The organism is Hymenobacter properus (genome assembly GCF_015694735.1).
GTDB lineage: Bacteria > Bacteroidota > Bacteroidia > Cytophagales > Hymenobacteraceae > Hymenobacter > Hymenobacter properus.
In genome coordinates this window covers 1-56,845 of the sequence record NZ_JADQDP010000006.1, presented here as the reverse complement: position 1 = coordinate 56,845, position 56,845 = coordinate 1, and the positions used below count along the sequence as shown (strand labels likewise).

The 56,845-nt window shown below is 63.6% G+C and carries 48 protein-coding genes (1 of these 48 cut by a window edge); 17 read left to right on the top strand and 31 right to left on the bottom strand.

Translation table 11 applies throughout. The annotated features are described in order from the left end of the window. Positions 1 to 1,889, bottom strand: the 5' portion of a protein-coding gene (locus tag I2I01_RS20845) for a sensor histidine kinase (RefSeq protein WP_196288459.1). The gene continues 61 nt to the left of window position 1, outside the view; only the first 1,889 of its 1,950 coding nucleotides appear in the window; it begins with the start codon at positions 1,887 to 1,889; its stop codon lies beyond the left edge, outside the window. A gap of 257 nt (positions 1,890 to 2,146) precedes the next feature. Between I2I01_RS20845 and I2I01_RS20840 the strand changes: the two genes are divergently transcribed. From I2I01_RS20840 to I2I01_RS20820, 5 genes are all read left to right on the top strand, one after another. Then, positions 2,147 to 6,379: a CARDB domain-containing protein gene (locus tag I2I01_RS20840; RefSeq protein WP_196288458.1), complete on the top strand. Its 4,233-nt coding sequence runs from the start codon at positions 2,147 to 2,149 to the stop codon at positions 6,377 to 6,379. Positions 6,380 to 6,498: 119 nt separating this feature from the next. Beyond that, entirely contained in the window at positions 6,499 to 7,743 is a 1,245-nt protein-coding gene (locus tag I2I01_RS20835; RefSeq protein ID WP_196288457.1) for a T9SS type A sorting domain-containing protein, read from the top strand. 116 nt (positions 7,744 to 7,859) lie between these two features. Beyond that, entirely contained in the window at positions 7,860 to 9,596 is a 1,737-nt protein-coding gene (locus I2I01_RS20830; protein WP_196288456.1) for a phospho-sugar mutase, read from the top strand. Between the two features lie 20 nt (positions 9,597 to 9,616). Beyond that, positions 9,617 to 10,198, top strand: coding sequence for a hypothetical protein (locus tag I2I01_RS20825; protein ID WP_196288455.1), 582 nt, complete (start codon positions 9,617 to 9,619; stop codon positions 10,196 to 10,198). A gap of 178 nt (positions 10,199 to 10,376) precedes the next feature. Beyond that, positions 10,377 to 11,534, top strand: coding sequence for a porin family protein (locus I2I01_RS20820; protein ID WP_196288454.1), 1,158 nt, complete (start codon positions 10,377 to 10,379; stop codon positions 11,532 to 11,534). Between the two features lie 51 nt (positions 11,535 to 11,585). On the opposite strand, the gene I2I01_RS20815 is transcribed toward I2I01_RS20820, so the two are convergent. From I2I01_RS20815 to I2I01_RS20765, 11 genes are all read right to left on the bottom strand, one after another. Further along, complete coding sequence (locus tag I2I01_RS20815; protein ID WP_196288453.1) at positions 11,586 to 13,673, bottom strand: hypothetical protein; 2,088 nt, start codon at positions 13,671 to 13,673, stop codon at positions 11,586 to 11,588. A gap of 356 nt (positions 13,674 to 14,029) precedes the next feature. Then, entirely contained in the window at positions 14,030 to 15,124 is a 1,095-nt protein-coding gene (locus tag I2I01_RS20810; RefSeq protein ID WP_196288452.1) for a hypothetical protein, read from the bottom strand. A 242-nt stretch (positions 15,125 to 15,366) separates the two neighbouring features. Beyond that, positions 15,367 to 17,049, bottom strand: coding sequence for an ABC1 kinase family protein (locus I2I01_RS20805; RefSeq protein WP_196288451.1), 1,683 nt, complete (start codon positions 17,047 to 17,049; stop codon positions 15,367 to 15,369). A gap of 142 nt (positions 17,050 to 17,191) precedes the next feature. After that, on the bottom strand, positions 17,192 to 17,668 hold the full coding sequence (locus tag I2I01_RS20800) for a phasin family protein (RefSeq protein ID WP_196288450.1): 477 nt from the start codon (positions 17,666 to 17,668) through the stop codon (positions 17,192 to 17,194). Positions 17,669 to 17,919: 251 nt separating this feature from the next. After that, positions 17,920 to 18,894 (bottom strand): alpha/beta hydrolase, encoded by a 975-nt coding sequence (locus tag I2I01_RS20795; protein ID WP_196288449.1) that lies wholly within the window; start codon positions 18,892 to 18,894, stop codon positions 17,920 to 17,922. Positions 18,895 to 19,045: 151 nt separating this feature from the next. After that, the gene (locus tag I2I01_RS20790) at positions 19,046 to 20,209 is read right to left on the bottom strand and encodes a lysophospholipid acyltransferase family protein (RefSeq protein ID WP_196288448.1); all 1,164 of its coding nucleotides are present in this window, start codon (positions 20,207 to 20,209) and stop codon (positions 19,046 to 19,048) included. A gap of 121 nt (positions 20,210 to 20,330) precedes the next feature. Further along, the gene (locus I2I01_RS20785; protein WP_196288447.1) at positions 20,331 to 20,999 is read right to left on the bottom strand and encodes a YggS family pyridoxal phosphate-dependent enzyme; all 669 of its coding nucleotides are present in this window, start codon (positions 20,997 to 20,999) and stop codon (positions 20,331 to 20,333) included. A 150-nt stretch (positions 21,000 to 21,149) separates the two neighbouring features. Further along, on the bottom strand, positions 21,150 to 22,310 hold the full coding sequence (locus I2I01_RS20780) for a hypothetical protein (protein ID WP_196288446.1): 1,161 nt from the start codon (positions 22,308 to 22,310) through the stop codon (positions 21,150 to 21,152). A gap of 82 nt (positions 22,311 to 22,392) precedes the next feature. Next, positions 22,393 to 23,415, bottom strand: a complete 1,023-nt coding sequence (locus tag I2I01_RS20775; RefSeq protein WP_196288445.1) for a VWA domain-containing protein — start codon at positions 23,413 to 23,415, stop codon at positions 22,393 to 22,395. 219 nt (positions 23,416 to 23,634) lie between these two features. Next, positions 23,635 to 24,558 carry a hypothetical protein gene (locus I2I01_RS20770; protein WP_196288444.1) on the bottom strand — a complete coding sequence of 308 codons (924 nt, stop codon included), beginning with the start codon at positions 24,556 to 24,558 and terminating at the stop codon, positions 23,635 to 23,637. Positions 24,559 to 24,661: 103 nt separating this feature from the next. Further along, a complete protein-coding gene (locus I2I01_RS20765; RefSeq protein ID WP_196288443.1) occupies positions 24,662 to 25,552 on the bottom strand; it encodes a DUF58 domain-containing protein in 891 nt (296 codons plus the stop codon). Positions 25,553 to 25,708: 156 nt separating this feature from the next. Here I2I01_RS20765 and I2I01_RS20760 point away from each other — a divergent pair, with 156 nt between their 5' ends. Continuing rightward, positions 25,709 to 26,134 (top strand): DUF4296 domain-containing protein, encoded by a 426-nt coding sequence (locus tag I2I01_RS20760; protein WP_196288442.1) that lies wholly within the window; start codon positions 25,709 to 25,711, stop codon positions 26,132 to 26,134. Here the strand turns inward: I2I01_RS20760 and I2I01_RS20755 are convergent. From I2I01_RS20755 to I2I01_RS20735, 5 genes are all read right to left on the bottom strand, one after another. Further along, positions 26,127 to 26,483 carry a tRNA-binding protein gene (locus tag I2I01_RS20755; RefSeq protein ID WP_196288441.1) on the bottom strand — a complete coding sequence of 119 codons (357 nt, stop codon included), beginning with the start codon at positions 26,481 to 26,483 and terminating at the stop codon, positions 26,127 to 26,129. The two genes, I2I01_RS20760 and I2I01_RS20755, sit on opposite strands and share 8 nt — an antisense overlap. 238 nt (positions 26,484 to 26,721) lie before the next feature. Beyond that, positions 26,722 to 27,294, bottom strand: a complete 573-nt coding sequence (locus I2I01_RS20750; RefSeq protein ID WP_196288440.1) for a DUF922 domain-containing protein — start codon at positions 27,292 to 27,294, stop codon at positions 26,722 to 26,724. Positions 27,295 to 27,476: 182 nt separating this feature from the next. Beyond that, complete coding sequence (locus I2I01_RS20745) at positions 27,477 to 27,806, bottom strand: hypothetical protein (protein ID WP_196288439.1); 330 nt, start codon at positions 27,804 to 27,806, stop codon at positions 27,477 to 27,479. A 214-nt stretch (positions 27,807 to 28,020) separates the two neighbouring features. Next, complete coding sequence (locus tag I2I01_RS20740) at positions 28,021 to 28,209, bottom strand: hypothetical protein (RefSeq protein ID WP_196288438.1); 189 nt, start codon at positions 28,207 to 28,209, stop codon at positions 28,021 to 28,023. Positions 28,210 to 28,467: 258 nt separating this feature from the next. Beyond that, positions 28,468 to 28,884, bottom strand: a complete 417-nt coding sequence (locus I2I01_RS20735; RefSeq protein WP_196288437.1) for a hypothetical protein — start codon at positions 28,882 to 28,884, stop codon at positions 28,468 to 28,470. Between the two features lie 482 nt (positions 28,885 to 29,366). Between I2I01_RS20735 and I2I01_RS20730 the strand changes: the two genes are divergently transcribed. Both I2I01_RS20730 and I2I01_RS20725 read left to right on the top strand, forming a co-directional pair. Further along, complete coding sequence (locus tag I2I01_RS20730; RefSeq protein ID WP_196288436.1) at positions 29,367 to 30,257, top strand: RES domain-containing protein; 891 nt, start codon at positions 29,367 to 29,369, stop codon at positions 30,255 to 30,257. A gap of 77 nt (positions 30,258 to 30,334) precedes the next feature. Then, entirely contained in the window at positions 30,335 to 31,246 is a 912-nt protein-coding gene (locus I2I01_RS20725) for an isoaspartyl peptidase/L-asparaginase family protein (RefSeq protein ID WP_196288435.1), read from the top strand. Between the two features lie 316 nt (positions 31,247 to 31,562). Here I2I01_RS20725 and I2I01_RS20720 read toward each other — a convergent pair whose 3' ends face one another. From I2I01_RS20720 to egtB, 7 genes are all read right to left on the bottom strand, one after another. Further along, positions 31,563 to 31,820 (bottom strand): hypothetical protein, encoded by a 258-nt coding sequence (locus tag I2I01_RS20720; RefSeq protein ID WP_196288434.1) that lies wholly within the window; start codon positions 31,818 to 31,820, stop codon positions 31,563 to 31,565. A gap of 98 nt (positions 31,821 to 31,918) precedes the next feature. Continuing rightward, complete coding sequence (locus tag I2I01_RS20715) at positions 31,919 to 32,560, bottom strand: response regulator (RefSeq protein ID WP_196288433.1); 642 nt, start codon at positions 32,558 to 32,560, stop codon at positions 31,919 to 31,921. Between the two features lie 2 nt (positions 32,561 to 32,562). After that, the gene (locus I2I01_RS20710; RefSeq protein ID WP_196288432.1) at positions 32,563 to 38,937 is read right to left on the bottom strand and encodes a PAS domain-containing protein; all 6,375 of its coding nucleotides are present in this window, start codon (positions 38,935 to 38,937) and stop codon (positions 32,563 to 32,565) included. 290 nt (positions 38,938 to 39,227) lie between these two features. After that, positions 39,228 to 40,604 (bottom strand): MATE family efflux transporter, encoded by a 1,377-nt coding sequence (locus I2I01_RS20705; protein WP_196288431.1) that lies wholly within the window; start codon positions 40,602 to 40,604, stop codon positions 39,228 to 39,230. A 233-nt stretch (positions 40,605 to 40,837) separates the two neighbouring features. Then, positions 40,838 to 41,950 (bottom strand): pyridoxal phosphate-dependent aminotransferase, encoded by a 1,113-nt coding sequence (locus I2I01_RS20700; protein WP_196288430.1) that lies wholly within the window; start codon positions 41,948 to 41,950, stop codon positions 40,838 to 40,840. A 52-nt stretch (positions 41,951 to 42,002) separates the two neighbouring features. Then, a complete protein-coding gene (egtD, locus tag I2I01_RS20695) occupies positions 42,003 to 42,983 on the bottom strand; it encodes an L-histidine N(alpha)-methyltransferase (RefSeq protein ID WP_196288429.1) in 981 nt (326 codons plus the stop codon). A gap of 136 nt (positions 42,984 to 43,119) precedes the next feature. Next, on the bottom strand, positions 43,120 to 44,463 hold the full coding sequence (gene egtB / locus I2I01_RS20690) for an ergothioneine biosynthesis protein EgtB (RefSeq protein WP_211538077.1): 1,344 nt from the start codon (positions 44,461 to 44,463) through the stop codon (positions 43,120 to 43,122). Between the two features lie 288 nt (positions 44,464 to 44,751). On the opposite strand from egtB, the gene I2I01_RS20685 reads away from it, so the two are divergent. The 4 genes from I2I01_RS20685 to I2I01_RS20670 all read left to right on the top strand — a co-directional run bounded on the left by I2I01_RS20685 (position 44,752) and on the right by I2I01_RS20670 (position 47,898). Continuing rightward, positions 44,752 to 45,015 (top strand): KGG domain-containing protein, encoded by a 264-nt coding sequence (locus I2I01_RS20685; protein WP_196288428.1) that lies wholly within the window; start codon positions 44,752 to 44,754, stop codon positions 45,013 to 45,015. 41 nt (positions 45,016 to 45,056) lie between these two features. Continuing rightward, entirely contained in the window at positions 45,057 to 46,127 is a 1,071-nt protein-coding gene (locus tag I2I01_RS20680) for an o-succinylbenzoate synthase (RefSeq protein WP_196288427.1), read from the top strand. Between the two features lie 66 nt (positions 46,128 to 46,193). Then, positions 46,194 to 47,459, top strand: coding sequence for an aspartyl protease family protein (locus I2I01_RS20675; RefSeq protein WP_196288426.1), 1,266 nt, complete (start codon positions 46,194 to 46,196; stop codon positions 47,457 to 47,459). Between the two features lie 61 nt (positions 47,460 to 47,520). Beyond that, the gene (locus I2I01_RS20670) at positions 47,521 to 47,898 is read left to right on the top strand and encodes a DUF423 domain-containing protein (protein WP_196288425.1); all 378 of its coding nucleotides are present in this window, start codon (positions 47,521 to 47,523) and stop codon (positions 47,896 to 47,898) included. Positions 47,899 to 47,981: 83 nt separating this feature from the next. On the opposite strand, the gene I2I01_RS20665 is transcribed toward I2I01_RS20670, so the two are convergent. From I2I01_RS20665 to I2I01_RS20650, 4 genes are all read right to left on the bottom strand, one after another. Beyond that, the gene (locus I2I01_RS20665; protein WP_196288424.1) at positions 47,982 to 48,521 is read right to left on the bottom strand and encodes a DUF1573 domain-containing protein; all 540 of its coding nucleotides are present in this window, start codon (positions 48,519 to 48,521) and stop codon (positions 47,982 to 47,984) included. 184 nt (positions 48,522 to 48,705) lie between these two features. Further along, positions 48,706 to 50,136 carry an ATP-dependent DNA helicase gene (locus I2I01_RS20660; RefSeq protein ID WP_196288423.1) on the bottom strand — a complete coding sequence of 477 codons (1,431 nt, stop codon included), beginning with the start codon at positions 50,134 to 50,136 and terminating at the stop codon, positions 48,706 to 48,708. A 112-nt stretch (positions 50,137 to 50,248) separates the two neighbouring features. Then, entirely contained in the window at positions 50,249 to 50,506 is a 258-nt protein-coding gene (locus I2I01_RS20655) for a hypothetical protein (protein ID WP_196288422.1), read from the bottom strand. A 21-nt stretch (positions 50,507 to 50,527) separates the two neighbouring features. Beyond that, a complete protein-coding gene (locus tag I2I01_RS20650; protein ID WP_211538076.1) occupies positions 50,528 to 50,968 on the bottom strand; it encodes a PaaI family thioesterase in 441 nt (146 codons plus the stop codon). A gap of 209 nt (positions 50,969 to 51,177) precedes the next feature. Between I2I01_RS20650 and I2I01_RS20645 the strand changes: the two genes are divergently transcribed. The 4 genes from I2I01_RS20645 (at position 51,178) to coaD (ending at position 54,010) form a co-directional block, all read left to right on the top strand. Then, positions 51,178 to 51,774: a DUF4126 domain-containing protein gene (locus tag I2I01_RS20645; RefSeq protein WP_211538075.1), complete on the top strand. Its 597-nt coding sequence runs from the start codon at positions 51,178 to 51,180 to the stop codon at positions 51,772 to 51,774. 122 nt (positions 51,775 to 51,896) lie between these two features. Next, a complete protein-coding gene (locus tag I2I01_RS20640) occupies positions 51,897 to 52,400 on the top strand; it encodes an NUDIX domain-containing protein (RefSeq protein WP_196288421.1) in 504 nt (167 codons plus the stop codon). A 187-nt stretch (positions 52,401 to 52,587) separates the two neighbouring features. Then, positions 52,588 to 53,457 (top strand): DUF3822 family protein, encoded by an 870-nt coding sequence (locus I2I01_RS20635; RefSeq protein ID WP_196288420.1) that lies wholly within the window; start codon positions 52,588 to 52,590, stop codon positions 53,455 to 53,457. A gap of 85 nt (positions 53,458 to 53,542) precedes the next feature. Continuing rightward, entirely contained in the window at positions 53,543 to 54,010 is a 468-nt protein-coding gene (coaD, locus tag I2I01_RS20630) for a pantetheine-phosphate adenylyltransferase (protein WP_196288419.1), read from the top strand. Here the strand turns inward: coaD and I2I01_RS20625 are convergent, their stop codons facing one another. Beyond that, positions 54,011 to 54,505, bottom strand: coding sequence for a hypothetical protein (locus tag I2I01_RS20625; protein ID WP_196288418.1), 495 nt, complete (start codon positions 54,503 to 54,505; stop codon positions 54,011 to 54,013). Between the two features lie 20 nt (positions 54,506 to 54,525). Further along, the gene (locus I2I01_RS20620; protein WP_196288417.1) at positions 54,526 to 55,230 is read right to left on the bottom strand and encodes an NUDIX hydrolase; all 705 of its coding nucleotides are present in this window, start codon (positions 55,228 to 55,230) and stop codon (positions 54,526 to 54,528) included. Between the two features lie 136 nt (positions 55,231 to 55,366). On the opposite strand from I2I01_RS20620, the gene I2I01_RS20615 reads away from it, so the two are divergent. Beyond that, positions 55,367 to 55,870 carry a metallophosphoesterase family protein gene (locus I2I01_RS20615; protein ID WP_196288416.1) on the top strand — a complete coding sequence of 168 codons (504 nt, stop codon included), beginning with the start codon at positions 55,367 to 55,369 and terminating at the stop codon, positions 55,868 to 55,870. 321 nt (positions 55,871 to 56,191) lie between these two features. Here I2I01_RS20615 and I2I01_RS20610 read toward each other — a convergent pair whose 3' ends face one another. Further along, positions 56,192 to 56,680: a hypothetical protein gene (locus I2I01_RS20610; RefSeq protein WP_196288546.1), complete on the bottom strand. Its 489-nt coding sequence runs from the start codon at positions 56,678 to 56,680 to the stop codon at positions 56,192 to 56,194. Positions 56,681 to 56,845: the final 165 nt, after the last annotated feature.

The window sequence follows — 56,845 nt, the reverse complement described above, 5'->3', positions numbered from 1 at the left end:
GCCACTGGCAAGCTGAGCACGGCCGTCGTGCCCTCGCTGAGCCGGCTGTGCAGCATCAGCCGGCCGCCCTGGACGCGGGCGAAGGTTTGGCTCAGCCGCAGCCCGAACCCGGCCACCCCCGAGCGCCCGACGCTGACAGGCGCAGGCCCCAGCAGGCGGTGCAACTGCGCTTCCGACATGCCCTCGCCGGTATCGCGCACCAGCAGGCTGCCAAATCCGGCTTCGGCCGTGGCCGTGGCCAGGGTGATGCTGCCGCCAGGGTCGGTGGCCCGCAGGGCGTTGCTGATGAGGTTGCGCAGCACGGCGCGCGTCATGTTGCGGTCGGCCAGCAGGTGGCCGGTGGCGTCGGGGGCCACGTGCAGGGCCACGCCGGCGGCCTCGGCAGCGGGCCGGTACAGCTCGGCGGCCTCGGCCAGCAGGGCGGCGGCGGGCAGCGGCTCGGGGTGGGCCGTGAGTTCGCCGCGCTGGGCCAGCGCCCAGCTGAGCAGGTTGTCGAGCAGGGCGCGCAGGCCCTCGGCGGCCTGGCGCATGCGCCCGCCCAAGCGCAGCAGGCGGGCCGTGTCCTGGCGCTCGACGTAGCTGGTGAGCAGGTCGGAGAGGCCGGCGAAGGCCACCACGGGCGAGCGCAGGTCGTGGGCAATGAGGGCGTAGAGGCGGTCTTGCTCGGCGCGGGTGGCGGTGAGGGCCTCGTTTTGGCGGGCCAGCTGGGCGCGGCTGCGGCGTAGGCGCCACGCCAGCAGGCCCGAGGCCAGCAGCCCGGCGGCCACAGCCAGCAGCAGGCCGCCCAGCCACCACAGGTAGCGACGCTGCAATTGGGTGCGGGCCGTGAGCTCGCGCACGCGGCTCTGCTGCCGCTCCGAATCGAACTGCACGCGCAGGCGCGACAGGTCCTGGCGGCGCTCGGCGGCCTGGGTGCTGTCGAGGAGGGCATGGCCGGCGCGGGCCTGCTCGTAGGCTTCGAGGCCCTGCCCGGTGGCGGCCAGGGCAGCGGCCAGGCGCTGGCGGGCCTGGGCTTCGAGGCCGGCGGCGCGGAGCTGGCGGGCGCCGCGCAGGGCCGGGCGCAACTGGGCCACGGCTTCGGCGGGGCGGTGCCGGGCCAGCAGCACCTCGGCCAGGCTCAGCTGCGTTTGCACAATGCCGAACTGCTCGCCAAATTGCTCGGCCAGCCGCAACGCGGCGCGGTGGTAGTATTCGGCCGAGTCGTAGCGGTGGTGCAAGGCGTGCACCTCGCCCAGGTCGCTGAGGCAGGCGGCCAGCCGGATGCTGGCCGGCACGCGCCGGAAGCTGGCCAGGGCCTGCCGGGCGTAATACAAGCTGAGGCGCGGCACCGAGTCGGGCCGGGCCTCGCCCGAGCGCAGCCAGTCGGCGTAGAGCATGGCCAGGTGGTTCTGGGCCACGCCGAGGTCGTTGATGGACGTGGCCTGCTGCTGCATCCGGGCTAGGGCCTGCCGGAAGTATTTCTCGCCTTCGGTAAAATCGTGTTGCCGCACGGCAATGCGCCCCAGGCCAAGCAGGGCCATGCTTACCTGCCGGGCGTCGCGGGCTCGCGGCCCGGCCCGGCGAATGGCCTGCTGGTAGTAGCGCGTGGCGCCCGGGTCGTCTTGCTGCAAATAAGCGAGGCGGGCCAGGGCATTGAGCAGCCACACCTCGCCCCAACCATAGTGCAGCTGCCGGGCCAGCGCCAGGCCCTGCCGACCGTAAGCTTGCGCGGCGGGAGCGTCGTCGGTGGTGGTGGTCCAGCAAAGGGAGTGCAGCAGCAGTACGCGGTTGGTATCGGGCAGAGCCGTGCCCAGGGCGCGGCGCAGGCTATCGGGGCGGGCCTGGGCCGCCGCAACGCGGGGCCCGGCCAGCGGCAGCAGCCAAAGCAGCAAGCAAACGAGGCGCGTCATGAGCAAAGCGGGACTAATCAAGGAAGACTGTCGCTCCTTAAAAGTACGGGCTTCGACGCGAACGGCCTAGCGGCGCCGGATTTCGCGCCATCCGGCGCCGGACTGGCGGCGCAAACCGCCGAACTGGCGCCACCCGGCTAACACCCGATTGCCGCTGGAAATACCTTACCCATCCGGTAGGCCCGAACCGGTGCGCAGCGCACCTACCGAAGGGCTCTGCTTATCCGTCGTTTCTTCCACCCTTTTATTTCAACCTGATGCTCACAGCTTTTACTCGTCTTCTTTGTCAACGCGGGCGGGCGGCCGGCGTCCTCGTCGCGCTGCTGCTCAGCGGCCCGGCGGCCTTGGCCCAGCTCAGCGGCGCCTACACCATCAACAGTGCCCAACCCACGGGCGGTACTAACTACGCCAGCTTCGGGGCGGCAGCTTCGGACCTGGCCACCAGGGGCGTGAGCGGGCCGGTGACCTTCAGCGTGAGCGGCGGGCCTTACGTAGAGCAGTTGCGGCTGCCGGCCATTGCGGGCAGCAGCGCCACCAACCGCATCACCTTCGACGGCAACGGGCGCACCATCCAGTTTCAGGCCACGGTGGCGGCAGAGCCGGCCGTTATCACCCTCAACGGGGCCGACTTCGTGACCCTAAACAACCTGACGGTGGTGGCCACCGGCGGGGCCACGGGCACCTACGGCTGGGGCATTCAACTAGTCAACAATGCTGATGATAATGTTGTGAGCAACTGCACCGTGACCTGCAACACCACGGCCAGTTGTGCCGGCATCGTGTCGGCCGCTACCGCCACGAGCATGACCAGCACCGGCACCACGGCCAGCCAGAAACTCACCCTCAGCGGCAATACCGTGAACGGCGGCACCTACGGCATCGTGGCAATGGGCAACACCTCCAGCGCGCCGACGCCGGGCATCGTGATGACCAACAATACCGTGCGCGACTTCTACCGCTTCGGCATCTACATCGGCGCCCTGAGCGGCCCGCAGCTCATTGGCAACGAGGTGACCCGGCCTACGCTCGCCAATCCGGCTGCTTACTACGGCATTTACCTGGCTAGCGGCGTGAGCGGGGCGGCGGTGGAAAAAAACCGTTTGCACACGGCCTTCGTGGCCGGGGCCCAGACCTACAACCTCTCCGCCTACGGCATTTACGTGAGCACGGGCACCGCGGCCACGGCCACTGCCCCGAACGACTTCGTCAACAACCTGGTGTATGACATTGTGACGACGGGCACTACCAACGGCATTTTCAACGTCGGCGCCAACTACAACCGCTACTATCACAATTCCATCGACATCACCACGCCCATCATTCCCGCCTTCGACAACGCTTATGGCTACTACCAATTGCAGGGCACTAACGTGGAATTCAAGAACAATGTGGTGAACATGAACCGGGGCGGTGCCAAGACGCAATACGCCATCTTCCTGTCGGTGGGCACGCCCGGTTCCATCGCCTCCGACTACAACTGCCTGAGCGGGCAGGGCAGCACTTTCGTGACTGGCAACATCGCCAGCACCGACTACCCGACCCTGGCGGCCTGGCAAGCGGCCGCCGGCGGCCTCTACGACCCGCGCAGCACCGCCGCCAACCCGGGGTTTGAAAACCTGGCCCTTGGCAACCTGAAGCCGACTTCCAGCCCCCTCGACGGCCGGGCCCTCCCCCTCGCCCGTGTGCCGCAGGACGTGACCGGGGCGGTGCGCAGCACCACCGCCCCGGACATGGGCGCTTACGAATTCACCGCGCCGGCCCTCGACGTGGCCCTGCTGCGTATTGACTCACCGGCATCGCCGGTGACGCTGGGCAGCACCCCCGTGACCGTGACCATCCTGAACAACGGCACCAGCCCGCTGACGTCCGTGCAGCTGCAGTACGTGCTGAACGGCGGCACGCCCGTGGTCCAGACGTTCGCGCTGAGCCCGGCCCTGCCCGCCGCGGCCACGCAAAGCCTCACGTTCAGCACGCAGCCCGTGCTGGTGGCCGGCCCCAGCACCGTGACAGTGACGGCCAGCCTGCCCAACGGCCTGCCCGACACTAATCCCAACAACAACACACAAACGACCACGGCCTATCCGAGCCTACGGGGCACTTACACCATCAACAAGCAGCAGCCCACCGGCGGCACCAATTTCGCCAGCTTCACCGATGCGGCGGCTTCGCTGAACGGCGGGGGCGTGAGCGGAACCGTGCGCCTGAACGTGCTGAACGGCCCTTACGTGGAGCCTTTCGTGCTGGGCGTGGTGGCTGGCGTGAGCGCCACCGATACCATTGTGGTGGACGGCGGCAGCAGCAAGCAGACCCTGCGCTTCGACGGCTCCGCCACCCAGCGGGGCGTGGTGTCGCTGCTGGCGACCGATTACGTGACCCTGAAGAACCTCACCATCGACGCCTCCAACGACACGCTGTACAGCAACGCCGTGCAGCTGGTGGGAGCGGCCGAAAACAACCGCATTGCGGACTGCGTCATTCGGTCGTCGCCGAATGCACCGAGCAGTGCTGGCATCTCGGCCACTAATCCGCTTGGCTCCGCGGTGCCGGTGGGCAACGCCAACAACCTGCGCATTGAGCGCAACTCCATAACCGGCAGCCAAATCGCGCTACAGCTAGGTGGCGTCAGCGGCTCCAACCGCCTGCTGCGCCTGCGCGTTACAGACAACGAGGTGCGGGACTTTGCCAGCTACGGCATCAATGTAACGTTCAGCAGCGGCAGCCGGGTCATCGGCAACAACGTGCACCGTTCCGCGCTGCCAATCACCAGCGCCGGCATGTTCTATGGCATGTATTGCTTCAACAACATCAACTTAGCCATCGAAAGCAACCGCATCCACGACCCGTTCATGGCGGGCACGGCCACCACCACCAGCGCCTACGGCATCTATATCATCGGCAACAACGGGGCAGCCGGGCAGGAAAACGACGTGGTGAACAACCTCATCTACAACTTCAACGGCAACGCGGCCGAATACGGCCTCTACAACTCGGGCTCGAGCTTCTGCCGCTACTACCACAACACCGTGTCGCTCGACAACACGGCCTACACCGGCAACGCCAACTGCTACGGCTTCTACCAGACGACGGCCGCCACCAACGTGGACTTCCGCAACAACCTGGTGAGCGTGACGCGCGGCGGCACTGGCAGCCGCTATGCGCTGTATTTCGACGCAAACACCTCGACAATCACGTCTAACTACAACGACTTGTACGTTGGCACGGGCGCGGGCTTCTACACCGGCTACTTCAACACCAACCAGGCCACGCTGGCCGACTGGAAGGCAGTGAACAACGCCGCCTACGACCAGAACAGCCTGCAAACCATGCCCTTGTTCACGGCGCCCGCCACCGGCAACCTGCGGCCCACCGGCGCCGCACTCGACGGCGCCGGCACCCCCGCCATCCTGGCCCGCGTGCCGCGCGACTTCACCGGTGCGCTGCGCGGCAGCACGCCCGACATCGGGGCTTACGAATTCAGCGCCGTGCCCAACGACGTGGTCCTGCTGAGCATTGACGCGCCCGCGACGACCGGCGTGCTGGGCAACAACCCGGTGATGGCCACCATTTACAACAACGGCACGGCTGTGCTGAACACCGTCACGCTGACCTACGCCGTGAACAACGGGGCCACGCCCGCGTCCAACGCCCAAACCTTCAGCGGCCTGAGCCTGGCCCCGGGCGCCGGGCGCCAGCTGACCTTCACCACCGGCATCACGCTTACCCAAACGGGCACCTACACGCTGACGGTGACCAGCAGCCTGCCCAACGGCCAGCCCGACGGCCAGCCCAGCAACGACGCCCGCACCATCACCTTCGACCAAATGACGCTGGCCAACGACGAGCCCTGCGGCGCCCTGCCCCTCACCGGCCAGCTCAGCGGCTCGACGGTGCTGGCCACCACCAGCACCGGCGGCGGCATCGGCAACGCCCTGCCCACCTGCTCGGGCGCCCAGCTGCCCCGCGACGCGTGGTACACGCTGACGCCGACCGGTAGCAGCCTTACGCTCTATACCAGCGGGGCCGGCGCCGGGCTGGTGCGCCTGTTCACGGCCAGCACCTGCTCCAGCGGCTTCGTGCAAGTGTTTTGCCAGGCCAGCGCCGGGGCCGGCCAGAGCCTGGGCACGGTCACCATTCCGAACCTCACTGCCGGGCAGCGCTACTACCTGGCCGTGAGCGGCTACGCCTCCACCGGCACCGGCACCTTCACCCTGGGCCTGACGCCGCTTGGCACCCGCAGTCCGCTCGAAAAACTCATGCAAGTGTACCCCAACCCCGTGACCGGCGGCGAGCTAACCCTCGACCTGGGCAGCGCCCGCCTCGGCGCCGGCACCGTCAGCCTGCTTAACGCGTTGGGCCAGACGGTGCGCATGCAGCCCCTCATGGCTGGGGCGCAGCGCCTTGTTACGCGCGGGCTGGCCGCTGGCCTCTACACCCTGCGCGTGCAAAGCGGCCCGGAAGTGCTGACGCGCAAAGTGGCGGTGGAGCAATAGCGGACGGCTGCCTTTTGAAACCAACGTTCCGGCCCACCTATTTGGGCCGGAACGTTGCGTTTTAATGGGTTAGCGACGTGGGTGGTGACAAGGCGCGGAACCTGGACTTATCTTGCACAATGCCCCGATTTATTTTCCTGTTTACGCTGGTTTTGTTGGTAGCCACCCAGTCCCGTGCCCAGAGCGGCTGCCCCGACCCGCGCGCCACCAACTACGCCCCCGGCGCCCGCGGCAACGACGGCTCCTGCCAGTACGCCACCACCACGACTGCTGTGGTTACCAAAACGCCTTTGGCCGCTGCCGTGCCCGAAAGCTCGGGCCTGCAATTCACCAGCCAGGGCCTGTGGACGTTCAATGACAGCGGCAACGGCCCAGTTTTATTTAAGGTCGACTCCACGTCGGGCAACGTGCTGCAGCAGGTCACCATCACCAACTTTCCCAACGTGGACTGGGAAGACATTGCCGCCGACGCGCAGAACCTGTACGTGGGCGACTTCGGCAACAACGACGGCAACCGGCGCGACCTAAAGGTGCTCAAGGTGCTGAAATCGGCCATCGGCACCTCGCCCACGGAATCGGTGACGGCGCAGGCCATCAACTTCAGCTACCCGGACCAAACGAATTTCAGCCCCGGCACCAACAACCACAATTTCGACTGCGAGGCTTTTTTCTACTCCAACGACTCACTGCACCTGTTCACCAAGAACTGGGTCGACCTGCGCACCAAGTATTACACCGTGCCGGCGCAGCCCGGCACCTACGTGGCGTATTTCAAAGGCAGCTTCAACGTGAACGGCCTCATCACCGCCGCCGACCTGAACGCGGCTGGTACCGGCGCGGGCTTGCTGGGCTACAACAGCAGCACCGGCGCCACGTTTCTGTGGCTGCTGTCGGACTTCCGCGGCGGACAGTTTCTGGGCGGCAACAAGCGGCGCATCGAACTGCCCAGCGCCCTGTTTATCGGTCAGGCCGAGGGGCTGACGTTTGTGGACCAATACCGCGTGTTTATTTCCAACGAGCGGATTGTTAATCTTATTACCGTGCCGCAGCGGCTTTATGCGCTGAACACCCGCCCCTGGCTGGCGCCGGCCGGGCCCACGGCGGCCCGGCCGGTGGCACCGGCCGGCATCAGCGTGGCGCCCAACCCGACCCACCAAACCGTTCGGGTGGCGCGCACCGCGCCCACGGCGGGCCCGCTGGCACTGACGCTAGTGGATATGCAGGGCCGAACCATTCTTGCCACGCAGATGCCGGCCGGTAGTGCGGCGCAGGCGCTGGATGTTTCGCAGGTGGCAGCCGGCTTGTATTTGCTCCGGGTTGAATCGGCCAACGGCATTTTCTCGCATAAAATCGACATTCGCTAAGCCCGGCCCTTCGCCGGATTTCTGAATAAAGCGGTTACCTGCGCCCTGCGGTTTTTCCGCCCAAACCTCTTTCCTTTACGCCCGTTTCTGACGCTATCGACATTTCATTTCCCCTCATGGCCCTCACCCCCGAAGTTCAAAACACCATCAATACCTGGCTCACGCCCGCCTACGACGCCGATACCCAGGCCGCCATTCGCCAGCTGCAGGCCGATGGGCAGGACGACCAGCTCACCGACGCCTTCTACCGCACCCTGGAGTTTGGCACCGGCGGCCTGCGCGGCATCATGGGCCCGGGCTCGAACCGCATGAACCGCTACACGCTGGGCATGGCCACCCAGGGCCTGTGCAACTACCTGCTGCAGAGCTTCCCCGGCCAGGAAATCAAGGTGGCCATTGCGCACGACTCGCGCAATAACAGCCGCGCTTTTGCGGAAATTGCGGCCGGCATTTTCTCGGCCAACGGCATAACCGTGTACCTGTTCGAAGCCTTGCGGCCCACGCCGGAGCTGTCGTTTGCCATTCGGGAGCTGGGCTGCCAGAGCGGCTGCGTGATAACGGCCTCGCACAACCCCAAGGAATACAACGGCTACAAGGTGTACTGGAACGACGGCTCCCAAGTGGTGGCCCCGCACGACCAAAACATCATCGCCGAAGTCAACAAAATCACCAGCCCCACAGAGGTGAAGTTTGAGGCCGACCCGGCGCGCATCATCAGCATCGGGGCCGACATTGACGCGCGGTATTTCGCCGCCGCCAAGCAGCTCAGCATCGACCCGGCCGCCATTCAGCGCCAGCACGATTTGAACATCGTGTACACGCCCATCCACGGCTCGGGCGTGACGCTGGTGCCCGGCTTGCTGCGCGAGTTCGGCTTCACCAACGTGAACGTGCTGCAGGCCCAGGCCACGCCCGACGGCAACTTCCCCACCGTGCAGTCGCCCAACCCGGAGGAGAAAAGCGCCATGCAGCTGGCTCTGGACCAAGCCAAAGCCACCAACGCCGACATCGTGCTGGCCACCGACCCCGACGCTGACCGCGTGGGCGTGGGTGTGAAAAACGACAAGGGCGAGTGGGTGCTGCTCAACGGCAACCAAACCGCCGCCGTGCTCACCAACTACCTGCTTTCGGCCCGTCACCGCGCCGGCCAAAGCACCCCGCAGGACTTCATCGTGTACACCATCGTGACGAGCGAGGTGCTCGGCGACATCGCCCGCCACTACAACGTGACGAGCTACCAGACCCTCACCGGCTTCAAGTACATCGCCGGACTCATCCGCGAGAAGGAAGGGCGCGAAACCTACATCGGCGGCGGCGAGGAAAGCTACGGCTTCCTCATCGGCGATTTCGTGCGCGACAAGGACGCTATTTCGGCCTGCGCGCTGGTGGCCGAAATGGCCGCCGTGGCCAAGGACAAAGGCCGCACGCTCTACCAGGAAATGGTGGATATGTACGCCCAGTACGGCCTCTACGTGGAAGACCTGATTTCCCTGACCAAGAAAGGCCAGCGCGGCGCCGAGGAAATCCAAGAAATGATGGCCAGCCTGCGCGCCAACCCGCCGCAGCAAATCGCCGGTCTGAAAGTGGTGGAAATCCGCGACTACAAAACCGGCCACATCCACAACCTTGCCACCGGCCTGGCCACCGATACCGGCGTGGAAAGCTCCAACGTGCTCCAGTTCCTCACCGAAGACGGCAGCAAAATATCGGCCCGCCCCAGCGGTACCGAGCCCAAAATCAAGTTCTATTTCAGCGTGAAGCAGCCCCTGAAATCAGCCGTGGATTTTGACCTGGCGCAACGGCTGGCACACGAGAAGATTAAGGCCATTATTGCGGATATGAAGCTGCAATAGCGCGACCTGATTACCTTTTTTTGAATAACCCGGCGATTACATTCGCTGGGTTATTTGCTTTTAATAAAGCCTGCTACGCTATGCCAGCTTTGGGTTTTCGAACTAACATTCACCCCATCACGAGTGCTCGTGGTTTTGGAGTCTGGATTCTTACTATTGGTGGGACTCTTTGCTGTTATGCAGCGAGCATAGTTGACCAGTCTCGCCATTTTGCACTGCCCTTGTTCTTGGGCACAGGAATGCTATTTGGTGCATTCACTATTCATTTTAATTACCAAAATTTTGAGCTTCACTCCGACTGGCAGCAGTACAGGTATTTTACCAGCATACTTTGGCTAAGAATAGGACAATGGCGGCGGCTCCCCCGTGTAACGGGTGTGGTTATGAAGTATTTCTCAGAAACACCCATTTCGCGTGGGCGTGGCTGGCAGGTTCAAAATCCATTGGCCTATTGCATTGTAATGCTCTCGACGGAAGCAGCCAATCATCAAGGAATTATTGTTCACAAATTCCCTTACCGTCACCGCGACGAAGCGCTTAGACTCACGATGCAGTTGGCTGACTTTTTCAATGTTGAACCGCTTCTTTTTGAACCGCATTAACGACCTACAGCCGCACTCCAATGACCTGCCCGAGCATGAAAACCACTGGCTGGTGCTTGTAAAATAACTGCTGTTCGAATATGGCCTTCCGTGATGTAGAGTACACCGCTTAGCGCTGTACAGTGAATGGCTTGGATTACTTTCGTCGGTCAGTTCGTCCTCCCCATTTTCAATTTGCATGCGTTTACCGCTACTTTCTTTCCTTCTGCTCTCTGCCTCGGTTGGTTTTGCCCAGAAAGCTCCTTCCGATTATGTTGTTACTACCGCGGGCGACACGCTGCGCGGGCAAGTGCGGCAAGTGGGACGCCATTTTAGCCGGGTGCTTCTCTACCGGGCCGGTCAAGCTTCGGCCGAATTTACCGCGGCCGACATTACCGCATTCGGCGGCGCTCAAGGTATCGAAAGCGTGAGCCGCACCGTTGGGCGCAATGGCAAGCCTCAGTTCGTAAAGCCCTTGGTGGCGGGCTATGTTAATCTGTTTGCGGGCGAGAATGACCAACAGGAAAAGCGCTACTACCTGCAAGTGCCCGACTCGGCTTATGTCATCGAAGTAGCCCCTATTACCAACCAGCTGACGCTGGCCCGAAACCTGGCCGGGTGCTCAACCTTTGACTTCGGCAGCAACGCGTTTCAAGCGCGCTATCCGTACTCCAATGCCGGCCTTACCAAGCTCGTCCTGGATTACAACCGCTGCAAGCAGCCCCAACAACCCAGCCGCTTGGTGAAGCACGGCACGGGTGTGCAGCTAAACGTGGGCCTGAAAGGGGGTCTGAACCTCTTAAGCAGCGACTTGCTACCCGAAACGCTCAATCCCACGGCTCACAGCCGCGCTGGCTTCCAAGGGGGCTTTATGGTGAACATGGCGACGCGCACGCCGCTTTCGGTGCAGGCCGAGGTGCTGTACGTGACGTACCGCAGCGAATACGGCCCCGCCGAAGCCACCACGTACAACAGCGGCATTGCGACCAACACGGTGGCCGCGACGCTAAAGTTTTCTCAAATTCAAATCCCACTCCTGGTGCGCTACACCCTGGGGCACGGCGCGGTCCGTCCGTTTGCCAACGCCGGGTTCGTCTTCGGCAACAATTTGAACAATAACTCGACTTACTATTACCCCAAAAGCCCTTCGACCCCCAACCGGACCCTTGGGTTGACCCAAACGGTGTTTGGGTTTGCGGGCGGCGCCGGCCTTACGCTGTATCGCGCCTCACAGCCATTTCTTTCGCTGGAAGCGCGCTACGACCGCCTGGAGCCTAGCTTCAACGTCAATACTAACTCCGAAGCCACTGTAGGCCTTCTGCATTTACTGCACTTCGATGCTGGCCTATATTTTTAAATAACAAGTTGCCGCATATGGCCGGGCAGTGCCGCCAAATGCGGCAACTGGTTATAGCCGCACCCCAATGCCCGGACCCAGCATGAAAAACCACTGCGAGGTGCCTAGCAAGTAGCCACCACCCAAATACAGCGGAAACGTGAACTTTGCCTCGCGCCGCGTGGGGTATACCGAGCCGAGGATGACGACGCCCAGGTCGCGGTTGGCGGTGCTGCTGCCCAGGTTGAAGGCGTTGAGGGCCACGAAGCCGGCGCCAATTTTGTAGGGGCGCAGGCGGTTGATTTTGTTGGGGCTGTAGAAGCTAAACTGGGCCAGCGTAGCCAGCGAAATGCCGCCGAGGTCGCCGAATTTGTCTTCCTTTTGCTTGCGGGTGAGCAGGCCGGCCGGGAAGCTCACGTCGATGTCGAACTTGTAGCTGCGCTTGAGCACCAGCTCCACGGTTTGGGTGTAGCCGGTTTCGCCGTACTGGCTGGCCTGGTGCTTCACCGTCACGAAGATGCGGCTCCACTCGTCGAGGTCGTAGGTTTTACGGCTCAGGATGGAATTGAGGCTCAGCGGGTCGGTGCGGCACTGCTTGTCGGCGTAGAAGGCGGCGCGGGGCGAGTTGTCGCCGGGGCACACCAGCAGGCTTTCCACGTTGCGCAGCTCCACGAGGTCGCCTTTGGCGTTGACGGTGCGGATTTCGAAGCTCAGGTACTGCTTGCCAAAAAGCTGGTCGGCCTGGTCGATGCCGGCCGGGTTGAACTGAAACACCACGTCGCGGATGGTGCCGTCGTAAAGCACCGGGCCGTTGAGGCGGGTGATGGGCCGGGCGGCGTCGCCATACGTCACCGACACGAAATCCAGCGGGTGCGGCCGCTGAAACTCGCGGATGCTGAGGGCATAGCCCGTGGGCTGGCCCAGGTTGTAAATCGTGCTTTTACGCTTGTCAAAATTCACCGGCACCCGCACCCGGAACACCAGCCGCGCATCTGTCCGCACCGACGAATCAGAAGGGATGATGGGCAGGTCCTCGAACGACACACGCGCCTTTTGCAGGCCCTCGCCTTCGAGGCGCACGTCCACGGTTTCGCCGGGGCTCACGCTCAGGCCGGGCGTCCAATCGCCGCCGCGGTGCAGCACCTGCACGTTGCGAATCACGGTTTGGGGCGTGATGTCGAGGTTGGTGAGGTAGCGGGCCGCGTCGTTTTCCTTGATGTAGAGGTAGCCCTCGGTTTGGCGGTGGGTGTTATAGGGGCGCAGGTAGCACAGCACCCGGTCATTGCTCAGAAACTGACGGGTGTAGATGTCGGCAATCAGCTCGCCGCCGGGCTCTTCCTGGTCTTCCACCCGGTAGGTGCGGTGCAGCTCGAAGCTGCGACCGTTGTCGAGAATCAACTCCACGCCCTTGCGCCGGCTGATTTCGTCCATCGTCACGGTGCGCTTGTCGGGCGAGAGGAAGCGCAGGCGGCTGGCCTTCACGTTGAACTCCTGCTTGAGCACCGGCAGTTGGTAGCTCAGCTTGTTGCCGGCCAGCAGCGTGGGCCGCTCGGTCTGAAGTTTGACCTGCAAGGTGCGTAGGCCCAGCTGGTTGGGCAGCACGTGCAGGCGCAGCGTACCGTTGGCTTCGGCCACTAGGCGGTAGTCGAACTCGGGGCCGCGCACCCACTCGCCGGCCGCGTGCACGTTGCGTGGGTTCGAGCTGGTGAGTTCAAACACCTTTTCTTCGCCCACAAACAGCTCGTTATCGGGCACGCGCAAGGCCAGCGTGGTGCGGGCCAGCGGCAGCAACGGCACCACCTGACGTAGGGGCGCCCGGCCGGCGGTGTCGGCCGCCTGCTCCACAACCAGCCGCAGAAACTGGCTGCTGGTCAGGTTCTGAAACTTAAGCCGCGTGCGGAAGCTGCCATCATCCTCTTTGGTGAGCGAATCGAGCTGCTGGTAATCGGGCGTGCGACGCAGGCGGAGCGGCTTGGCGCTGGCAGCATTGGCCGGGTAGAGGCGCAGCTCCACGGTTTCATCGTCGCGCCGAAACCAGAAATACAGCGTGGGCGTGCCCTGCACCGGCACAGTGTTGCGGCTCAGCAGGTACGTGCTGGTGTCGGTGCGCAGGCTGGCTTCGCGCAACACCGGCGGTTCGGTTGGGGCGGTTTGGGCCATTGCCAGCCGCGGCATCACTCCCAGTAAAATCCCAAAAAAGATTAGAATTACGCGGGAAGATGCTGATGCTGGCATGTAGTCGCGCAGGCCGAAATGGGGCCTACGGCGTAAAGGTCGGGCCTGGCGGGCCAGGCTTCAAAGTTCCGGCTTTAAATTCTTGCAGAAGCCAGTCCAAAAAAGGAGTTGATTTTGCGTTACTTTTTCGGGACGTTTGCCCTCGTTGTGCCGCACAAACACCGTCATGCCGAGCGCAGCCGAGGCATCTCGCACGCTTCGTTGTAATGGGGCTGATTACTGCCCCACGCAAGATGCCTCGGCTGCGCTCGGCATGACGTTCCAGCTTGTGAACTGTGTAATTAAAACACGAAGTTGAACGCCGCCTGCCCCAACACGCCGCGTAGGTCGCGGCTGCGGTCGTTGAGCGGCACGAAGTAGCTGGCTTTGGTATCAATCAGCACATGCCGCGTTTTCATGATTTCCAGGCCTATGCCGATGTTGGCGTTGGGCACGAATTCGTTGCCTTTGTCGCTGTTGCGGTTCAGGATGAAGCCGCCCAGCTGGTAGCAGGTGTAAAGGTTGAAATAGCGCCGCCGGCCCCGGCCGAAGTTACGCGGGTAAAAGTCCTGGCCGAAGTTGATGACGAACAGCTCGTTCACGAAGTCCGACTCGCCGGTGTTGCCCGACACGGGCCGGTAGAACCCCAGGTTGAAGTAGCTCTTGCCGCGCGTCACGAGGTACTTCAGCGCGTAGCCCTGATAGGCCGTGCTGGTGAGGCCCACTTTGGGGTTGTCGAGGCGCAGGTAGCCATATTCCACGCCGGGCATGTTCACGAAGCTCACGCGGCGGTTACCCGTCGGGAAGCTCACCTCATCGAACAGGCGCAGCGTGACGTAGGCCTGCCCCGCGTGGCCAGCAATGCCGGCCAGTTGCTGGCGCAAGTCGGTTAGGCGCTGGGTGGCACGGTCCAGGTCGCGGCGCAGGTTGGCCTGCTCGTCTGGGCTGCCGAGGCTACGGCGCGGCTCCATGGCGGCCACCTGGTCGGCGGCGCGCAGGGCTTCGGCTTCCAGCTCGCCGATGTGGCCGCTAAGGTCCTGGGAGTTGAGGTTGTTTTCGAGCACGTTGCCCAGCGCGGCCGTCAGTGAGTCGAGGCGCACCAAATCGGGGCTGGCCAGGGCAAATTCGGCAATGAGCTGCTCGGGCGTTTCTTCCTGCTTCTGCACGTGCACTGCCCGCTGCCGGATGAAGCCCGACACGGCAGCCCGCGCCTCGGCAAACTTCGTGACGGCCACCGTGAGGTGCTTCTGCGTGGCATAGGCAGCTTCCTGCCCGGAAGTTTCGGTGGTCCGGTGGATGGGTTTTATCTGGGCCGAAGCAGTGCCCGCACCAAGCAGAGCGCCAAGCAGCAACACGAGGCTGCCACGCCGGCCCCAGCCAGCAGTAAGGGTGTTCATACAATCTTTCGCTAGGTCATCCTGCCAATGGCGACAGGTGGCGAAAGGTAGCGGTGTCTCCAAACGGCGGGCAATGCAAAATCCGGCCCTCAAGGACGTTCGACCCCGTTCGAAACACAAATAAAACTACTTGTTATTCATTATATTAATCAATAACAAAGCCTCGAAAAAGGGACTTTACAATTCGTTCTGCCTTACAGATTTCAGACTTACCATTGCCGGATTTAGGTTAGTCACCTCCCCTATTTTTCCCGGCGTCCGGTGCCGAGCAGTAGCAAAATCAACAGCATGAAACCTGTCGCGCCCAGGCTCCACCAGGTGATTTCGGGCACGCCGCGGTGATAGGGCATATCGGGCGAGTAATGGCCCATTAACGAAAGGCCCGAAAACAGCAGGCCGCCCACACTCAGCAAGGCCAGAATGGTACGGCTCACGAGTTGGTCGGCCTTGCGGAGCAATGTTTGGTAGCCCACCAACTCAAATTTCAGCCGCAGCTCGCCCTTGCTGATTTTGCGCACAATCTGGCGCACGTCGGCCGGCAATGTCTGCAGCAGCGCCAGCAGCTGCGTGCCGGTGTATTCGGCCTCGGTGAGGAGGTTTTCGCGCGAGTACTGCTCCCGGATAATCTTGGCACCGTAGGGCCGCACAAATTCGAAGGTGTTAAAGCTGGGGTGCAGCACCTTGCCGATGCCTTCCAGAATGACCAGCGCCCGCAGGATGAGAAACACCGCGCCCGGCACCTGCAATTTGTAATTGTAGATGATGGTCTGGAGGGCATCGGCCAGGTCGCTCATGCTCATCTCCTTCACATCGAGCATGGCAAAATCCTCAATCAGCTGGCTCAAATCGGCCTCGAAGGCCCGCATATCCGGAATTTCGGCCGTGAGGGCCAGCCGCCGGAAGTTCAGGGCCATGCTGCGCGCGTCTTGCCGCGCCATGCCAATGAACACGCCCGCGAAGGCGTATTTCTGCTGCTTGGTGAGGCGGCCCACCATGCCAAAATCGATGAGCACGATGGTGCCATCGGGGCGCACCAGCACGTTGCCGGGGTGCGGGTCGGCGTGGAACACCCCGAACTCGAAAATCTGGGTCAGGTAGATGTCCATGCCGTTTTCGGCCACGGCGGCGGGGCTCAGGTCCCAGGCTTGCAGCTGGGCCTTATCGGTGATTTTGCAGCCGCTCACAAACTCAATGACGAGGATGCGCGAGGTGCTCAGCTCCCGAAATGGCTTGGGCACGTAAAACGTGGTGTAATCTTCGTAGAGCTTGCGGAACTGCTCCATTGAGCGGGCCTCGGCGGTGTAGTCCAGCTCCTTGCTCATGCTGCGCTCGAAGGCATCCACGATGTCCTGCGGGTTGGCCAAGCCCTGCTTTTGCAGGAAGCCGGCCGTGAGGCGCACCAGCTCGTGCAGCAGGGCCAGGTCGGATTTCACCTTTTGCTGCACGCCGGGGCGCTGCACTTTCACCACCACTTCCTCCCCGCTCAGCAGCCGCGCCCGGTGCACCTGCCCGATGCTGGCCGAGCCCAGCGTCACGTCGTCGAACTCGCTGAACACCTCCGATATCGGCCGGCCTAATTCCTCCTCGATAATCTGGCGGGCCAGGGCCGTTTCGAAGGGCGGCACGTTGCTTTGCAGCTTCTCAAACTCGTCAATCAGGGCCTCGGGCAGCAGGTCGGCCCGGTTGCTCATGGCTTGGGCCAGCTTGATGAAGGTGGGGCCCAGTTCCTCGATAATCAGGCGCACCCGCTCCCAGCGCGTGGTTTCAAACACCGGCCGGTCTTCGCGCTGCCAGTTCAGGCGGCGGCTTTTGCTCACGAGGCGGCGCAGCGGCGTGGTCGTCACCACGTCTTCGAAGCCGTAGCGCAGCAGCACCTCCGCCACTTGCCGGATGCGGGAGAGGTTGGAAATCGTGTTTTTGAACATCAGACCGCAGATTTACGGACCGCAGATTACGCAGATTATTCTGATTTCGCAGATTTGTGGCAAACTACGGGACGCTGGTTATTGAAAAACCCCGCTTGCATTAGGCAAGCGGGGTTTCTGCTATTGGCGGGCTACTAGCAACTTATGCCTGGCCTTCGCTGCCAGCACCAGCCGAGGCGGCCGGTTTCTTAGCGGCGGGCTTCTTGGCCGCGGCGGGCTTGGCAGCCCCTGCTTTGGCAGCGGCCGATTTCTGGGCCGAGCCGGCGGCGCTGCTCACTTTGTCGGCAGCTTTTTTAGTAGCGCCGGCGGCCTTGCTGGTGGCGCTGCTAGCGGGCTTGGCGGCCGATTTAGCAGCCGGCTTTTTAGCGTCGGACTTGCCTTTCGAGCTGCCCAGGCCTACCGTTTTGCGCACACTGTCGGCCAGGCCCTGAAATTGCTTTTCGAGCTCGGCGCGCTTGGTTTCACCGCTTTTCAGCAGCTCATCCACAATTTTTTTACCCTCTTCCTGGGTCATCTTGTTGTCCTTCACCAGCTTGTCGATGGTGTTTTGCACCGACTTGCTGCCTTGGGCAATGTAGCCAACGCCGGCATTGACGAACTTCTTAAACAAATCTTCCATGGAACTGAAACGGGTTGAGGTGAAAGGTTAAAAAGGCGAAACGGTTGAAGTAAAAGCCATTGGTCAGCAAAAGTAGTATGCAAGCCGACTAACTCCGCTGCAAACTTATGCAACTTCACAATATAGTTGAGTTGTGTACGCTATTTGTCGATTAAAGTGGCTCATTTACATCAAAATGCGGCGGTGTTACTGTACAATTCCGGCTTTATGCGCTATACCAATTCAATTCAGCCGAGCCCTCTAAAGCGAAGCTAAGCCGCCAACCGCCGCCGAGGCTGGGGTAGTGCAGAAGCTTTACGTTGCTGTTGCTCAGCATCAACCTGGGTCCACCGCTTTTCCAGGAAGGCCGATACCTGGTCGAGTGCCTGGCGCGCTTCGGGCACGATGCGCCAGAACAGGTGCCACCAATGCACCAGTCCTTCAAAGGGTTGCAGTGTCACAGCTACCCCCGCCGCGCGGGCTTTGTCGGCAAAACGCAGAGCGTCGTCGTAGAGCACTTCGGCCGTCGACACTTGAATGAGCAGCGGCGGCAGGCCGTGCAAATCGGCCTGCAAAGGCGAGAGCAGCGGGTGCGAAAGAGCGGTTTTGTGGGCGTAGAGGGGGCCCCAGGTGCGCATCTGCAGCGCTTCAAGCAGGAGGCCTTCTTCGCGGGCCACGCGGCGCAGGGCCGAAACGGGCAAGTTGAGGTCGGTCCAGGGGGAGAGGCCGATGCCGGCGGCAGGCAGGGGCTCGCCCGCGTCGCGCAGGGCCAGCAGCAGGGCCAGGGCTAGCCCGCCTCCGGCCGAGTCGCCGGCCACCACGATGTCGTGCGGCTGGTAGCCGTGGCGCCGCAGCCAGCGGTAGGCGCGCCGGGCATCATCGAGCGCGGCGGGAAACGGGTGGTCGGGCGCCTTGCGGTAGTTGATGGTGAGCACATTAAGGCCGCAGCGCTGGGCCAGGCTGCCCACCAGGCTGCGGTGGGTATTGAGGGAGCCCAGCACGTAGCCGCCGCCGTGCAGGTAGAGCATCGCCCGCGTGGGGTGGGCAGCGCGGGGCCGCAGCCACTCGGCTTCGAGGCGGTTATCGAGCCGGAAGCTTTCCAGATTCACCTTCCATGGCATGAAATTGAGGAGCGAGCCGGCCTCCATAGCCAGCCGCATGGCGCCCACGCTGGGCTTGCGGCGGGCCAGCGGCGCGGCGGCAGCCGTGAGAAGCTGCTTGAGCAGCAGGTGCTGGATGGAGGGCATTGGGTGGGATTTTGGGGAGAAAGAGTGGAAAGCCCGTCATGCAGAGCGCAGCGAAGCATCTCGCGTGCAAGAGTAAATAATTGCTTAGCGCACGCGAGATGCTTCGCTGCGCTCTGCATGATGGGTTAATGAATGCTGAGGTGAAACACAACTACGCTTTCTGCCCAAGCTTATTGCCTTTATAACCTTTGATTGCCAGGGGAATCCAGCCTAACAACGGGATGAAATACGCCAGGGTTATGGGGTTGCGCCAGAGCATGCGCAGCCAAGCGCCGGGCTTGTCCAGCTGCATGCGGAAGTTGCGGCGGCCCTCCTTCACGTAGAGGCGCTCGAACTCGGTGAAGACGGCTGGCCAGGCGAAGGGCAGGAAAAACGGGAAGAAGCGGCGGTTTTCCTTCATGCGCTGCCACAGTTCGCGCCAGCGGTAGGGTTTTTGGCCGTGGGCCTGCACGGCAGCATCCAGCTCGGCTTGCATCTGCTGGCGGATTTGCTCGCTCAAGGCCAGGTATTCATCACGGGTGAGCTGGTCGACGGTTTTATCGGTGAGGTCGGACGGGCGGATGCGGGTGCCCATCACGAAGACCAGCTTGGCCGGCAGAGCCAGATAGAAGGCCCAGGGCTGAATGAGCACCAGCAGCAGCAGCACCGTGAGCGGCAAAAACGGAATGCCGATTTTCTTGGTCAGCCGGTTGATGGGGTCGAAGCTGTAGGCGTAGGGGTTGAGATATTCGGCGTTGATGGTGTAAAAAGGCACGATGTCGGTGCCGTGCTGCAGGCCCAGGCGCACCATGCTGGTAGCCAGACGCTGCAGCTCGTATTTGCGGTTGAACCCCTTGCCGATGCCGGGCACCCCCTCGGGGTAGAGCATCAGGTTGTGGTCCTGGTAGTACATCATGGTTTCGAAATTCAGCGTCGTGGCGTCCACGCAGCCGCATTTCTTCCAGAAGTCCTTCACCAGGTAGGGGTTCATCAGGGCCGTTTGGGAAAGCAGCGGGGCCGAAAGGGGCCGCGGCAGGTCGCGCATGGACTCGTGCCGGGGCAGGTAGCGAAACAGGTGCGACAAAGCCACCATGGCGTCCCAGGGGAAGGCCATGCCCGAGTGGTTGGACGCGAAAATCAGGGGCCGGTCGGGGTTGTTGCGCTGCGGGAAGTCCTCGAAGCCCACCAGTTCGGAGCGGAACCACACGCGGTCGAGCAGCTGCAGGATGTTTTCGTCCACCGTGCGGGTGAAGTCCTCCTCGAAATAGTCGTCGTAGATGTGCTGGTTGGCCTGAATGGCCGGCGGCGGAGGCGAGGACGCGGTGGTGGCGGGCATGGTTGGAACAGCGGACGGAAGGCGGAAGATAGGCGAATTTCTACCGTTGCGCTTGGAAGCCTCAACGTCTTACCACCGCAGAGGGCCCTGAGTTTTCGCAGAAGGAATGCAGAAGGTTCCGCTAGCTCCGGCTGCCGAAAATGGCGCTGCCCACGCGCACCAGCGTGCTGCCCTCCGAGACGGCCAGTTTATAGTCGCCGCTCATGCCCATCGAAATATCCTTAAAATCGGGCTCATTGGCGAAAAAAGCGTCTTTCAGGTGCTCGAAGTAGCTGCGCAACTGTTGGAACTCCTGCCGCAGCTGCGCCTCGTCATCGGTGAAAGTGGCAACGCCCATCACGCCGGTCAGGCGCACGTTCTGAAACTGTTGGTACTCATCGGAACGCAGGATTTCCTCGGCCTCGGCCAGTGTGAGGCCCGACTTGTTTTCTTCCCGAGCGATGTGGAACTGTACCAAGCAGTTGATAACGCGGCCGTTGGCAGCAGCGTGCTTGTTGATTTCGCGCAGCAGCTTCCCGCTGTCGATGCTTTGAATGGTGTGCACAAAGGGCGCCAGCAGCTTCACTTTGTTGGTTTGGAGCTGGCCGATGAGGTGCCACTCAACATCGGCGGGCAGTTGGGGCTGCTTGGCGGCCATTTCCTGGGGCCGGTTCTCGCCGAAGCAGCGGGCGCCAGCATCGTAGGCTTCCTGCAGCTTCTCGACGGGGTGGGTTTTGGTGACGACGCACAGCCGGGCGGAGGTGCCGGCCAGCTCGGCATTGAGGCGGTGGATGTTATCAGCGATGGACATGGGCTGGATTTGAATCAGATAATTAAACGGTCATGCTGAGCGCAGCCGAAGCATCTCTACCGCGCAAGTAACCAATTAGTGCTGCGGTAGAGATGCTTCGGCTGCGCTCAGCATGACGTTCAACAATAACTCCGGCAGGCTCAAAATGCCTCACTGCTTCACCTCCTTAAAGCCCATCTTCTTCACCTCCTCTTCGGAAAGGTTTTTCACTTCCGAAATCACGTTTACATCGGATTTCTGCACCAGCGGAGCGGCCGTAGCGGCAGCGGTTTTTGTTTGTTGCTGCTGTTGCTGTTCGGAGGTGGCTTGCACCACTTTCGTGTTGCTCTCGGCTTGCTTGAACTCGATGTTTACCTGATTGACGCGCTGCTGCGCCACAATCAGGTCGCGGCGCAGGCCTTCCACCTGGTGGCGGTACTCGTCGGTGGTGACGGCCTGTTTTTTCAGGTTTTCCTGGATTTCGGCCACCTTGCGCTTCAGTTCGTCGGCCTCGGCTTTGGCCGTTTTTAGCTCACTTTCCTTCTGGCGGCGCTCCTGCTCGGCGCGGTCGGCCTCCTGGCGGGCGCGGTCCGACTGCAGGCGGCCGGCCAGCTCGCTGCTGCTGATGAGGTTGTCGCAGTTTTTGGTGAGCAACAGGTTGTTGAGGCTCACTAGGTCCACGCTCACCACGTAGTCGGTTTTGAACTGGTCGGAGCTGCTGTACACCTTGCCCCCGGCGCTGAACACGGTGCCCGACACGCCCGATTCGGCCCCCACTTCCTGGTACACGCGGCTGTGCACGCTGGAGAGCTTGGCCGAGCGAATGTAGTAAATGCGTTTTTTCAGCTCGGGAGCCACGTTTTTGGCCGCCCGGCAGATGTCGAGGTAGGGCACAGCGGTTTCGGGCACCAGCACACCGGCGATGTCGGTGATGATGAGTTCCACAATGGAGGCGTGGTTGGCCGCCACCGAAGCCACCATGTAGCTGCCGTTCATCTTGAAGGCGGTGCTGATTTTGGAGCTGTAGAGCACGTCGGCCAGGGCCTGGTTGCGCAGCGGCGGCTCGCCGGGTTTGATGTACTGCCCGATGATGCTGGCCTTGTCGCGGTCTTCGAGCAGGATGAGGCAGCCGGTGAGGTCCTCAATCTTGTTGCGGTACATGGCCAGGCCTTTGATGAAGGTGCGGTCGGTGTAGTCGCGGGGCAGGTTGGCGTTGAGGGTGACCGCGCCGTCGGTGAGGCGCACCCGCATGATGTGGCCCTGGGCGCGGGCAGCGGAATGGCTTAGTGCCATCAGCAGCGCCAGACCGAGCGCCAACAGGCTTTTGTTCATCAGAATAACAGTCGAAGAAATAGAATTAAAACAGCGCCAGGCCGCGCAGGCAAAAATAGAACCGTTGCCACGTTCTCCGGCGTCAGTCTTCCAGCGGGTTGCTCAAAAACGTGCTTTTCAGCGCCAGCCAGGCTAGCCACAGCCCAATGCTCAGCCACAGGTAGGGCCGGTAGAAGTCCTTGGTGTTGCGGAAACGCAATTGCTTGATTTCCGATTTTTCGAGGCGGTTAATTTGGTTGAACACCGCGCGCAGGGCGCCGTTGTCGGTGGCTCGGAAGAATTGGCCGTCGGCCGCGGCGGCCAGTTCGCGCATGGTGGTTTCGTCGAGGCGGGTTTGCACGTAGCGGGGGCGGCCGTTGTCGTCCTGGCCGTAGGGCACGAAGCCATCCTTGCCCAGCCCGATGGTATAGATGCGGATGCCGAAGGCGTGGGCCAGCTGCGCGGCCAGCTGCGGGTCGAGGCTGCCGGCGTTGCTTTCGCCGTCGGAGAGCAGGATGCACACCCGCGAGCGGGCCGTGGACTCGCGCAGGCGGTTCACGGCTACGCCCAGGGCCGAGCCGATGGCCGTGCCGTCGTTGGCAATCATGCCGATGCGCAGGCCGGCCAGGTCTTCGCGCAGCAGGTCGTAGTCGGTGGTGAGGGGCGCTAGCGAGTAGGCGTCGCCGGCGAAGGCCACCAGGGCCAGGCGGTCGCCCACGCGGGTTTTCAAGAAGTCGGTGGCAATGCGCTTGGCAGCTTCGAGGCGGCTGGGGCGCAGGTCCTGGATTTCCATCGAGCCCGACACGTCGAGGGCCAGCACGATGTCGATGCCACGGCCCGACTGCTCCACCCGCTCGTCGGTGCGCTGGGGGCGGGCCACCGCCACAATGGCAAAGGCCAGCGCGAAGCCCAGCAGCACATCGGGCACGAAGCGCAGGGCCGCCGTCCAGTCGCGCCCGCCCTCGCCCGGCCCGAAGGCCACCCCCACCCGGGGCCGGCGCCGCGCCAGCAGCCGCCGCAGCAGAAACAGCAGCGGCACGGCCGCTATCAGCAGCAGCAGCTTGGGGTGCTGCCACTGGTAGCTGGCCAGCGTGGCGTAGCGCAGAAGGTTGAAAAAGTCGTTCACGCGGGGGCGAAGGTAGGAAGGGGAAATGGGGAGGTAGGGAGGTGGGAGGTGAGAGGTGGGAGTAGGAAAATATTTAATCCATTCGTCATCCTGAGCGCAGCGAAGGACCTTATCACGCTAGAACAAGCCGTTCATTCGCGAGAAGGTCCTTCGCTGCGCTCAGGATGACAGACGACAGCCTCCCCGCTCTCCCTCTTTCCTTCTACCCTTTCTTCACTCCTACTGCTCCACCACTGCCGCGTAGCGCCGCTCGGCGAAGCTGCGCAGGCGCTGGAAGGCGCGGTCTACTTCCTTGGCGTCTTCGCTCTGCAGGTTGCCGTAAATCACTTTATCAGTAGCGGTGAGGGCTTTGCGTACATCGGCGTCGTTTTCGAAGTAGGCCACGATTTCGCGGGTGGTGAAGGAATTGAGGCCGCTATTTTCGAGGCCGGCGAGGTAGTTTTTCCAGAGCACCACGGCCCGTTCCACATTAGTGGCCGAGCGCGACAAATCGAACCGCTCGACGTGCCGCGCAAACTGCGCCAGGAAGTAGCCGTGGTTTTTGCGCAGCTTGTAGGCCTGGTAGCGCCGCGTGAGGCGCCGCCGAAACAGGGTGGCGCTGCCCGCCGCCAGCAGCAGCACCGCCAGCGCGCCCGCAATCCAGTACGGGTAGTTGAACACCGGTTCCACGGGCACTAGGGCCAGGTTTTGGCGCAGAGCGGGTAGCTCCTCTCCCACCGTGGTGGGGGCGGTGCGGCGCAGCCGCACACGGCTGGGTGGCGGCAGCACGCTCAGGGTGTCGGGGCCTTGCAGCACGGCCACGGGCAGGGCCAAGGTTTGCACCGAGTCGAGCCGGAAGGTGCGCAGGTGGTACACGGTGCGGTCGAGACTAACGCCGCGGCGGGTGCGCGTGGGGTAATACGTCTTGCCCGCGTACTCAAACGGCGCAAACGCCGCCAGCGAATCCGGAAACACCACTTCCAAGCCGGGCGCGTGCTCGTAGCGCAGCTCGTAGTCGAGCGGCTCGCCCACCAGCACCGTTTGCTTCAGGAAGCGGCCCTGGGGCACGGGCAGCGAGCCGGTTTGGGCGAGGACAGGTTGAATGAACCAAAAAGTTAAAAAGCAGAACGTCATGCTGAGCGAAGCAGCGCGCAGTCGAAGCATCTCTACCGCGCAACGAACCTTATCGATTGGAATAGTTGCGCGGTAGAGATGCTTCATTACGTTCAGCATGACGTTTTTTCTCAGAAGTGAAAGCCCTACCCCCTTACCCACGACGCCCAATTTGCTGACGGTAACGAAACAAGTTCACGAGCTGCGGCACGAAGTCGCCCTCGGTGCTCAGGGGCAAGAAGCCCGTGCGGGTGCGGCGGCACAGGTTTACCAGCTCGGCTTCCTGGCGGTCGGCGCCGGACTCGATGCGGGCCCGGAAATCGGCCGAGGAAGTGTTTACCCAGCGCACCTGGCCGGTTTCGGCGTCGCGCAGGGGCACGATGCCCAGTGCCGGGAACTGTCGCTCGCGCGGGGCGCGCAGCTGCACCACTATCAAGTCGTGGCGCTGGGCCAGCATGGTGAGCTCGCGTTCGTAGTGGCCGTCGATGAAGTCGGAAATCAGCACCACCAGCGTGCGGCGCTTGAGCAGGCCCAGGGCCTGGCGGATGCCCGCCCCCACGCCGGTGCCGCGCGAGGCCGGCACCAGCGAAAATAGCCGGTTGATAAGCGCATAGGCTGCCCGCGCGCCCTTGGCCGGCGGCAGGTACAGCTCCTTCTGGTCGCTGAACGCAAACAAACCTAGCGCCGAGCCCTGCCGGGCGGCCGACAGCGCCAGCAGACCGGCAATGTCACGGGCCACGTCGAGCTTGCGGCGCTGGCCGTCGCCCACGTCGAGGGAGGCGCTCACGTCGAGCAGCACCAGCACCTGCTGCTCCTTTTCTTCCTTATAGGTTTTCACAAAGGTGCCGTGGCCCTTGCTGCTCACGGCCCAGTCGATGGCGCGCACCTCGTCGCCATACTGATAGAGGCGCACGTCGTCGAACTCCAGCCCCGTGCCCTTGAACACGGAATGAAAGTCGCCCTGCAGCTGGGCCTCCACCGCCTTGCGGATGCGGATTTCGAGGTGCCGCAAGCGGCGCACCAGGTCGGTGAGAGGGGTGGTCATGGGCGGGTTGGGAACGGGCAGGTGCCCCTCATGCGGTGCGCAGCAAAGCAACTTTACCGCAATAGTAAATCAAGCAAAAGAATTGCATGGCGCAGTAAAGGCGCTTCGCTGCGCAATGCATGACGTTCTCATGGCCCAGGGCGTAACTTTGCGGGCGTGAAAACCTTCCGTCGTTGCTGCCTGGGCCTGCTGGCCCCCCTCCTGCTAGCCCTGCCCGCCTGCGACCGGCCCGAAGACGTGCCCCCGCCCTCCGACCTGGTGCCCAAGGAAAAAATGATACGCCTGCTGGCCGACCTGCACGTGCTCGAAGCCCGGGTAGAAAGCAGCCGCCTGCCGCCCGATTCGGCCCGGGCCCTCTTCCTGGCCAAGCAAAAAGACCTGTTCTGGAGCCGCGAAATCTCGGATTCGACCTTTCAGCGCAGCTACCGCTACTACGGTGTGCACGGCAAGGACCTGAGCGAAATCTACAGCGCCGTGGTCGATACCCTGACACAGCGCCAAGCCCGGTTTGCGCCCCAGCCAGCCGCGGCTCCCGCCCCCACCCCTGCGCCGCCGGCCAACGCCGCCACGCTAACTAAATAAGCCGGCTGCCGTTGGGCACCGGGCCGGCCACCGCGGCCAGCACAATGTGTCCCTCGGCATCGGCAAAGCCTGTCACCAGCACTTCGGAGCGAAACTTGCCAATTTGCTTGGGCGGGAAGTTCACCACGGCCTGCACCTGTCGGCCCACCAGGGTTTCGGGCGTGTAGTGGTGCGTGATTTGGGCGCTGGATTTTTTTAGGCCGATTTCGGGGCCAAAATCAATGAGTAGCTGGTACGCCGGACGGCGCGCTTCCGGAAAAGGGCGTGCTTCTAGTATGGTACCCACGCGTAGGTCCACGCGTTCAAAATCGGACCAGGTGATGGTGGATGAGGAGGAAAGAGAATCCATAAAAATCAAAGTGCCAAACATAAGAACGTCCTGCTGAGCGCAGCCGGAGCATCTCTACTGCAGTAGCAACCCAATCGTTTGTCATGCTGAGCAAAGCGAAGCATCTTCTCCACGCTGAACGATTCGGACTGACGTGAGAAGGTCCTTCACTTTGCTCAGGATGACAGACGAAGTGGTAGAGATGCTTCGGCTGTGCTCAGCAGGACATTCTATTAGGCAAAGAACCAAAGAAAGTCCCCTACTCCACGGCAAACGTTTTGAGTTGCTCCAGCTTCACCTGGGTTTGCTTTTCCCAGTAGGCTTGCTTGGCGGCGTTCAGGCCGTGGTTGGTTTCGGCGTCGTAGCGGTTTTGCTCCCGGTCCCACTGGTCGTAAACGCCCTTGGTGAGGTTGTTGAAGGCCGGCTGCAGCTTGTTACAATCGGCGCGGGCTTGAAACACAAGTAGCTTCTGGCGCATGAGGCGGGCGTACACTTCGGTGATGTCGAAGTGCAACTGCTCGTGGCGCAGCAGCGCGGGCGTGAGGGTGGTTGGGTTCCGAATCCAGGAGGTATTGGGGTTGAAGGTGGCGTGCACCGTGCCGGTGAACACAAAATCGCGGCACGCCGCGTTGGCCTTGATGTCGGAGGTGGTGAGGGCGGCCAGCTGGTCGGAAGGCCCGGGCCGGCCCAGGAAATCGGCCGCGGTGAGCGGCCGCGAGGCCGACCACGGAATGGGCGCCGCCGCGGGCCGGGCCGAAGGAGCGGCAGGCTTGGGGCTGGGGCCTTGCAGCAAAGCGGCCAGCAACAGCAGCGGATTCAGAAAAGAAAGCATGGGGCAAAGAAGGCGAAAGTTCTACTTGTTTGGGCAAGCAGAACACCGCCCGGCGCACAAAAATTGCCTCTTCGCATGGGCAGAAAATCAAAATGGCCGCCCTGCCAGGTGCAACGGCAGCAGAACGACCAACGGCAGCAAAACCACAACCCCAAGACAAACCACTAATAAACAGCGGCTTGCTAGGAAATAATATTGACAGCCGCGCGCCGTGGCAAGGGCCGGTAGTGGGCCGTTTGACCGGTGGCCGTCCAAAGGTCGAAAGCCGGGAGCGAGAGGTTGGCGGCCATGAAGGACCACAGGTCGAGGCCGCGCCATTCGAGGCAGAAGCGCAGGAACTCGGGCTCTGCGCGGCAGCCGCGCAGGCCGCCCTCGCGCACGCGGGCCCGCTGGCCCGACGGCAGCGAGGCCAGCCAATCGTAGAAATCGGTGGCCGTGAGCGTGAGGGAGCGCGCCTGAGCGCAATAAGCCCGAATGGCGTCGTTGATTTCAATGAGCAGTTCGTCGTGCATGCGGGTCAGGTCAAAAAGCGTTAGAGGGCAAGCCTGGTGTCCAGGCCCGGCCTCGTTTGGCCGGCACAGGCCGTGGCGGTCATGGCCTCGGCATCGCGGCCTGCAAACCGGCACAGCGCGCCCTAGCGGTAGCGGCCCAACCTGGCGGCTACCAGCGTGCCTGACAATGCGTAGCAGCCTTTGGTTGAGGCTTGGCAAGGCTGATTCCCTGCGGTTAAAGCCCGGGGCGGCCGAACTCGGCCAGGCGCTGCGGCTGCGGCAGGGCGCGGGGCAGATAGTCGTGGTCTTGTTCGCCAGGCAGGCTCTCGAAGAAGGCATACGCGACATGGTCACGGCGAACCTTGCGCACGATATCAGGGTCGGCCGGTGGGAATTGGCGAACGGATTTGGGGGCGGGTTTCATAGCTCAGAAAGGACGGTAGTAGTCTCGCCAGCCTAGGGCCGACGGTTCCTTTTTAAACGCCTAGTAGCAGGAGCAGGATGCGCTAAATCAGGCTCTCGGCTTAATTTACGTACTTTTAGTGAGGGCACTTCGGAGAAACACGGAGGGTGGCTGCGCAAAATGCGTAACGCTGCTACGGCCGGCTGCAGCCTCCAAAACCAAACAGGCAGGCTCCTAAAGAAACCTGCCTGTGGTGCTTGGCTGTGCAGGGGAAACCGCCTAGCGGGTGGTGCTGCCCGACGTGCTGCCACTGGTCGAGCCGTTGGTGCTGCCGCCCACCGTAGTGGCCCCGCCCGTGGCGCCGCCGGTGGTGTTGCCCGAGGTGCCGCCGTTGGAGCTGCCGGTGGTGGCGCCGCCGGTAGAGGTGCCGCTGGTGCCGGCCGACATGCCGCCCGTGCCGCCCATGCCCGCCGTGGTACCGCTGCCGCTGTTGGTGCCGCCGCTGTCGCTCATGGCGTCGCCCCCAGTGCCCGAGCCGCTGCCGTTGGAATAGGCGCTGGAGTCGGCGGGATTGGTATTGCTCGAGGAGCCGCCGGTGCCGGTTTCAGAACCGCTGCCGCTGCCGTTGCAGGCCGTCAGCTGCGTGCCGGCCAGCGCCAGGCCCAGCAAAGCGAGCCGGAAAGTTGATTTGTGCATAGGATGCTTATTAAAAAAATTATGGAAAAGGTTCGCCGTTTATACGACTGATAATGAATGACAAGCGGCGCAAGAAATACGTATTTGCATCAGGAAACACGTAAGCACAAACACGGTAAATGCCCTTCGGCTGGCTTGGCCGGCATGTTTGCTTGAAATGCCGCTTCGGGGCAGCCGTTGCGCCAAGCCCTGGTTTAGTTGGAGCACCTTTTGCTTTCGCCGGATTCCGCTTGCCCGCACTTTCGCTCTTGGGAAAAACGCTGATTTGAATCCGCACTAATGCGGATTTGCAAGCGGGCGCTTTTAGCTGCACATGCCACGCGCATTAGCAATAATGCACTATTACAAAGCTAGTTATAATGCAAACTTGGCTTCTGTGCGCCCATACGCTGCCGTCGCCCATGCCTAACGGGCCCACGCAGGGCGGCGTAAGCAAAGTGCACCCTCGTGTTCGCACTTGGCTGGTGCCCGCCTGCCACCCGATGAAAACCGACTTTCCTGCTTCTGAACTTCCACCCATCAAGCGCCGCCTGGCTTCGCTGCGCCACCTCGACCTGCGGCGCCACTCCATCGACGAGTTGGTGGAGCGCGTGCATGAGCTACTTGAAGGGCAGCCCTTACGCTGCCTCACGCTGGCGCCCGGCCGGCTGCTTTACCGCGGCATCCTCTGTGAGGCCCTGCCCGCGCGGCTGGCCGACGTGTCGTACCCGCCGGCCGAGCGCGTGCACCACGACCAGCGCGCCAACCGGGCCGGCGCACCCATGTTTTATTGCAGCGCCACCTGGCATCCGCCGTTTTTTGAGGCCCACGTGCAGCCCGGCGACGGCATCGTCATCAGCCGCTGGCAAACGCAGCAGCCCTTGCGCATCCTCAGCTTCGGCTACGCCGACAACTGCGCCGACGACCCCCACTCCGACCGCGAAAAAGCCCTGCGTTATGCCCTGGCCCAGCTGCCCGCCGAAACCCGCGAGCTGGCCGCCTTTCTCACCCGCACCTTCACCCGCAACGTGGCCGACGACAACCGCCACCACTACCGCCTCTCCATTGCCGTGGCCGAAGCCTGCCAGCTTGGCCAGGCCTTCGATGGCCTGCTCTACCCCTCGGCCGCTATGGCCTCGCCGGCCCACAACCTGGCCCTGCATCCCAGTTGCCTCGACGCCGGCAAGCTCACCCTGGATTACGTAGAGCACCTGCGCGTGCACCACGTGTCGCCCGATACCGACGTGCTCGACGTGCGCTCCCTCAACATTGCCCGCACCGCCGGCCCCGACGGCCGCCTGCACTGGCAGGGCCGCCCTGGCAACTGGGTGCTGCGCGAGGGCAGCACCGCCACCGACTGCTGGCTGCAAAACGGCGAGTGGCGCTGCAACTAAAACGTAGCTTTCAATTGGCAAACCAAGTGCTTCCCATCACCAACCGACGCTAAAACACCTTACTACCCAGCCAAGCTATGAAGAAATACGCCCTTGTGATTCACGGCGGCGCCGTGACGATGAAACCCGGCGAGCTGAGCCCGGAAGAAGAAGCCGCCCAGCGCGAAGGCCTGAGCCAGGCGCTGGAGGCCGGCTGGGAAATCCTGCACCGCGGCGGCTCCGCCCTCGACGCCGTGGAGGCCGTGGTGCGCAGCCTCGAAGACAATGAGCATTTCAACGCCGGGCGCGGCAGCGGCCTCACCCAGCAGGGCGAAGTGAAAATGGACGCCGCCATCATGGACGGGCGCACCCTGAACGCGGGGGCCGTGAGCGCCGTGCCCTACGTGCAAAACCCCATCAGCCTGGCCCGGGCCGTGATGGACGACAGCCCGCACGTGTGCCTGGCCGAGTTGGGTGCCCTGGAATTGGCCCTCGAAAAAGGCCTGCCCGTGCGCGCGCCCAGCTACTTCCTCACCGAGAAAACCCGCCAGCAGTGGCTGGAAATTGTGCAGCAACAAGGGGCCGAAGCCATGCACGACACCGTGGGCGCCGTAGCGCTGGACCAAGACGGCAACCTGGCTGTGGCCACCAGCACCGGCGGCATTGAGGGCCAGCTGAAGGGCCGCGTGGGCGACAGCCCCATCATCGGGGGCGGCACTTACGCCAGCAACGATTCCTGCGCCATTTCCTGCACCGGCGACGGCGAGGTGATAATGCGCGGCGCGCTGGCCCACGAGGTGCACGCGCTGGTGAAATACAAAGGCTTGCCGCTGCCCGAAGCCTGCCAGACCGCCATCGGCCTGCGCGACGACGAGTTGAAGGGCGATAAAGGCATGATTGCCATCGACAAGGACGGCAACATCGCCCTGGAATTTAACTGCAACCTCATGCGCCGCGCCTACCGCGTGGGCGAAGAAGAGCCCGTGGTGGCCATGTGGAAAGATGAGTGAAGGGGGTCAACCTCACCCCGGCCCATCCCTCTGGGGAGGGAAGTTTGATGATGCATTAACCTCACATTTCAGGAGCCTCTCTCTTTTGGAGGGGCTCATGGGGTGAGGTTCCGGCGCGTGAGGTGGCGCAGCAAAGCAGGAAATGCGGGTTTCCCGGCTTTAAAATCCGTATTTCCGCCGGCATTTAACCCGTCTGCTAGCCGTAAAAACAAAGGAGCGTTTCGCTGCCAGCTTCCTTGAGGCGGCGATGGGCTGGGGACTTGGGCTGCTGATGGCGGCCCCGGGCCCTTTTTGTTTGCGAACACGCCAAGGGTGCCTAGCGCATTATCTTGCCCTGGTTGTCCCAATGGCTCGACTTTACTTCAAGGCTGCCGGGCTGGCGCTTGATGGTGCGCGTGTACCGCTCGCCGGCAATGAGGCCGTCGGGCCGGCGCTTGCCGAAAAATAGCAACACGGGCTCGCCGTGCTCGTTGGTGGTGAAGGTGATGTCGTAGCCCTTAAACACGTCATTGATAGTGGTTTTGGGCTCATAGATTTTGCTGAGCTTCTTGTCTAATTCGGGGTGGAGCGGCATGGCAGAAGGATGTTTGAACTCGTTACGGAAAGCAAAACTGAAATTTCCCGGAGGTGTAGGGCCATGGGGTGAGGCACCACGGCAGAACACTGGCTTCCTCAGCTCAGCCACCCCTGGCTGGCGGCGGTTTTGATGAGCGCGGCGGTGTTTTTGGCGCCGGTTTTCTCCATGATGTTCTGCCGGTGGGTTTCCACGGTGCGGGGGCTGGTGTACAGCTTTTCGGCAATTTGGGCGGTGGTGAGGCCGTCGGCCACCAGCTGCAGGATTTCCTGCTCGCGGGCCGAGAGGACGTTTTTGGCTTTGGTAGTAGGCTCCGGGTTGCCGGCCAGTACCTTTTCCAGCATGGCCAGGCCCAGGTCGGAGCACAGGAAACGCCGGCCTGCTGCCACGGCCCGCACGGCTACAATGATTTCGTCGTGGCCGGCATTTTTCAATACATAGCCGTGGGCCCCGGCCGCCAGCACCTGCCCGATGGACCATTCGTTGTCGACCATCGAGAGCACTAGGATGCGCACGTCGGGGTACTCGGCGCGCAGGCGCTGGGTGGTGGCCAGGCCGTCGAGGCCGGGCATGTGCAGGTCGAGCAGCACCACGTCGCAGGGCGTGGTGGGCAGTTGGGCCAGCAGTTGTTCGCCATCCTCGGCCTCACCGACCACGGCAAAGGAGTCTTCCTGGCTGAAAAGGGCGCGCAGCCCGTGGCGGAGCAGGGCGTGGTCGTCGACGAGAAACAAGCGTATCATAGCTAAGAAGAAGGAGGGATGGGAATGCGGATGCGTACGTAAGCCCCGCCGGCAAGGGCATTGCCCATTTCCAGCTGGCCCCCGAGCAGGGCCACCCGGTCGCGGATGCTGCGCAGGCCCAGGCCGGTGCTCTCGTCGGGCGGCGCGGCAAAGCCGGGGCCGTTGTCTTCGGCCCGCAGCAGCGCCCAGCCGGGCATGGTTTCCAGCTCCAGCTGCGCTTCGGTGGCGCCGCGGGCGTGCTTCACAATGTTTTGGGCCAGCTCCTGGGCTATACGGTAGAGGGCCAGTTCCAGGTCGGGCGCCATGGGGGCCGCGCCGTCGTCGAGCAGCACGTGGCTGTGCAGGTGCAGCGGCGCAATGCTCATCTTGCGGCTAATGTCTTTGAGGGCGGCGGGCAGGCCAAACTCGGCCAGCACCATGGGCACCAGCTCGTGCGAGAGGGCCCGCGTCTGGCGAATGGCCTCGCTCAGCAGCTGGTCGGCCTCGCGGCGGGCGGCTGCCAGAGCGGGAGCCGTGCCCAGCAGCGGGGCGTGCAGCTGGTCGAGGCGCAGCTTGGTGGCGTACAGAATCTGGCCCAGGCCGTTGTGCAGGCTCTCGGCAATCTTTTTGCGCTCGGCCTCCTGTGCCGCCTGCACGGCCTCGAACAAGGCGCGCTGCTGCGTCAGGCGCAGGTGCAGGTTGTCGGCCTCGAGGCGCTGCAGCTCGCTGATGTCGAGGTCGACACCCAGCACCCGCGCCGGCAGGCCGTCGGCGCCAGGCAGCGGCACGGCCTTCATGCGCACGGTTTTTACCTGTCCGCCCACGCGCAGGCGCAGGGTTTCCTCAAAGCCCTCGCCGGCCCGGAGGCGGCGCACCAATTGCTTGGCCCGGGGCCGGTCGGCGGGCAGCACGGCGGCCAGGTAGTGGCTCGGCTCCACGCGGCTGCCCACGGGCAGGCCAAAGAGCTGGTACATGCCGTCGGACCAACGCATGATGCCGGCGGCCCGGTCGTAGTCCCAGGAGCCCAGGCCGGCCACGGCTTCGGCCTGCTCCAGCAGGCGCAGGTTGCGCAGGCGTTCCTGCTCGGCAATTTTTCGCTCGGTGATGTCGAGGTTGGTGGCCACAATGCCGTTATCGCCCAGCTTCACAAACTGGCAGGCAAACCACTTGTTGAAGCCATCGTGCGGGTAGAAATACTCCGTTCCCTGGGGCTGGCCGGTTTCCAGGGCCCGCACGGCCAGGTCGAAAATGCCGGCTTCCCGGATGCCGGGGTACTCCTGGGCGTAAAGCTTGCCCACCAGGTCGGTACGGCCGGTTTCGCGCATCAGCTCCCCGCTCACCAGCCGCAGCCGGAAGTCCTGCACGGCACCGGTTTCGTCGCGCACGGCTTCCTGCACCGACATGGCAATCAGGTTGGTGTCGAACACGGTTTGGAGCAGGTCGCGGCTGGCTTGCAGCTCGCGGGTGCGCCGGGCCACGCGCTGCTCCAGGCGGCTGTTGAATTCGGCCAGCCGCTGCTGGGCCAGCATGGCCTCCGTCACGTCCCAGTGCACGCCCCGCAGGCACACCACGCCCGTGGCCGGGTCGCGGGTGCCCTGCCCCCGCTCCTCTATCCAACGCACTTCGCCGTCGATGGGGCGCACAATGCGAAAGATGCTGTGGAAGTCCTGGCCCGTGCGGCCGGCCTCGTCAAACAGGGCGCGGTGGCGCACATAGTCGTCGGGGTGCAGCAGCGCGGCGCCCGCCACGCTTGTGGCCAATGACATGCCCGGCCGCAAGCCCAGCACCTCCTCCGACATGGCCGACAAGCTGATGCGGTCGCCGTCGGACGTCCACTCGAAGCTGCCCATGCGGCCCGCCTGCAGCGCCAGCGACAGTCGCGCCTCGCTCAGGCGCAGGGCGTCTTCGGCCTGCTTGCGGGCCGTGATGTCGGTGAACAGCACGGCCACCAGGTGGCTACCCGGCGCCCCCACCGGAAAGGCATAGAGCGTGAAGCAGCGCCCCAGCGCCGCCGAGTCTTCTTCGAAGCGCAACGGCTGGCCGGTTTGGGCCACCCGGCCGTAGGTGGCAAACCACTTGGGCTCGATGTTGGGCGTCAGCTCCCGAATGGTTTTGCCAGTGGCGTTGGTCAGGCCGTTGTTTTTCTCGAAAGCCGGGTTGACTTCCACATACCGCCAATCGTTGGCCTGGCCCTGGTCGTCATACAGCATCTCGATGATGCAGTAGCCCTCGTCCATCGAATCGAACAGGTTGCGGTACTTCCGCTCCGATTCCTGCAGGGCCGCCTCGGCCTGACGCCGGTCCGAAATGTCCACCACCGAACCCACAATGCGCGCCACCTGACCGGCCGCGTCGCGCAGCACCAGGCTACGGTCCAGCACGTAGGCATAAGAGCCATCGACGCGGCGTACGCGGTACTCGTTGGTCACGTGCGCGTCGCCCGGCGGCGGCACCCAGCGGGCCACTGCTGGTTGGTCGTCGGGGTGGATGAGCCCCAGCCAGGTGGCTGACGTGTTCCCGAGGTCCTCGGGCGCGTAGCCCAGCATGTGGCGGATGCCGGCACTGCGCGTTACGACATCGGGGTGCGCCGTCCAATCGTAAATAAACCCGTTGGCGGCTTCTTCAGCTACCCGGAAACGAGTTTCCGACGCCTGCACGGCCGCTTCGGCCTGCTTGCGCGCCGTGATGTCGTAACTCACAGCCAGCACGGCCCCTACGGCCCCGTCGGCATCGTGCAGGGGGCCGCCCCGCGTGGCATACGCGCGCCCGTTCTGCTCGTGCTCGTACTCGAAAGGCTGGCCGGCCAACGCCTGCTCGAAGAGCCGCTGGTACATCGGCCACAGTTCGGGCGGCGCCAGCTCCTGCACGGGGTGGCCTACAAAATCCGCGGCTTCGTACCCGGCCTGCCGCAGGGCGGCGCCCTCGGCTAGCTGGTAGTGCAAGGTGCGGTCCACGATGAACACGGCCGCGCCGGGCAGGTTTTCTATCACGGCCCGCAGGCGTTGCTCGCTCTCGCGTTGGGCTTCCTCGGCCCGGCTGCGCGCCACGGCGGCCCAGGTGCGCTCGGCGGCTTCCTCCACCAGACTCATTTCCTCGGCGGTCGACGGGCGGGCCTGGTCCCAATAAACCCCCAATGCCGCCACCAGCCGCCCTTCCTTAACGAGCGGCACGGCAATGTAGCTGCGGGCCCCAATGCCTTCGTGCGCGGCCAGGGCGGCGGCCTCCACGCGCGGGTCGGTGGTGGCGTCGGCCATGGCCAGCGGCTGCCCCGCCGCAATGGCGTCCTCGATGTAGGGGCCCAGGTCGCTGAGGCGCACGCGACTGGTGCTGGGCGGGCCGTCTTTGGCGTAGCCGCTCACAGCCACGAAATGCTCCCCGTCGGGCTCGGCCTCCCAATACTGAGCGCGGTCGGCGGCGAAGTGCTCCCCGAGAACGCGCGTGGCCGCCGTCTGAATGTCGGCCGCGTTCTGAAGCGGCCGGAGCGCGTCGCTGAGCTGGAGCAGAAAAGCCTGCCGTTCCTCGGCGCGCTTGCGGGCCGTGATGTCGCGGAAGAACACGGCTAGGCCGCCGCGTGGGCTGCGGTAAATGCTCACCTCAATCCAGATGCCGAGAACGGGCGACACGGTTTCGAAATGCGCCGGCTGGCCGGACACGGCCACGGCCTGGTGTTGGCGGTAGGGTTCACTGCCCACGGCCTGCGGAAACACCTCCCAGTAGCGCTGGCCCAACAGCCGTTCGGGGTCGCGGCCCCAAAGCTGGGCCGCCCGCTGGTTGATGTAGGTGAAGCGGAAATCGTCGTCGAGGGCGTAGAAGGCATCGTGCGTGCTTTCCAACACGCCCGTCAGTTGGGCATACACGTCCTGCAGGGCGGCCTCGGCCTGGGCGCGCTCCAGGCGGGTGTAGATGCGGGCAGCCAGCTGTTGGAGCAGCTTCACTTCGTCGGGCGTCCAGGTGCTGGGCTGGTCCCGCGCCACCGAAAGCAGGAAATGCCACCGCCCGTCGAGGAGGTAGGGAACGTCGACGGACGAGCCAAAGCCCATGTCGGCCAGCACGCGGAGGGGCATGTTGATGAGTGGGCTGTTCTCTTCACCGTTCAGCACCAGCGGCTGGCCGGCGTCGATGTGCGCGCGGCCAGCCGGCGTGAGGTAGCCGTCGATGCGGTGTCGGCCCAGCACCGAGGGCTGGTGCGCGGCGTCGCGTCGCCAATCGAAAACGACGTCCAGCAGCTCGCCGGTGGCATCCACCACCGCCAGGTGGCAGCGCGACAGTTGCAGGTACTCGGCCAGGCGTTCGGTGACGCGCGCCATAATTTGCTCGGCGCTGAGCCTGGGCGCAAACTCCACGTTCAGGTCGGCCAGAAAGGCCAGGTTGGCCTCGCGGCGCTTGCGCCGGGTGATGTTGCGGACGATGACGCCCACCAGCCGGCTGCCCGCGCCGCCAATGCGCGCCGCCGTGGTTTGAAACCACTGGTCGCCCAGGCTGTGCATTTGGTATTCGAGGTACAGCGGCTCGCCGGTGGCGATTATCCCGGCGTACTTCTCAAGCAAAAGCCCCTGGTTTTCCGGCAATACCTCGGAGCGGCGCCGGCCCTGCACGTCTTTGCCCACGTGCCGGCTAAAGGCGGGATTGGTTTCACGGTACACGAAATCGGCTAACTGCCCGTGGGCATTGGGCAGCAGCTCCAGAATGGCAAAGCCGTCGTCGACGGCCGCGAACAGCGTGCGGTATTTCTCTTCCGATGCGGCCAGGGCCTGCTCGGTACGGGCCCGCTCCACCGCCGACCAGGTGCGCTCGGCCACTTCGGTGGCCAGGGCTGTGTCGGCGGCCGTCCACTCGCGGGGGGTGGCTTGCACCAGGCATAGCACGCCCACGGGCTGCCCGTTCTTGACCAAGGGCACGTTCAGGCAGGAAACCACCCCAAGCCGTGCGGCCTGTTGGCGCAAAGGCTCGTCGAGGTTTGGGGCCTGGTGCAAGTCGGACACGGCAAAGGGCCGGCCAGCCGCCACAAGGGGCCGCAGCTGGCCAAAATCGGTCAGCGGATAAGTGCCGGCCGCCGAGGGCAAGCCAGCGGCAGCGGCATCGCAACGTATAATGGCCTGCTCATCCGTTATTTCGCAGTAGTAGCAGCGGTCGGCATTAAAATGTAGCCGGGTGAGACGGGTAATGGTTTCCTCGATGGCCACGGGGCTGGTCAGTGGCCCCAAGGCATCGACCAGACGCAGGCGGAAGGCGTCGGCTCCGGCGGCGCGGCGCAGCGACGTTTCGGCGTTTTTGCGGGCCGTGATGTCGTTGAACAGCACCGCCACTCGGCGGGCCTCGGGCGGCCCCACCCGAAAGGCGTGCACGTCGAGCCAGCGGTCCAGGGGCGGCACGTAATGCTCCACGCGCACGGTTTCGCCCGTCAGGGCCACACTTCCGCAGGTCTCAAACCAGAAGCCTTCCAGGTCGGGCAACACCTGGCGGGCGGTTTTGCCCAGCACATCGGCCGGCATGCCCGATTGCCGGGCAAACGCTGGGTTCAATTCCAGGTACCGGAAATCCTCGGCCCGCTGCCCGGCCTGGTCGAACAGGACCTCGAGCACGCAAAACCCCTGGTCCATGCTGTGGAACAGGGAGTGGTACTGGTCGGTGGCGCGCTGCGTCACCTCGTTGCCCAGGCGCAGGGCTTCGGCCTGAGTGTGCTTCAGTTCGGTGATGTCGCGGGCAATGCCGAGGACGGTTTCTACCTGGCCGTCGCGCAGTTCGGGCACCAGGCGCGAGAAGAAATAAGCGGGGCCGTACGACCCGGGGAAGGGGTGGTAGTGCTCCTGTGGCCGGCCGGTGGCAAACACCCGCTGCAAGGCCGCCATGTAGGGGCCCGTGATGTCGGCGGGCGCGCCCATCTCGGCGAAAGTGCGGCCCAGCAGAGCTTCCAGCGGCTGGCCCATCTTGGCGGCGAGGGCGGCATTGGCGTAGCGCAGGCGCAGGTCGGGCGTCCAGCGGGTGAGCACGTCGGGGGTATTTTCAGCGAGAGTTTGGTACTGCTGCTCGCGCTGCTTCTGGGGCGTGATGTCTTGCCCGTAGAGCGCCCAGCCGCCGGGCTGCCGGGCGGCCGAGAGGGAAATCCACAGTTCCTGCCCGGCCAGAAACACTTCGCGGGGTGCCGTGACGTCGGTTTCGAGCAGTTGCAACAGGGCTGTGCGCACGGGAGCCGGCAAATTGGCGGACTCCAGCGAACGGTTCAGCAAGACTTCGGCTGGGGCACCGCACCAACGAGCAGCCTGCTGATTGACGCGCCGGATGACGCGCTGTTCATCGAGCACCAGCACGCCCCAAGGCAAGGCATCGAGCAGCCCCTCAGCCGCCAGGTCACCCCCCGGTGGAGTCGGGTCTGACAGGGCGGGGGGAGCGGTTTCCATACTGTTTGGGGCTGGTGGTCTTAACAAATGTAAGCCGTACAAACTGGCATTAGGCGGCTTAATTGCAGAGCCAAAAACGGCCCTGGTTTTTAGCAGAACGGTAGCGGCGGGCGTGTCCTGCGTTGGCCACCGCGATGGGCGAAGGACTTCGGAAAAGCTGTTCGCAAGCCGCACTCACCGGTCCGACGCTGTGAGCCTCAAACCGGCTGGCGTGGTTCAATTTGAAAAATGCCCCGCGCCAAACCGCAACGCCCCGCCCCTGCGTTTTCGCCTACTTCGCCACGCTCACCTTAGTACACCCGCTCCGATTCTGGTGCCGGTATTACAGCCCCTGGCGCCGTTTCGCGGCGGAAGCGCAGCAGCAACACCCCGGCCACAATGCTAAGCCCCAGCAGCAGCCCCACCCACACGCCCGGCGCGCCCCAGTGCAGCCGGAAGCCCAGCACGTAGCCCAACGGCAGGGCCACCGCCCAATAAGCCAGCAGCGCCACCACCGAGGGCACTTTCACATCCTCAAGCCCGCGCAGCGCGCCCAGCCCCACCACCTGCAAGCCGTCCGATACCTGAAACAGGGCCGCAATGAGCAGCAAGGTAGCGGCTTGGCCCACCACGGCGGGGTCATGGCTGTAGAGCAGCGGCGCCACCTGCCGCGTGGCCACAAACAGCAGCCCCATCGTGCCCATAAAAGCAAACGCCAGCACGTAAGCCGCAAAGCCCGCCTGCCGCGCCTCGGCCAGGTGGCCGCTGCCCTGCAGGTTGCCCACCCGAATGGTGGCCGCCGCCGCAATGCCGCTGGCAGCCATGTAGGTGAAAGAAGCCAGGTTAATGGCCACCTGGTGAGCGGCCAGCGTGGTGGCGCCCAGCCAGCCTATCATAATGGCCGAGGCGGCGAAGGCGCCCACTTCAAAGGCCATTTGCACGCCGATGGGGGCGCCCAGGTCGAAGAGGCGGCGCAGGGTGGCGGCGTCGGGCAGCCAGCGGCCCACGGCGGCGCGGTACTCGTGCAGGCGCGGGGCCAGCAGCACGTAGCCGGCCATGAGCCCGGCCATGAGCACGCGGGCCACCAGCGTGGCCCAGGCCGAGCCCATCAGGCCCATGGCCGGAGCGCCCCAGCGGCCGAATACGAGGGCGTAGCACAGGGCGGCGTTCACCACGTTGGCGAGCACCGACAGCCACATGGCCTGCCGCGTGAGCCCCAGCCCTTCGGCAAACTCCCGAAACCCTTGAAACACCATCAGCGGCAGCAACGACCAGCTGATAACCCGCACCCAGGGCGCGGCCATTGCCACCACCTCCGGCGACTGGCCCAGCAGGTGCAGCACCGAGGGCACCAGCTGGCCCACGCCCGCCAGCACCAGCCCCGCCAGCGCACACAGCCACACCGACGAGGCCAGCAGGCGGCCCAGGTCGGGCAGGTCGCGCCGGCCGTGGGCGGCGGCCACCAGCGGCACGCTGCCCATGCTCAGGCCAATGCCCAATATCATCAGTACGGTGGTGCTGCTCACACCCAGGCTCACGGCCGCCAGCGGCACCGTGCCCGTGCGCCCCACCAGCACCGAATCGACAAAGCTGACCGATATGTGGCCCAACTGCGACAGCACCACCGGATACGCCAGCAGCAGCGTGGGCCGCAGGTGCGGCCGAATATTTTCAAACGTCTTTCCCATAAAAAGTAGCCTCGCAAAGGTACGGCGAGCGGTTTCCAACGGCTGGCGTTGGGGTTACGGCTGACGCGCGTCTACGACGCGCTGCCGACCAGGCCGAGGCCTGAAGCCCGGAAGAAGAGCCGCTTAAAGCCTGACCGGAAATCTGCCCGATGCCCAAGCCCAAGGCTTGAGTTCAGGCGGCAACTCGCCGCAGACGCGCCAGCAGGTCACGAGTGGTGCCCAGGCGCTTCCCCTTAATTTCCCAACAGCACTTGCCGCAGCCGCGTTACGGCTTCGCGCAGGGGCGCTTCTTCCACAGCGTAGGACAGGCGCACGAAGCCAGGCGCACCGCAGGTAGCCCCGTCCACCACCTCCACGCCGGCCGCGGCCAGCCGCTGCACCAGCTGCGCCGAAGCTTCGGCTGCTGGCAATTCGGTGGCCAGGAAGCGGGTAAAGTCGGCAAATACATAGTAGGTGCCCTCGGGCACGGCACTGGCCGGCGCACCCGGCAGGTCCGCCAGGGCATCTAGCAGCAGCTGCCGATTAGGCGCGAGCTGCGCACACAGCCCAGCCCCGATTTCATCGGCATGCCGGGTAGCTGCCAGGGCCGCCAGCTGGGCCGGCACCGGCACGGGCACGCCGGTGGCAAACAGCCGGGCCGCGACGGCCTCAGCCAGCGCGGGCGGAGCCACCAGGCAGCCTACCCCCCACCCCGCCAGGGCCAGCGACTTCGAAAAGCCGCTCACTACCACGTGCCGCTGCCCGGGGTCGGGCAGGGCCAGCAGCGTGGGCACGGGCGCCTGCCCGAAGCTGATGCCCTCGTAAATCTCGTCGCTGAGAACCCAGAGCTGCGGGAATTCGGCCGTCACTGCCAGCAGGTCCATCCACTCGGCATGCGAGTACACGCGGCCGGAGGGGTTGTTGGGGTTGCTGATGATGAGCAGCCGGGTGGCCGGCGTGAGGGCGGCCCGCAGCGTATCAGGCGTGAGGGCGTAGTTGCCGGCTGCGGGCAGTGGCAGGGTGCGGAGCGTGCCGCCCGCCCGCCGCACCAGCTCAAAAAAGCCAAACCAATTGGGCGTGGGCAGCAGCACCTCGTCGCCGGGCTGCAACAGCTCGCTTAGCAGAGCAAAAAGGCCGGTTTTGGCACCGGCAGTCACCACCACTTGCCCTGCGCCTACACCAGCGGCCCCGCGTTGCCGGTAGCGCTCGGCCAGCGCCTCACGCAGAACGGGCAGGCCAGCGGCCGGGCTCACGGACAGGGGCGCGTGGTGCTGCTGGGCATCCGTCAGGGCATGCGAGGCGGCTGCCAAGGCCACTTCGGGCACCGCAAAGTTTCCGTACCCGGAGGCGAGGCTGATGGGGGTCATAAATGCAGTATAAGAGTCTAGAAAGCTAAAAGTTGGGGACGTCTGTCATCCTTTACCCTTCCCGCGCCGCCAGCACTACATCGGCAAAATCGCCGGCTGCATCGGTGAAGAACGTCACCACCCGCAAGCCCGCTTCGGCGGCCAGGGCTTCAATCTGCGGGAGCGTGAATTTGAAAGAATTCTCGGTATGAATGACTTCCCAGGCAGCAAAATCAACGGTTTCCTCCAGCGCGGCAATGTGCACCTGCTGGGCTCGGGTGCTTACCAGAAAAGAACGCACGGCCCCGCTCAGGGGGCTATAGTCGGTATAGTGCTGCCAGTGGGCCAGGTCAAAGTCGGCGCCCAGCTCGCGGTTGAGGCGGGTGAGCAGGTTCAGGTTGAAGGCGGCCGTGACGCCCTGCGCGTCGTCGTAGGCGGCTCGGATGCGGCGCGGGTCTTTCTGCAGGTCGAAGCCGATGAGCAGGCGGTCGGCCGGGCCCAGCGGGGCGGCCAGCTGGCGCAGGAAATTCAGCCGCTCCGCCGGGCCGAAGTTGCCGATGTTGGAGCCCAAAAACAGCACGGCCTTGGTGCCGGGCCAGGTGCGTAGCTGGGTAAGGGCCGTGGCGTAGTCTTCCACCACCGGCGCCACGCGCAGGGCCGGCAGTTCCCGGCGCAATGTGTCGACCAGCCCCGTCATGGCGCCGGCCGAAATATCGACCGGTGCGTAGGTAAAGGCCGCGTTGCCTTGCAGCAGCTCGCGCAGCAGCAACTTGGTTTTGGCGCCATCGCCAGCGCCCAGCTCCACCAGCGAAAAATCAGGGCTGCCAGCCGGGCTCAGGGCCGCAGCCAGCGCCCGGCCGTGCTGCTGGAAAATGGCTGCCTCGGCCCGTGTGGGGTAATACTCCGGCAGAGCCATGATTTGCTGAAACAAGCGGCTGCCCGCGTCGTCGTAGAAATACATCGACGACAGTGTTTTGGGCGTTTTGCGCAGGCCCGCGGCCACGTGCTGCGCCAGCTCGCTCGTGGCCGGGTTCAGGATAGAAGATTGGGGCATAACTTGGAAGAAACAGGTTACTCAAACCCGTCATGCAGCGCGCAGCGAAGCATCTCGCAAGCGCAAGTAATTTCAATTGAGTCACTACTGCACGCGAGATGCTTCGCTGCGCGCTGCATGACGGGCTTACTACCGCCTAGCGCGCCAGCCGAATGCCGGTGAACTGCCAGCGCTTGTCGGCGTGGAAGAAGTTGCGGTAGCTGACGCGGATGTGGCTTTCGGGCGTGGCGCAAGAGCCGCCGCGCAGCACCAACTGGTTTACCATGAACTTGCCGTTGTACTCGCCCAGGGCCCCGGCGGCGCGCTCGTAGCCGGGGTAGGCGTGGTAGGCCGAGTAGGTCCACTCCCAGCAGTCGCCCAGCAGCTGGTGGCACTGGGTGGGGTCGGCATCGGCGGGCAGCGGCTGGGGGTCGAAGCGCTGGCTTTCGAGCCAGGTGCCGCCGGCCGGCGTGGCTTCAAAGTAGCGGGCGGCCGTTTCCCATTCGGCTTCGGTGGGCAGGCGGGCGCCCGCCCAGTGGGCGTAGGCGTCGGCCTCGTAGAAGCTAATGTGCGTGACGGGCGCAGCCAGGCTCACGGGCTGCAAGCCGTGGTGCGTGAAGCGGTACCAGGCGCCGTCGCGCTGCGTCCAGTACAGCGGAGCTTCCCAGCCCTCGGCCTGGGCCAGGTCCCAGCCCTCACCCATCCAGTAGCGGAAGTCGCGGTAGCCGCCGGCCTCAATGAAAGCCAGGTACTCGCCGTTGGTCACCAGCCGGTTTTGCAGCTCAAACGGGGCTATCAGCACGTCGTGCGCCGCCAGCTCATTATCAAAGCAAAAGCCCTCTTCCTGAAAGCCAACCTTGTAAATACCGCCCGGCACCGGCAGCCAGTTTGAGTTAAGAGTTAAGAGTTGAGAGTTAAGAGTTGGTTTTACCGCTTCTGCGGAATCAACTCTTAACTCTTCACTCCTAACACTTGACTCTAAATAAGCCGGAGCCAGCGGGCTGGTGCTGAGGATGTACTTAATATCGGTGGCCAGCAGCTCCTGGTGCTGCTGCTCGTGCTGCAGGCCCAGCTCCACCAGCTCGTAGAAGGCGGCGGGCAGGTCGTCGGCGTGGTCGAGCAGGGCGGCCATGGCCGCGTCGACGTGGGCGCGGTAGGCCAGCACTTCGGCCAGGGGCGGGCGCGAGAGCGTGCCCCGGTCGGCCCGGTTCACGCGCGAGCCCAGGGAGTTGTAGTAGGAATTGAACAGGAAGGCATACTCCGGGTGAAAAACCTGGTAGCCGGGCGCGTACTCCTTTAGCAGAAACGTTTCCCAGAACCAGGTGGTGTGGGCCAGGTGCCACTTGGGCGGGCTCACGTCGATGACGGGCTGCACCACCGTGTCTTCGGGCAGCAGCGGGGCGCACAGGGCCTGGCTTTGGGCGCGCACCGCCTGGTAGCGGGCCGGCCAGGGCATGACGGCTGCGGGGGAAGCAGCCCGGAAAGCAGAAGCTTGGAGCATGGGAATGGGCAAGGCCGCTAAGGCCCTGCAGGGCACTAACCGGATTAGCACGCCGGAGGTTACGGCCCAGCTCCGGATACTTATTTTTCAATACGCGGCTTCCACACTTGGCGCCCCTGCCAAAAAAAACGCATAGCCCGACAATAACTACGTAGAAGCTCCTCGGTAAAAATTGGTATTTATGGTTCGGAACCTTGAAAACCACAACTTAACCGCAAAATCGGGGTAGGATAAGCGCCGCCTTTTATTACCATTGCACTCTCTTTAACCTCTTTTTGAAAAACAAACATGGCTACTACATCCACCACCTCCGCCACCGCCGCCGCTACGGCCACCAAACCCGTCACTCGCCCGGCTAACCGCGTGGGCACCAAAAGCCGTCGCGGTTTCGCGGCCATGAGCCCCGAGACCCAGCGCCGTATTGCCAGCGAAGGCGGAAAAGCCTCGCACGCTAGCGGCCGGGGCCATCGTTTTTCCGCTGAAGAAGCCCGCGATGCCGGCCGCAAGGGCGGCCTGGTAAGCCGTCGCGGCAAAGCCGCTTCGAGCAAGTAAGCCCGCCCCGCGAAAAGCGGCCCCCGACGCATCTTTGCGGCATGCTTCGTCTTCGCTTTTCGCAGCGCGCGCTGCGCTTCAATTTCCCGGCCCGCACCTCGCGCGGGGCCCTGGCCGAACACGTGGCCTGGTACCTGCACTTGGCTGACGACGCCGCACCTGACTTCATAGGGCTGGGCGAGGCCGCGCCGCTGGCCGGCCTCAGCCCCGACTACGGCCCCGACTTCCCCGCTGCCATTGCCCAGCTTTGCGCGCGGTTCAATGCCGGCGCATTGGCCACCTTCGCGGCGGCCGATGCGCCGGCATTTGTGGGTCCGGGCCTGCCGGCGCTCACCTTCGCCCTCGAAACCGCTGCCCTCGACCTGGCCCGCGGCGGCCGGCGCCAGCTCTACGCCAACGCCTTCAGCGAAGGCCGCGCCGCGCTGCCCATTAACGGCCTTGTGTGGATGGGCGACGCCCCCTTCATGCGCGAGCAAATTCGGCAGAAGCTGGCGGCCGGGTATTCGTGCCTGAAACTGAAAATTGGCAGCCTCGACTTCGCTACCGAGCTGGAGCTGCTGGCTGAAATCCGGGCCGTGGCCGGGCCTGAGCGCCTGGTGCTGCGCGTCGATGCCAACGGCGCCTTTGCGCCGGCCGATGCACCAGCCAAACTGGCGCAGCTGGCGGCGTTTCACCTTCATTCCATCGAACAACCCATTGCTGCCGGCCAGGCCGCGGCGCTGGGGGCGCTGTGCCGCACCTCGCCCCTGCCCATTGCGCTGGATGAAGAGCTGATTGGGGTGACGGAACCGGCCCGGCAGGCCGCCTTGCTCGACGAAATCCGGCCGGCTTACATAGTTTTAAAACCCACGCTGCTTGGCGGGCACGCCGCCACGCGCCGCTGGATTGCATTGGCCGAAGCACGCGGCATTGGCTGGTGGATTACATCGGCCCTGGAATCGAACGTGGGCCTGAATGCCGTGGCCCAACTCACGGGCGAGTACGACGTGCAGGGCTTTGCACAGGGCCTGGGCACGGGCCAGCTCTACCACAACAACGTGGCCGCGCCCCTGCACGTGGGCGGCGGCGCCCTGCGCTACGACCCGGCCGGCGCTTGGGAGCTGCCCGCCTGAAGCGGCCCCGCTGGAGAAGGCGCGTCTGTTCGCTAATTTACCGGCCCGGTACACCTGCTTCCCGCTATGTTTCTTTCGCGTCTTGTGTGGCTGCTGTTTTTCCTGCTCCTGGGCGAGGGAATGCAGCCGGCTGCGCGGGCGCAGGCCGTGACGGCCGAAGCACCGTTTCGATTCCGAAACGCCCGGCGCCACCAGGTGCACGTGCCGGTGCGTTTGCAGCGCAACCTGGTGGTGGTAAGCTGCCTGCTAAACGGTTACGGCCCGTTCAACTTTTTGCTCGACACCGGCGTCAGCACCACCCTCATCACGTCCTCCGCCCTGGCCGATTCGCTGCACCTGCGGCACGGCGAACGGTTTCGGGTGGTGGGCGCGGGCGGCGCCGACAGCGGCCTGCTGGCTTACCAAACCGATAGCGTGCGCCTGACGCTGGGCGGCGTGGAGGCCCCGCGTTTCAGCCCGCTGGTGCTCGAAACCGATGCGCTCAACCTCTCGGGCTACGTGGGCGTGCCCATCCACGGCATTCTGGGGTCGGAGCTGTTTCGCAGCTTCGTGGTGGCGCTGCGGCCCGAAGAGTCGTTCATGGTGCTCCACGACCCGGCTACTTTTCGGGCGCCTCAGGGCCGGCAGTGGTCCAGCCTGCCCATCTCGCTCGAAAAGGGCAAGGCCTACTTCGAGGCTCCCGTGGAGCTCAACGACTCGCTTACCCTCACCCTGAAGCTGGTGCTCGACACCGGCGCCAGCCACGCCCTCTCGCTCGAAACCGACTCGGACCCGCGCCTGGCTCTGCCGGCCCGCCGCCTGCCCGCCGAGCTGGGCCAGGGCCTCACCGGCACGGTGCGCGGCTACCTGGGCCGGGTGGCGGCGCTGCACCTGGGCCGCTACCGGCTCCACTCGGTGCTCACCTCCTACCCCGACGCGTCCGATGTGCACGGCCGCGTGGACGTGCCCCGCAACGGCAACGTGGGCTACGAGCTGCTCAAGCGCTTTTCGCTCATCATCGACTACGCGCACCAACGCCTGCTGCTGCGGCCCAACCTGCGCCTGCTCGACCCCTTCGAGCACGACATGTGCGGCATCGACCTGCTGGCCACCGGCCCCGACTACCACCGCTACCTGGTGCTAAGCGTGGCCCCCGATTCGCCGGCCTACCGGGCGGGCGTGGAGCGCGACGAGGAACTGATTACCATCAACTTCCTGCCCGCCAGCGCCCTGTCGCTCAGCCAGCTCAGCCGCATGCTGCGCTCCGAAGACGGCCGGCTGCTTTACCTGGTGCTGCGCCGGCCCAACGGCGACCTGCACACTGTGTCGATGCACCTGAAGCGGCAAATCTGAGCCCGGCCGCGGTGCCGGCCGTACCTTCGCGGCAGTTTTCGCTTCCAACTTTTTGCTGCTTATGACTGCTCGACTTCTGCTTCAGCTCGCCGCCGTGTTCGGCGGCCTGGGCGTGGCCATTGGGGCCTTTGGGGCCCACGCCCTGCACGACACGCTGGTGAAAGCCGGCCGCCTCGACACCTTCGAAACCGCCGTGCGCTACCAGTTTTTCCACGTGCTGGCGCTGCTGGCCATCGGCGCACTGTGGGCCTCGCGGCCCGAGCTGCGCAGCTTGGGCACCACCGGCTGGCTGTGGCTGGGCGGCATTGTGGTGTTCAGCGGCTCGCTCTACGGCATTTGCTTCACGGGCATTACCAAGCTGGGCGCGGTGGCGCCCATCGGCGGCCTGCTGTTCCTGGCGGGCTGGCTGAGCCTGGTGCTAGCCGTGCGCGAGCTGTAGCGTCCTTCCCAAAAGCCAGGCATGAAAAAAGGCGGCTCGCTTGCGCGGGCCGCCTTTTTACTTGAAACCGAAGCCGAAAAAGCTTACTTGGTTTTGGCTTTCACCTTGGTGTCGCCCACTTTCTCTTTGGTCTTCTTGCCGTCCGACTTCACCTTGGCGTCGCCCGCGGTGGTGGTCGTGGTCATGGCCGGAGTAGCGTTGGCCGTGGCCGAAGCTTCTTTCACTTCGCCTACCAGCGACACGGTGGTGCTGCCAGCGGTGGCGTTCGACTCAATGGTCAGCACTTTGTTCTGCATGCCCATTTTGCCGGCCGAGTTGAAGTGAGCCGAGATGGTGCCGGTTTTGCCGGGGGCCACGGGGGCTTTGGTCCACTCGGGGGTGGTGCAGCCGCAGCTCACGCCGATGTTGGAAATGATGAGGGGCGCGGTGCCGGTGTTTTTGAACTTGAAAGTGTGGTCAACGGTGCCGCCTTGCACCACCGAACCGAAGTCGTACTTCGACTCTTCGAAGGTGATGGCGGGGCCGGCCGTAGCGGGTGCTTTCGTAGCCGTGGCCGTAGTCTGGGCTTGGGCAGTGTAAGCGGCAGCAGTCAGGCTCAGGGCGAGGAGCAAGGTTTTTTTCATGGGACAGGATGCTTAAAAAGAATTGAAGGAGTTGGGGTTTAGCAAATTTAATGGTTTCGCCGCCACTGGCAAATTTACGGCCAAACTTGGCAACCAAGCCTGAAGATACCGTGAAGTAACGGAAACCCGCGCCCGGCAAATTTCATTCCGGGCCGGGGTGGAAAGAAGTGCCCCAGCCCATTTCTTATTCCTCTTCCACCGGGTCGGAAATCAGCTTCTGCTGGAAATTGAGCAAGAATAACCGCTCCGATGCCCGCGTGATGGCCGTGTAGAGCCAGCGCGCAAACTCGCCCGCCAGCGGCTCGTCGGGCTTGAGAAAGCCGTGGTCGACAAACACGGCCTGCCACTGCCCGCCCTGGGCCTTGTGGCAAGTGAGGGCGTAGGCAAACTTGACTTGCAGAGCATTGAGGTAGGGGTCTTTGCGCATTTCCTTGTAGCGCTCGGCCTTGGTGGTGAGGTGGGCGTAGTCCTCGCTCACGGCCATATACAGGGCATTGTTGCGGTCCGAAGGGAGGGCCGGGCTTTCGGTGTGCAGCGTGTCGAGCAGCAGCTTCACTTCAATTTCGGGCTCGTCGGGGTAGTCTACCAGCCGCACCAGCGCCTGGGCGAAGTGGAAGCCGTACACTTCCTCGCGCCGAATCACCTTTTTGATTTCCAGGAAATCACCGTTGGCCAGGAAGCCAATTTCCGACTCCTTGGGCAACCAGAAGTAGTTGTTGCGCACCACCATGAGGTAGTCGCCGCCCTCAATCTCCTCCTCCGCATCGAACAAGGCCCGCCGGATGAGCTGGTTGTACTGGTTGGCGTTGCGGTTGGAGCGGCAGATGATGGTGGTATTCTCGTGCCCGAAGTTGCGGTAGGCCCAGCGCAGACCGTCCTCCAGCTTGTCGCCGCCCATCTTGAAAATGTCGCGGAAGCCCTTAGTATGCAACTGGATATTAGGCTCTTCCTCGCGCAATTCCTCACGTAGCTCGGTGGCATTTACGAGAATGCCCGACTGCTGGGCCTGGCGCATCACCTGGCGCAGCTCCACGCTGCCCACCGTGGCCCGGAAGCGGTGCGCCAGCAGCTCGGGGTCGAGGGCCGGGCTCAGGAGCTGGCCCACCGGCGGCAGCTGGGCCGTGTCGCCTATGAGCAGCAGCTTGTTGCTGGTTTTCTCGAACACGTAGCCCATCAAATCGTCGAGCAAGCCGTTTTCGCCGAAGGCTTTCTCGTCCGAAATCATCGAGGCCTCGTCCACGATGTAGAGGGTTTGCTCGGTGCGGTTGGGCTGGCGCTGGAAGTTGAGCCGCTCGGAAGGCGCGCCCGAGGTCTGGCGGTAGATTTTCTTGTGGATGGTGCTGGCCGGCACGCCGGCATATCCCGCCATTACCTTGGCGGCGCGGCCGGTGGGGGCCAGCAGCGTGTATTTACGCTGCAGCTTGTGCAGCCATTGCACCAGGGCACTCACCACGGTGGTTTTGCCGGTGCCGGCGTAGCCGCGCAGCACAAAAATCTTGCGCCCCGGCAGCTGGTCCTTCAAGAAGGCATCAAGCTGCGTGAACAACAGGGCCTGGTCTTCGGTGGGTTCGTAGGGGAAGTAGTCGCGGACGGACGGGGTGCGGAGGGAGAGCATTATTTTATTCGGTATAAATCACCGCTTTCAAAGCCAGTGTACACGGGCATATTACCACCCAAAAAAGAGAATTGCGCCGGGTCTTGTCTTAACAGTCGCCCCAAGGAATAAATTACGCCAAGTAGTATCTAATACCACTCTTGCTCGTTTTCATTCGAAATAATGAATTCATTCTTGGCCACAAATTCCGGAGCGTCAGCAGCCCAATCATCATTTGTTTCGTCGTAGCTCGCGAGCCAGCCAGATACAAAACATAGCCTTCTTCTACTTCCCCGAGGCCAAAGCGGTAAGCAGAAATTTCCGCTGCTGGTTTCTCGCTGCTTAAAATTTCGTGCAGCCACTTTTCGAGTTGGCTATGCAATGCGTCCATCGGGGTTCTGGTGGTAAAACGTTAAGTCGCCGGCTCAATCACTGCCATGGTGGCGCTGGCCTTGGCAATCAGCAGCTCATCGCACCACACCTCCGCCTCGCAGAAGTGCAGGCGCCGCCCGGCTTTCAGCACCCAACCGATGGCTTTGATTTGCCGGCCGACGCCGGGGTGCAGGTAGGAGATTTTCAAATCGGAGGTTACCACACCAAAGTTGTCGGGCACGAGCGTGACGGCCGCAAAACCGGCCACCAAATCGGCCAGCGTGGCAATGAGGCCGCCGTGCGCGAAGCCGCGCTGCTGCAGGTGCTTATCGGCCAGGACCAGCTCGGCCTCCACGCGGCCGGGCGTGATGCTGGTGAGGTCGGCGCCAATCAGGTGCATAAAACGCTGCCCGGTGAGCTTGCGGCGAATGCGGGCTTCGAGTTCGGGCGCGGCAGTGGTTTCAGGGGTATTTGCAGACACGGAAATCGGTTAAGTTTGCTTAAGCGTGAGGACAACCGATGAAATAACATCGTTGTACCGCTTTGTACTTTGTACTAAACGTTAGAACTCTCGAGAACTAAAAACCTGCTCATACAGGCTGTACAGCCCCTTTTCGGTTCGGTAAGCCAAAGGTACTTGCTAAGGGCGCGCCCCACACTTTCCTTTCACCTTTTCTCCCCAAACGCATTATGGAACAGCTACCGGCAATGCAATACCTGATGGCCGGCGCGCTGGGGCTGGGCCTGGCAGCATGCAGCGGGTTTCGGGTGTTTGTGCCGCTGCTGGCGGCCAGTCTGTGCTACCACTTTGGCTACCTCACGCCGGCCGCGGGCTTTGTGTGGCTGGGCAGCTGGGCGGCGCTGCTCACGCTGGGCACGGCCACGCTGGCCGAAATCGCGGGCTACTACATCCCGGTGGTCGACCACGTCCTCGACACGCTGACCACGCCTGCCTCGTTTGTGGCTGGCACCATCCTCATGACCTCGGCCCTCCCCCACCTCGACCCCACCGTGCGCTGGACGCTGGGCGTGTTGGTGGGCGGCGGCACGGCCGGACTGGTTCAAACGGCCACGGCACTGCTGCGGGGCGCCTCCACCGCCACCACCGCCGGCCTCGCCAACCCCGTGCTGGCCACGGCCGAAAACACGCTGGCCATTGGCGGCGTGGCGCTCACGCTGCTCTTGCCCCTGCTGGCAGCCGGGCTGGTGCTCTTGCTGGTGGTGTATGTGCTGAGCCGCCTGCGCCGCTGGCGGGCCCGGCGGCGGGCCGCCCGGGCCAACGGCTGAATTCTATTTTCCGGGGCCGGCGCAAAACAATGCCTGCGGCTACGCGTTTGGCTTGCACACTAGGCCGGCTTCCGGCTAAGCTATTCCTTTTGAAAACGGCTTTCGCCGCCGTTCCTGCTCCCATGGCCAATTCCATTCCTGCTGATTCTGAAGCCTTGCTGGCCGCGTATTCGGGCAAAGTGCGTGTACGCATCGGCGGGGTGCTCCTGCGCGATGGCGCGCTGCTGCTGGCCGCGCACCGCGGCTTGCTGCCGGATAGCGCTTCGTTTTGGTCGCCGCCGGGGGGCGGGTGGCAATTCGGCGAAAGCATTCGGGAGGCCCTGGTCCGCGAGTTTCGGGAAGAAACCGGCCTGACGGTACAGGTAGGCCGCTTTCTGCACTTGCACGAGTTCAGCACCGACAAGCTGCAGGCCCTGGAGCTGTTTTTCGAAGTCATTGCCGAAGATGCCGCGCAGCCCCGGCTTGGCCACGACCCCGAGCATGCTTCCCATCAGCAGCTGCTCACCGAGCTGGCCTGGCTAACGCCGCGCCAGCTGCTGCAACTGCCCCCGAACCAGGTACATCCGGTGTTGCAGCACCTGCTCAGCCCCGACGACGTATTTGTGCCCCAGCAGCGCTTTGCCTGAGGACTGAACAATCACGGCTGCCATCCTGCGCATTCTGCGGCTCGAGCAGCGACGAAGAACCTTCTCTCGTCGCCGACTTCCAGCGTGAAAAGGTCCTGCGCTGCGCGCAGGATGGCAGCCGTAATTTCTACACTTTTCGTTCGGCATTCCGCGAAGCGTTATCTTCGGGCCTTTTCGCGTCGAATTCGTGTCTGCCTCCTCCGCTTCAGCTGCTTCCGCGTCCGCCGTCAACGCCTCGTTGCGACTGCGCGACGAGACGTTCGATACCACCGCGCTGGGGGCGTACAACCTGTATTTGCTGGCCAGCCCCACGCGCCTGCAGCTGGCGGTGGCCGATGTTGAGCGCAACAAGTTCGTGGCGCTCGAAGAGCACCCGCTACCGACGGGGGGCCTGCCGGCGCTGGCCGCGCAGCACGACTGCCTGGGCCAGCGGGGCTGGAACGCCGTGCGCCTCGCCATCACGGGCCGCGCCTTCACGCTGCTGCCGGCGCCCCTGTTCCGGGCCGGCGATGAGGAAGCGACCCTGCGCCTGCACCACTTCCTCACGCCCTTCGAAACCGTGCGCCACACCGCCCACCCGGGCCTGGAGCTGGTGAACGTGTTTGCCGCCGATGCCGCCCTGGCCAGCTGGCTCAGCACCACCCACGGGGCCAGCGGCCGCCTCTTGCACCACACCAGCGCCCTGCTGGCCGGGCTGGTGCACCAGCGCGGGGCCGCGTCGCCCCGCCGTCTCTACCTCAACCCTGGCCCGCAGGAGCTGACGCTGGTGGTGCTGGGCCAAAGTTTAGAATACTGCAACGTCTTCCCCTGCTCCACGGCCGAGGACGTGGTGTACTACACCATTCTGGTGATGCAGGAGCTGGGCCTCAACCCCGACGAGGACGAGGTGACCGTATGGGGCGAGCTCACGCCCGATTCAGCCATTTTCAGCCTGCTGCGCACCTACGTGCGCCAGGTGCGCTTTGGCCCCCGCCCCGGCAACGTGCAGTACAGCTACCGGCTCAACGACGTGTTTGAGTATCGTTACTTCGACTTGTTCAGCCTGCACTTTGCGTAAATAATGTTGAGCTCTAAGGGTTGAGGGTTGAATTTGACCAATACGCTTAACTTAACATCCAACCCTCAAAACTCTGCCTTCATTCATGCCCCGCATCGCCCTCTTTCCCGGCTCTTTCGACCCCTTCACCAACGGGCACCTCGACATTGTGCGGCGCGGCGTAGAGCTGTTTGACGAAGTCATCGTCGCCATAGGCACCAATAGCAGCAAGCAGCGTTACGTGCCCATCGAGCAAATGCTGGCGCTGCTTGACGAGGTGTTCCAGCACGAGCCCCGGGTGTCGGTGCGCACGTTCCGGGGCCTCACGGCAGAATTTGCCCGCGAAGTAGGCGCCCGCTTTCTGCTGCGCGGCCTGCGCAACAGCATCGATTTTGAGTACGAAAAGCCCATTGCCTACGGCAACCAGCATGTCAACTCCGGCCTGGAAACAGTCTTTCTGCTGACCGCGCCGGACTTGGGCGCCATCAGCAGCACCATCATCCGCGACATTCACCGCTACGGCGGCAACGTGGATGCGTTCCTGCCCTTCGCCCTGCCGCCGCTGGCATCCTGATTACTGATTGAGCGCCAGTGCCAGTACCCGCAGCCCCATCAGTTGAGTGGGTTGGCGGGCCTGAAACACGGGCAGCACCAGGTAGCGGTCGGCGCCGAGCTGCAGGTGGGCGCGGCGCATGAGTTCTTCTTCGTTGCTGCCCAGCAGCAGCAGGTCGTTCACGCGGCGGGTGCGGTAGTTGTAGGCCACCACCAGCGCCAGGCCGCCGCGCCGAAACATCGCCATCGAGTCGACAGGGCCCTGGCGTTGCGAACGGGGGTCCAGCGTGGGGTCGACGAAGCCGGGCGGCAGGTGTTGCCACGGCCCCAGCTGCTGGTTTAGCTCATCAAACGACAGCGCCAGCAGGGACGGCACGTCGAGGCTGGCCGCGGCCCGGCCGGAGGCGGCTGGGCGGGTGGCGTGCTCGCGCGACCGCTCGTGCGCACCCGAGCAGCCGCCCACGCTCAGCGCCGTCGCCGCCAATACCACGCCTGCTCCTATCAGAATCGGTCGCATAGACCGCAATATAATGATATTTATTTACCAGCCGCCGGAGCTTCCTTGGCAGGCTTGCCGGCCATTTCGCTCAGGTAATGCCGCATCACCAGGGCAATGGAGGCGTAAGAATCCTCCAGCTTGGCCAGAGCCTCCTGGGGCGACATCCAGCGCACCTCCTCGATGTACTCCTCGGTTTGGGGCTTCATCAGGCTGTCATCGAGGCACTTCATGAGAAACCAGCTGGTTTTCTTCAGCATCTTATTACCCTTGTAGGCGTAGCTATGCCAGGTGCTGGGCAGCTTTTCGCCCAGTTCGAGCTTGATGTTGGTTTCCTCCTCCACTTCGCGCAAGGCGCCGGCGGCGGTGTCCTCGTCGCTCTTGAGCTTGCCCTTGGGCAGGTCCCACTTGCCGAGGCGGTAAATCATCAGCACCTGGTCGCCCTTCACCACCAGCCCGCCGCCGGCTTTGGCAATCTTGAACTGGTCTTTGAGATGCAGGATGACGTGCTTCTTCTTTTTGACCAGCATGGTGAGCGACTTCAGCTTTTTCAGCTTTTTCACTTCCATCAGGCGCAGCAGGCGGTCGATGAACAGGGGGCCAGCGTCTTTTACCAGCACGTCGCCCACCAGGTCCTTCGACGTGAAATCGTCGTCGGGGCTCAGTATGAGGTCGAACTTGTGCTTGTATACTTTTTCGCTGAGCTTTTTGATGACCAGCGGAATGTCGTTGATGAAAATATTCATCGGGAAAAGCGGCTTGGGGAAACGATAACGGGCAACGGAGCCGCCGAAATCAGAAAAAAAGGATAAACAATGCTTGGAGCGGCGGCTGCAAGATACGGGGCCGAACCGATTCGGCGGCCTGCCCCATCTTTGCGGCATGACACGCATCGGCCTGCTTTCCGACACCCACGGCTACCTCGACGAACGAATTGCGCATCATCTGCGCGGCTGCGACGAAATATGGCACGCCGGCGATTTCGGCGATGCCCGCGTGGTGGACGAACTGCAGGCCTTGGCGCCGCGCTTCCGGGGCGTGTACGGCAATATCGACGGCGCGGACGTGCGCCGCACCCAGCCGCTGGTGCAAGATTTTGAAGTTGAAGGTCTTCGCGTGCTCATTACGCACATTGGCGGCTACCCCGGGCACTACGCCCCCGCCGCCCGGCCCCTGCTGGCCGAGGCTCGCCCGGGCCTATTCGTCACCGGCCACTCCCACATCCTGCGCGTGATGCCCGATAAGAAGCTGGGCCTGCTGCACCTGAATCCCGGGGCCGCGGGGCGGCACGGCTTCCACCAAGTGCGCACGCTGCTGCGCTTCGGCATCGAGGCCGGGAAGGTGGTGGAGTTGCAAGCGGTGGAGCTGGGCAAGCGAGCTGGGTGAGGCCAGCGCACCGGATGTAGCCGGCTTGTCATTAACAACCTTTTGTCATTGCGAATGAAGCGCAGCGGAATGCGGCAATCCGTCCTGTTCTCAGCGGCTAGCCTTCTATTGTGACAAAGCACCGGTACCAATGCGTTACCGAGGCTTTCTGGTAAAAGAACGGTGCTGGTGTTGACAGGACGGATTGCCGCGGGCTGCGCCCTCGCAATGACAAACGGAATTAGAGACCACAGGCGGCAAAACAGACAAGCCCCGCCGCCTGTGAATCAGGCAACGGGGCTTGCTACAATCTTAAACTGCTGACAGAGTCGCAGGTGCTGCTTACAGCGCGATTTCGGGCTTGGGGTGCTCGCCTTCCTGGCCGTCTTCGTTCACGGGCTTGGTTACGGCTTCGGCGTCGTCGAAAGCGGCAGCATTGGCGGCGGTTTTGTCACCGGCCACCACTTCTTTCACTTTGTCGACGGCGTCGCTCACCAGGTGCGAAGCCTTTTCTACCACTTCGGAGTGCGAAACAGCATCGGCTACGTCGGCAGCCACTTCCTTCACTTTTTCAACCGCAGCGGAATGGGCTACGTCGGCGGCTACTTCCTTCACCTTGTCAACAGCCGCGCTGGCGGCGTGCTTCACCGTGTCCAGGATGCTGCCGCTTTCGGCTTTGGCCGGAGCAGCCGTGCCGAAACGCGACTTCAGCTCTTCCAAATCCACGTTCTTCAGCACGGGGGTGCGGAGCAGGTTTTTGATGATGTTCTGCTTGTTGTTAGCACGGGCAATGTTCTTGCGGTGCTTGCGCTTCAGACGGGTAACGGACATGGCGGTTGAAGGAAAGGGAGTTATTTATTCGGTGATGGCAGCGGCGCTAAAGCGCGACTTCAGCTCCTCGAGGTCCACGTTTTTGAGGACGGGGGTGCGGAGCAGGTTTTTGATGATGTTCTGCTTGTTGTTAGCACGGGCAATGTTCTTGCGGTGCTTGCGCTT

Excerpts from the sequence above, each read along its gene's own strand:
- I2I01_RS20820 (WP_196288454.1), top strand. The coding sequence starts at position 10,377 with ATGCGTTTACCGCTACTTTCTTTCCTTCTGCTCTCTGCCTCGGTTGGT.
- I2I01_RS20615 (WP_196288416.1), top strand. The coding sequence starts at position 55,367 with ATGACACGCATCGGCCTGCTTTCCGACACCCACGGCTACCTCGACGAA.
- I2I01_RS20705 (WP_196288431.1), bottom strand. The coding sequence starts at position 40,604 with ATGGGAAAGACGTTTGAAAATATTCGGCCGCACCTGCGGCCCACGCTG.
- I2I01_RS20835 (WP_196288457.1), top strand. The coding sequence starts at position 6,499 with ATGCCCCGATTTATTTTCCTGTTTACGCTGGTTTTGTTGGTAGCCACC.
- I2I01_RS20800 (WP_196288450.1), bottom strand. The coding sequence starts at position 17,668 with ATGGAAGATTTGTTTAAGAAGTTCGTCAATGCCGGCGTTGGCTACATT.
- egtB (WP_211538077.1), bottom strand. The coding sequence starts at position 44,463 with ATGCTCCAAGCTTCTGCTTTCCGGGCTGCTTCCCCCGCAGCCGTCATG.
- I2I01_RS20680 (WP_196288427.1), top strand. The coding sequence starts at position 45,057 with ATGCTTCGTCTTCGCTTTTCGCAGCGCGCGCTGCGCTTCAATTTCCCG.
- I2I01_RS20645 (WP_211538075.1), top strand. The coding sequence starts at position 51,178 with ATGGAACAGCTACCGGCAATGCAATACCTGATGGCCGGCGCGCTGGGG.
- I2I01_RS20755 (WP_196288441.1), bottom strand. The coding sequence starts at position 26,483 with ATGGATTCTCTTTCCTCCTCATCCACCATCACCTGGTCCGATTTTGAA.
- I2I01_RS20735 (WP_196288437.1), bottom strand. The coding sequence starts at position 28,884 with ATGCACAAATCAACTTTCCGGCTCGCTTTGCTGGGCCTGGCGCTGGCC.
- I2I01_RS20830 (WP_196288456.1), top strand. The coding sequence starts at position 7,860 with ATGGCCCTCACCCCCGAAGTTCAAAACACCATCAATACCTGGCTCACG.
- I2I01_RS20785 (WP_196288447.1), bottom strand. The coding sequence starts at position 20,999 with ATGTCCATCGCTGATAACATCCACCGCCTCAATGCCGAGCTGGCCGGC.
- I2I01_RS20765 (WP_196288443.1), bottom strand. The coding sequence starts at position 25,552 with ATGACCACCCCTCTCACCGACCTGGTGCGCCGCTTGCGGCACCTCGAA.
- I2I01_RS20710 (WP_196288432.1), bottom strand. The coding sequence starts at position 38,937 with ATGGAAACCGCTCCCCCCGCCCTGTCAGACCCGACTCCACCGGGGGGT.
- I2I01_RS20700 (WP_196288430.1), bottom strand. The coding sequence starts at position 41,950 with ATGACCCCCATCAGCCTCGCCTCCGGGTACGGAAACTTTGCGGTGCCC.
- I2I01_RS20720 (WP_196288434.1), bottom strand. The coding sequence starts at position 31,820 with ATGCCGCTCCACCCCGAATTAGACAAGAAGCTCAGCAAAATCTATGAG.
- I2I01_RS20790 (WP_196288448.1), bottom strand. The coding sequence starts at position 20,209 with ATGCCCGCCACCACCGCGTCCTCGCCTCCGCCGCCGGCCATTCAGGCC.
- I2I01_RS20815 (WP_196288453.1), bottom strand. The coding sequence starts at position 13,673 with ATGGCCCAAACCGCCCCAACCGAACCGCCGGTGTTGCGCGAAGCCAGC.
- I2I01_RS20670 (WP_196288425.1), top strand. The coding sequence starts at position 47,521 with ATGACTGCTCGACTTCTGCTTCAGCTCGCCGCCGTGTTCGGCGGCCTG.
- I2I01_RS20725 (WP_196288435.1), top strand. The coding sequence starts at position 30,335 with ATGAAGAAATACGCCCTTGTGATTCACGGCGGCGCCGTGACGATGAAA.
- I2I01_RS20625 (WP_196288418.1), bottom strand. The coding sequence starts at position 54,505 with ATGCGACCGATTCTGATAGGAGCAGGCGTGGTATTGGCGGCGACGGCG.
- I2I01_RS20640 (WP_196288421.1), top strand. The coding sequence starts at position 51,897 with ATGGCCAATTCCATTCCTGCTGATTCTGAAGCCTTGCTGGCCGCGTAT.
- I2I01_RS20715 (WP_196288433.1), bottom strand. The coding sequence starts at position 32,560 with ATGATACGCTTGTTTCTCGTCGACGACCACGCCCTGCTCCGCCACGGG.
- I2I01_RS20660 (WP_196288423.1), bottom strand. The coding sequence starts at position 50,136 with ATGCTCTCCCTCCGCACCCCGTCCGTCCGCGACTACTTCCCCTACGAA.
- I2I01_RS20810 (WP_196288452.1), bottom strand. The coding sequence starts at position 15,124 with ATGAACACCCTTACTGCTGGCTGGGGCCGGCGTGGCAGCCTCGTGTTG.
- I2I01_RS20840 (WP_196288458.1), top strand. The coding sequence starts at position 2,147 with ATGCTCACAGCTTTTACTCGTCTTCTTTGTCAACGCGGGCGGGCGGCC.
- I2I01_RS20780 (WP_196288446.1), bottom strand. The coding sequence starts at position 22,310 with ATGAACAAAAGCCTGTTGGCGCTCGGTCTGGCGCTGCTGATGGCACTA.
- I2I01_RS20730 (WP_196288436.1), top strand. The coding sequence starts at position 29,367 with ATGAAAACCGACTTTCCTGCTTCTGAACTTCCACCCATCAAGCGCCGC.
- I2I01_RS20795 (WP_196288449.1), bottom strand. The coding sequence starts at position 18,894 with ATGCCCTCCATCCAGCACCTGCTGCTCAAGCAGCTTCTCACGGCTGCC.
- I2I01_RS20620 (WP_196288417.1), bottom strand. The coding sequence starts at position 55,230 with ATGAATATTTTCATCAACGACATTCCGCTGGTCATCAAAAAGCTCAGC.
- I2I01_RS20665 (WP_196288424.1), bottom strand. The coding sequence starts at position 48,521 with ATGAAAAAAACCTTGCTCCTCGCCCTGAGCCTGACTGCTGCCGCTTAC.
- I2I01_RS20750 (WP_196288440.1), bottom strand. The coding sequence starts at position 27,294 with ATGCTTTCTTTTCTGAATCCGCTGCTGTTGCTGGCCGCTTTGCTGCAA.
- I2I01_RS20610 (WP_196288546.1), bottom strand. The coding sequence starts at position 56,680 with ATGTCCGTTACCCGTCTGAAGCGCAAGCACCGCAAGAACATTGCCCGT.
- egtD (WP_196288429.1), bottom strand. The coding sequence starts at position 42,983 with ATGCCCCAATCTTCTATCCTGAACCCGGCCACGAGCGAGCTGGCGCAG.
- I2I01_RS20745 (WP_196288439.1), bottom strand. The coding sequence starts at position 27,806 with ATGCACGACGAACTGCTCATTGAAATCAACGACGCCATTCGGGCTTAT.
- I2I01_RS20740 (WP_196288438.1), bottom strand. The coding sequence starts at position 28,209 with ATGAAACCCGCCCCCAAATCCGTTCGCCAATTCCCACCGGCCGACCCT.
- I2I01_RS20805 (WP_196288451.1), bottom strand. The coding sequence starts at position 17,049 with ATGTTCAAAAACACGATTTCCAACCTCTCCCGCATCCGGCAAGTGGCG.
- I2I01_RS20655 (WP_196288422.1), bottom strand. The coding sequence starts at position 50,506 with ATGGACGCATTGCATAGCCAACTCGAAAAGTGGCTGCACGAAATTTTA.
- I2I01_RS20685 (WP_196288428.1), top strand. The coding sequence starts at position 44,752 with ATGGCTACTACATCCACCACCTCCGCCACCGCCGCCGCTACGGCCACC.
- I2I01_RS20770 (WP_196288444.1), bottom strand. The coding sequence starts at position 24,558 with ATGCTTCGACTGCGCGCTGCTTCGCTCAGCATGACGTTCTGCTTTTTA.
- I2I01_RS20675 (WP_196288426.1), top strand. The coding sequence starts at position 46,194 with ATGTTTCTTTCGCGTCTTGTGTGGCTGCTGTTTTTCCTGCTCCTGGGC.
- coaD (WP_196288419.1), top strand. The coding sequence starts at position 53,543 with ATGCCCCGCATCGCCCTCTTTCCCGGCTCTTTCGACCCCTTCACCAAC.